Genomic DNA, 57,671 nt, shown 5'->3' on the forward strand with positions numbered 1-57,671 from the left:
GGTCGACAAGGCGGAAAACAATCCAGCATGAACATGTCGCGCCTGTTCATCCTGCGCCCGGTCGCCACCACACTGAGCATGCTGGCCATTGTGCTGGCCGGTCTGATCGCCTACGGCCTGTTGCCGGTTTCGGCCCTGCCACAGGTGGATTACCCGACCATCCGGGTCATGACCCTGTACCCGGGTGCCAGCCCACAGGTCATGACCAGTGCCGTGACGGCCCCGCTGGAGCGACAGTTCGGGCAGATGCCGGGGCTGGACCAGATGGCGTCCACCAGTTCGGGCGGTGCTTCGGTCATCACCTTGCGCTTCAATCTTGAAATCAATATGGACGTGGCCGAGCAGGAGGTTCAGGCAGCCATCAATGCCGCGACCAACCTGTTGCCCAATGACCTGCCTGCGCCACCGGTCTACAACAAGGTCAACCCGGCGGATACGCCGGTCCTGACCCTGGCGATCACCTCTAAAACCATGCTGCTGCCCAAACTGAACGATCTGGTGGATACGCGCATGGCGCAGAAAATCTCCCAGATCAGCGGCGTCGGCATGGTCAGCATCGCGGGCGGGCAGCGTCAGGCGGTGCGGATCAAGGTCAACCCCGAAGCCCTGGCTGCCAACGGTCTGAATCTGGCGGATGTGCGCACGCTGGTCAGCGCCTCCAACGTCAACCAGCCCAAGGGCAACTTCGATGGCCCGACCCGGGTGTCGATGCTCGATGCCAACGACCAGCTCAAGTCCCCCGAGGAATATGCCAACCTGATCCTGGCCTACAGCAATGGCGCGCCGCTGCGCCTGAAGGATGTGGCACAGATCGTCGATGGCGCGGAAAACGAGCGGCTGGCCGCCTGGGCCAACCGCAATCAGGCGGTGCTGCTCAATATCCAGCGTCAGCCCGGTGCCAACGTCATCGAGGTGGTGGACCGGATCAAGGCCTTGCTGCCCAGCATCACGGACAACCTGCCGGCCGGCCTGGACGTGATTGTGTTGACCGACCGCACCCAGACCATCCGTGCTTCCGTTACCGATGTCCAGCATGAGCTGCTGATCGCCATCGTTCTGGTGGTGCTGGTGACCTTCCTGTTTCTGCGCCGGGTCAGCGCAACCATCATTCCGTCGATTGCCGTGCCCTTGTCCCTGATCGGCACGTTTGGCGTGATGTATCTGGCCGGTTTCTCCATCAACAACCTCACGCTGATGGCGCTGACCATCGCCACCGGTTTTGTGGTGGACGATGCCATCGTGATGCTGGAGAACATTTCCCGGCATATCGAAGAGGGTGAAACGCCTTTGCAGGCGGCGTTGAAGGGCGCGAAGCAGATCGGTTTCACGCTGATTTCCCTGACCCTGTCGCTGATTGCGGTGCTGATTCCGCTGTTGTTCATGGCCGATGTGGTGGGACGCCTGTTCCGGGAGTTCGCCATTACCCTGGCAGTGGCGATCCTGATTTCCCTGGTGGTTTCCCTGACCCTGACCCCGATGATGTGCGCCCGCTTGCTCAAGCGTGAGCCAAAGGAAGAAGAGCAGGGGCGTTTCTACCGTGCCAGCGGTGCCTGGATCGACTGGTTGATCCGTATCTATGCCGACAAGCTGCGCTGGGTACTCAAACACCAGCCTCTGACCCTGCTGGTGGCCATCGGCACGCTGGGCTTGACCGTCGTGCTGTACATGGCCGTTCCCAAGGGGTTCTTCCCGGTGCAGGACACCGGCGTGATTCAGGGTATTTCCGAAGCGCCGCAGTCGGTGTCGTTCAAGTCCATGAGCGAGCGTCAGCAATCGCTGGCGGACATGATCCTCAAGGATCCTGCGGTTGCCAGCCTGTCTTCCTATATCGGTGTCGATGGCGACAATGCCACGCTCAACAGCGGTCGCCTGCTGATCAACCTCAAGCCCCATGGCGAACGCGACCTGACGGCCATGCAGGTCATCCAGCGCCTGCAACCGCAACTGGACGGCTTGTCTGGCATTCGTCTGTTCATGCAGCCGGTGCAGGACCTGACCATCGAAGACCGGGTCAGCCGGACCCAGTACCAGTTCAGCATGTCGTCACCCGATGCCGAGTTGCTCAGCCTGTGGAGCGGCAAGCTGGTGGACGCCCTGAGCAAGCGTCCGGAACTGACCGATGTCGCCAGTGACCTGCAGGACAAGGGTTTGCAGGTTTACCTGATGATCGATCGCGATGCCGCCAGCCGCGTAGGCGTTACCGTGGCCAATATCACCGATGCGCTGTACGACGCCTTCGGGCAGCGGCAGATTTCCACCATCTACACCCAGGCCAGCCAGTATCGAGTGGTTCTGCAGGCAGCTTCCGGCAACGATCTGGGTCCCCAGGCGCTGGAGCAGATCCACGTCAAGACCACCGATGGCGGTCAGGTCAAGCTGTCGAGTCTGGCCAGGGTCGAACAGCGTCAGGCACAACTGGCGATTGCCCATATGGGACAGTTCCCGGCGGTCATGATGTCGTTCAACCTCGCTTCGGATGTGGCGCTGGGCGAAGCGGTCAAGGTGATCGAACAGGTGCAGAAAGACATTGGCATGCCGATTGGCGTGCAGACCCAGTTCCAGGGCGCTGCCGCAGCGTTTCAGGCCTCGCTGTCCAGCACGTTGCTGTTGATCCTGGCGGCGGTAGTGACCATGTACATCGTGCTGGGCGTGCTCTACGAGAGTTATATCCACCCGATCACCATTCTCTCGACCCTGCCATCGGCCGCGGTAGGTGCCTTGCTGGCCTTGATGCTCAGCGGCAACGATCTGGGGATGATCGCCATCATCGGCATCATTCTGCTGATCGGTATCGTCAAGAAGAACGCCATCATGATGATCGACTTCGCTCTGGACGCCGAGCGTAATCGCGGCATCGACCCCGAGACGGCCATTTATGAAGCGGCCCTGCTGCGTTTCCGGCCGATTCTGATGACGACCCTGGCCGCGTTGTTCGGTGCCATTCCGCTGATGCTGGCCACCGGCTCCGGTGCGGAGCTGCGTCAGCCACTGGGTCTGGTGATGGTCGGCGGTCTGTTGCTCAGCCAGATCCTTACGCTGTTCACGACGCCGGTGATCTATCTGTATTTCGACCGCCTGGGCCGTCGCTGGCGGCGCAGGCCTGAAGCAGGACAGGTCGAAGCATGAACCTGTCGGCCCCCTTCATCAGCAGGCCGGTCGCCACCGTCCTGCTGAGCCTGGCAATCATGCTGCTGGGCGCAGTCAGTTTCAGGCTGTTGCCCGTGGCACCGTTGCCGAACATGGATTTCCCGGTGATCGTGGTGTCGGCCAGCCTGCCGGGTGCCAGCCCCGAGATCATGGCCTCCAGTGTGGCCACGCCGCTGGAGCGCTCGCTGGGGTCCATCGCCGGCATCAATACCATGAGCAGCAGTTCGAGCCAGGGTACGACCCGGGTGATCCTGCAGTTCGATCTGGACCGGGATATCAACGGCGCGGCGCGGGAAGTGCAGGCCGCAATCAACGCCTCGCGAAATCTGTTGCCCAGTGGCATGCGCAGCATGCCGACCTACAAGAAGGTCAACCCTTCCCAGGCACCGATCATGGTGCTGACCCTGACCTCCGATGTGCTGAAAAAAGGGCAGCTCTACGATCTGGCTTCCACCATCCTGTCCCAGAGCCTCTCGCAGGTGGCCGGTGTAGGTGAGGTGCAGATCGGCGGCAGTTCGCTGCCGGCCGTGCGTATCGAACTGGAGCCGAACATGCTGGACCAGTACGGTGTGTCGCTCGACGAAGTGCGTACCACCATTACCGGTTCCAACGTGCGTCGCCCCAAGGGCTTTGTCGAGGACAGCCAGCATAACTGGCAGGTCCAGGCCAACGACCAACTGGAAAAGGCCAAGGATTACGCGCCACTGATCATTCGCTATCAGGACGGTGCCGCACTGCGCCTCAAGGATGTGGCCAAGGTCAGCGACGCCGTGGAAAACCGCTACAACAGCGGCTTCTTCAATGACCAGTCGGCCGTGCTGCTGGTCATCAACCGTCAGGCCGGTGCCAACATCATCGAGACGGTGGCGCAGATCAAGGAGCAGTTGCCCGCCTTGCAGGCGGTACTGCCTGCCAGCGTGAAGTTGAACATTGCCATGGACCGTTCGCCGGTCATCAAAGCCACGCTGCATGAAGCCGAGATGACTCTGCTGATCGCCGTGGTTCTGGTGATCCTGGTGGTGTTCCTGTTTCTGGGCAGCCTGCGCGCCTCGCTGATCCCGACACTGGCGGTTCCGGTCTCCCTGGTGGGGACTTTCGCCATCATGTACCTGTGTGGCTTCTCGCTGAACAACCTGTCGCTGATGGCCCTGATTCTGGCCACCGGGCTGGTGGTGGATGACGCAATCGTGGTGCTGGAGAACATTTCCCGGCATATCGATGAAGGTGTCTCGCCCCTGAAGGCGGCCTACCTGGGGTCCAAGGAAGTCGGTTTCACGCTGCTGTCCATGAACGTTTCGCTGGTGGCCGTGTTTATCTCGATTCTGTTCATGGGCGGTCTGGTGGAAAGCCTGTTCCGGGAGTTTTCCATCACGCTGTCGGTAGCCATCATCGTTTCGCTGCTGGTTTCCCTGACGCTGACGCCCATGCTCTGCGCACGCTGGCTCAAGCCTCAGGAGCAGGAAAGAAACGCCTTTCAACGCTGGAGCCAGCGCGTCAACGAACGCATGGTGGCCGGCTATGACCGCTCCCTCGGCTGGGTGCTGCGCCATCCGCGTCTGACACTGCTGAGTCTGCTGGTTACCATTGTGGTGAACGTCGCGCTGTATGTGGTGGTGCCCAAGACTTTCCTGCCGCAGCAGGATACGGGGCAACTGATGGGTTTCATTCGCGGCGATGACGGTCTTTCGTTCACCGTGATGCAGCCCAAGATGGAAATCTTCCGTCGCGCCGTGCTGGCAGACCCTGCGGTGCAGAGTGTCGCGGGCTTTATCGGCGGCAGTGGCGGCACCAACAATGCCTTCATGATTGTCCGCCTCAAGCCGGTTTCCGAGCGCAAGATGTCTGCGACCCAGGTGGTCGAGCGTCTGCGCAAGAACCTGCCCCATGTGCCGGGCGGGCGGCTGTTCCTGGCACCGGATCAGGATCTGCAACTGGGCGGTGGTCGTGAACAGGCCAGTTCCCAGTATCAATACATCCTGCAAAGCGGTGATCTGCACAGCCTGCGCGAGTGGTATCCGAAAGTCGTGGCCGCCCTCAAGGCGCTGCCGGAACTGACCGCCATCGACGCCCGTGAAGGGCGCGGGGCCCAGCAGGTCACGCTGGTGGTCGATCGGGACGCAGCCAAGCGCCTGGGTATCGACATGAACATGGTCACCACCGTGCTCAACAATGCCTACAGCCAGCGTCAGGTTTCCACCATCTATGACACCCTGAACCAGTATCAGGTGGTGATGGAGGTCAATCCACGCTATGCGCAGGACCCGGTCACGCTGCAGCAGGTCCAGGTGATTACTGCAGACGGGCAGCGCGTGCCCTTGTCGAGCATTGCCCATTACGAACGCAGTCTTGCCAATGACCGGGTGTCCCATGAAGGCCAGTTCGCTTCGGAGAGTATTTCCTTCGATCTGGCCGAAGGCGTCAGCCTCGACACGGCGACGGTCGCCATCGAGCGTGCGATTGCAAGAGTCGGGCTGCCTTCTGAAGTCATTTCCAAGATGGCCGGTGCAGCCGATGCCTTTGCGGCCACCCAGAAGGGCCAGCCATTCATGATTCTCGGTGCCTTGCTGGCGGTTTATCTGGTGCTGGGGATTCTGTACGAAAGCTATATCCATCCATTGACGATTCTCTCGACCCTGCCATCGGCCGGCGTCGGAGCCTTGCTGAGCATCTATGTGCTGGGCGGCGAATTCAGCCTGATTTCCCTGCTGGGGCTGTTTCTGCTCATCGGCGTGGTAAAGAAAAACGCCATCATGATGATCGATCTGGCCCTGCATCTGGAACGTGAATCGGGGATGACACCGCAGGAGTCGATTCGCAGTGCCTGTCTGCAACGTCTGCGGCCGATCCTCATGACCACGATTGCCGCGATTCTGGGGGCCTTGCCATTGTTGCTGAGTAACGCCGAAGGGGCGGAAATGCGCCGTCCGCTGGGCCTGACTATTATCGGCGGGCTGGTCTTCAGCCAGATTCTGACCCTGTACACCACTCCTGTGGTTTATCTCTATCTCGACCGGCTGCGCCACCGATTCAATCGCTGGCGTGGCGTGCGCACCGATGCTGCTCTGGAAACCCCGCTATGACTGACCATCCGGTAATCAAATCCAACCCGCAGTGGCTTGTCCGGCCACTGGCAGCCGGGCTTTGCGTGCTGCTGCTGAGCGCCTGTGCCGTAGGGCCGGACTACCACAAGCCGTCAGTGACCACGCCTGTGCAGTTCAAGGCTGCCGAAGGCTGGCGTCAGGCGACTCCGAGCGATGCCATGGCCCGTGGCGCATGGTGGGAAGTGTATGGCGACAGCGAGCTCAATGCGTTGGTGGAGCGGCTCAACAGCTCCAACCAGACGGTTGCGCAATATGAAGCCCAGTACCGGCAGGCCAGGGCATTGGTGCGCAGTTCCCGTGGCGCGCTGTTTCCCTCTCTGGATCTGACGGCTGGCAAGACCCGCTCGAGCCAGGGTTCCTCCAGCAGTACCACCTCGAATTCCAGCGGTATCAACGACTCCTACAATGCTCAACTGGGCGTGAGCTGGGAGGCCGATGTCTGGGGCAAGTTGCGTCGCGGCCTGGAAGCCGATACCGCCAGTGCCCAGGCCAGTCTTGCGGATCTGGCCGCCATGCAGTTGAGCCTGCAATCGGAACTGGTGCAGAACTACCTGCAATTGCGGGTGCTGGATGAGCAGAAGCGTTTGCTGGAGTCCACTGTTCAGGCTTACGAACGCTCTCTGACCATGACCCGCAATCAGTATCAGGCCGGTATTTCCGGGCGTGAAGCCGTGGCCCAGGCCCAGACTCAGCTCAAGACCACCCAGGCCGATCTGATCGACCTGACATGGCAACGGGCGCAGTTCGAGAACGCCATTGCGGTCCTGATGGGGATGGCCCCGGCCGAGTTCAATCTGCCAGTCACGACCACGATCCCCGAACTGCCGCAGATTCCGGTGGGTATTCCTTCGCAACTGCTGGAGCGTCGCCCCGATATCGCGGCTGCCGAACGCTCGATCATGGCCGCCAACGCCAATATCGGCGTTGCCAAGGCTGCTTACTACCCGGATTTCACCCTGAGCCTGAGTGGCGGCTACAACAGCAATTCGTTCTCCAACTGGATCAGCCTGCCGAACCGCTTCTGGTCGGTCGGCCCGCAGATGGCCCTGACACTGTTCGATGCCGGCAGACGCTCTGCGGAAGTCGATCGCATTGAAGCCGTCTATGACCAGACCGTCGCGCAATACCGGCAGACGGTCCTGAACGGCTTCCAGGAAGTGGAAAACTACATGGTTCAGCTCAAGGTCTACGAGGAGGAAGCGGCAGTCAGGCAGGAAGCGCTGGATGCTGCCCGCGAATCCCTGCGTCTGACCAGCAACCAGTACAAGGCCGGAGTCATCGGCTATCTGGATGTGGTCAATGTGCAGACTACCGCGCTGAGCAACGAGCGCAGCGTCTTGAATGTGCTGCAAAGTCGCCTGATTGCCAGTGTGCAGTTGATTGCCGCACTTGGCGGTGGCTGGGATGCAGGGAACGGTCTGCAGATCAAGGAATGATCAGGGTTTGGAGGAGGGCGGACGACATTAAAGTGCTATCCGTCTGAAATAGATATTTTATATATGGCCAATAGCCATATTTGTGGGCGCCTGACGCGACATTTTCCTGCTTTTGCGTAGAATTGCCAGCAACTGTACGGCATGGATGCGTAAACCGGAACCATGTCACAGGAGCGCTCATGTTGACTGGTCATTACACGCCCGCACTGGTCCTCATCTCCATATTCGTCGCGATTCTTGCTTCGTATACCGCTCTCGATCTGGCAGGCCGCATCGCTTCGGCCAAGGGCCGTGCCGTCTACATATGGATGGGCGGCGGGGCCTTTGCCATGGGCATCGGCATCTGTTCCATGCACTTTATCGGGATGCTGGCCTTCCAGTTGCCCATCGATACGGGTTTCGATATCCCGTTGAGCCTGTGGTCACTGCTGATTGCCATGCTGTCTGCCGGGATTGCCCTGTGGCTGGTCAGTCAACCGCAATTACCTGTTTCGCATCTGGCGCTTGGTGCCTTGTTCATGGGCGGTGGCATCAGCGCCATGCATTACATCGGCATGGCTGCGATGCGCATGCAACCCGGCATCGAGTACGACCCCTTTCTGTTTATTCTGTCGGTGCTGATTGCCGTGGGGGCCTCGGCGGCTGGCATCTGGATTGCCTTCCGTTTGCGCCTGCGGACCTCCAATGTGTTTCTGGTTCGTGCCGGAGCTTCGGTGGTCATGGGTATTGCCATTGTAGGCATGCACTATACGGGCATGGCGGCGGCCAGCTTTCCCGAAGGCAGTTTCTGCGGTGCGCTGGGTAACGGCCTCAGAACCGACGGCCTGGACAAACTGGTGCTTGTAACCAGCCTGGCGGTGCTGACTATCGTGCTCCTGACCTCTATCCTCGACGCCCGCCTGGAAGCCCGCACCGCCGTGCTGGCCAATTCGCTGATGGAAGCCAACCGCGAACTGACCCACCTGGCTCTGCATGACAGTCTGACCAGCCTGCCGAACCGTGTGCTGCTTGCGGATCGTATCGAGCAGGCCATGAAGAAGGCTAATGACAATGGCGGCTGTTTTGCGCTGATGTTCATGGATCTGGATGGTTTCAAACCGGTCAACGATGCGTTTGGTCATCATGTCGGCGATCAGCTATTGCGACAGGTCGCATTGCGTCTGCGGGAAAACCTGCACCGTCATGACACTCTGGCGCGTATCGGTGGCGATGAGTTCGTGCTGCTGATGGAGTTGCAGGATGTCGAAGATGCAGTGGCCGTCGCTTCCCGTCAGGTGAATGTGATTGCCCAGCCATTCGATATTGCCGAGCACACTCTGCAGGTTTCGGTCAGCATCGGGATCTGTATGTATCCGGGCAATGGTCACACCCTGCATGAGTTGCTGATGAATGCCGACGCTGCGATGTACCACGCCAAGGCGGCTGGCAAGAACGGTTACAGCTTCTTCGAGGCGTCGATGAATGCCAATGCCCGCAATCAGATGCAGGTCCTGCAAGACTTGCGCACAGCCATCAGGCACAAGCATTTCTGTCTGCACTATCAGCCCAAGTTCGATGCGATTACCAATGCACCGGTGGGGGCTGAAGCCTTGCTGCGCTGGAATCACCCGGAGCAGGGCATGCTTGGGCCGGACACGTTTATCGAGCTGGCGGAAAAGACCGGTCTGATCATTCCGATTGGCGAGTGGGTGCTTGATGAGGCCTGCCGCCAGATGAGCGAGTGGTATGCCCAGGGTTATACCCATTGGCGTATTGCGGTGAACCTGTCGGCCTTGCAATTCTGTCATGCGGGGCTGGTCACGACGGTTGCCAATACCTTGTCCCGGCATCGGCTTGCGCCCAATTGTCTGACCCTGGAAATCACCGAAACCACGGCCATGAGCAATGCCGAGGTCACCATGCAGGTCTTGCAGAAGCTGTCAGCCATGGGCGTCGATATTTCCATTGACGACTTTGGTACCGGTTACTCAAGCCTGATGTACCTCAAGCGCCTGCCGGCCAATGAAATCAAGATCGACCGTGGCTTCGTGCGCGATCTTGACCATGACCGCGATGATGCTGCCATCGTCTCGGCCATCGTAGCCGTTGGTCAGGCTCTGGAGTTGCGCATTGTTGCCGAAGGCGTCGAAAACAGCGTTCAGCAGAACTTTCTCACCAGACTGGGTTGTGATGCCTTGCAGGGTTACCTGCTGGGGCATCCGCTGCCTGCGCAACAATTCATGAGTCATATTCAGTCACTTGAGGGGCACTCATCGCCAAGGGGGAGCGGTGCAATGGTCGAAATGCAGGATCAGGATGGCGTTCATGGCAAAACGCTGGCAGGATCGATTCTGCATGCGGGCGCTGTGGGTCCGCTAGGCTCTGTATGAGCAACGGATCCCTGTAGCGATCCTTGGCCCTGAAAAACGTACGAGAGACATTCATGGATAAAGTCCTCCTCATTACCGGCGGCTCCCGCGGGATCGGTGCTGCCACGGCGCTTCTGGCTGCTTCACAAGGTTATCGAATCTGCATCAACTACCTGTCCGACCATACTTCTGCCGAGAAGATATGCACCCGGGTCCGGGAATTGGGCGCGCAGGCCATTGCAGTGCAGGCTGATGTCAGCAACGAGGACGAAATCATCCGTCTCTACGCACGTATCGATTCGGAACTGGGACCTGTCACTCATCTGGTCAATAACGCCGGAACCATTGCCCATACCTCGCGACTGGACGACATGTCCGAATTCCGCATGCTCAAGATCATGATGACCAATGTGGTCGGTCCGATGCTGTGCAGCAAACACGCCTTGTTGCGCATGTCGCCGCGTCATGGCGGCAACGGCGGCTGCATCGTCAACGTGACCTCGGCTGCCGCTCGCCTGGGCGCGCCGGGGGAATATATCGATTACGCCGCTTCCAAGGGCGCACTGGATACCTTCACCACCGGCTTGTCCAAGGAGGTGGCGGGCGAGGGGATTCGGGTCAATGCGGTAAGGCCGGGGTTCATCTTCACCGATTTTCATGCCCTGAGCGGCGATCCGTTTCGGGTCAGCAAGCTCGAGGGTGACATCCCCATGTGCCGGGGCGGTAAAGCCGAAGAGGTGGCCGAGACGATTATCTGGCTGCTGTCGGATCATGCTTCATACGTGACCGGCACGTTCATCGATGCGGCGGGCGGGCGCTGAAGCTCAGTTGTCCAGCAGCGAACGAATGATCCGTCCCAGGGTTTCCATGGCCTTCTCGCAGGCCGTGGTCCAGGGGCTGCCGTAGTTCAGGCGAATACAGTTGCCGAAGCGTCGGGTCGGGGAAAAGATCGGCCCCGGCGCAATACTGATCCCTTGTGCCAGCGCCACCTGGAAGACTTTCAATGAATCGAGCGGTTCCGGCAGCTCGACCCACAGAAAATAACCGCCCACGGGCTGGCTGACGCGAGTCTGCGCCGGAAAGTACCGACCGATGGCTCCCAGCATCGCCCGCTGCTGGTCTTCCAGTGCATAGCGCAGTTTGCGCAGATGCCGGTCATAGCCGCCGTGCTGCAGATAGTCCGCAATGGCAGCCTGGGCAGGCATCGAAGCGCAAAGGGAGGTCATCAGCTTCAGGCGTTCGATCTTCTGCGCATAACGGCCTGCTGCCACCCAGCCGATCCGGTAACCCGGTGCCAGGCTTTTGGAAAACGAGCCGCAGTGCATCACCAGGCCGTCGGTATCGAAAGCCTTGGCCGGTTTCGGAGCCTGAGGACCGTAGTAGAGTTCGGCGTAGGCATCATCCTCGATCAATGGCACCTGATGCTCGCGCAGCAACTCCACCAGCTCACGCTTGCGCGCTTCGGGGACCAATGCACCGGTGGGGTTCTGGAAGGTGGTCATGCACCAGCAGGCTTTGATCGGGTGGCGCTCAAGGGCCTGTTTCAATACGCCCAGATCGATACCGTCACGTGGATGCGTCGGTATCTCCACGGCCTTGAGCTTCAGGCGTTCCAGTACTTGCAGGCAGGCGTAGAACGCCGGCGCTTCGATGGCCACCAGATCACCGGGCTCGGTGACGGCTTGCAGGCACAGATTCAGGGCTTCCAGCGCACCATTGGTAATCAGCAACTCTTCCACGGGCAGTACCAGGCCGTTGACCATATAGCGCAAGGCAATCTGGCGCCGCAACTGTGGATTGCCCGGCGACATGTCAGTGACCACCATGCGCGGGTCCATCTCACGGCTGGCTGTGGCCAGTGAGCGGGAAAGACGCGGCAGCGGAAACAGCATCGGACTGGGGAATGCCGAGCCAAAGGGCACTGTATTGGGGTCTTTGATGGAGTCCAGCACTGAAAACACCAGCTCACTGACATCCACTTCGGTGGATTCGTTGACCTGAGTGCTGGCCTGCGGCTCACTGAACGGTCTGGGAGCATTGCCGACAATGCTGTTGACGAAATACCCCGACCGCGCCCGTGCCCGAATCAGCCCGCGCCGCTCCAGCAGGTAATAGGCCTGGAACACGGTAGAAGGGCTGATGCCATGGGTCTGGCTGGCATAACGTACGGAGGGCACACGCTGATCCGGCGCCAACACGCCACTGCGAATCAACTCGGCTACATCGTCGGCATACTTCTCATAACGCTTCATGGCATCACCACTGATCAGATAGCCCGACTATAGAGGCGAGACTGTTTTCAGAACAGACACAGCTTGGTCTGGAAAATACGGATCAGATATCAATTTGTGGGAGGCAGCTTGCTGGCGACTTCAGCATACAGACGCAGAATATCTGCCGGCTTTTATCCTTATTCGCCAGCAAGCTGCCGCCTGCAAATCTGTTCGCGACCTCAGTCGCGAAGAGGCCAGTGAGTGCTAAATCGGCCCACCCCTGTTAACCGTGTGATGCCGCCTGTCCTGCGCACCTTGCACAGTCAGCGCATCGGCATCCGACTCGGTAATCGGGACGTTCTGGCCATCTATCAGGGCTTCGGACATATGGGTTTCATCGTTGGTGGTGATGATCACATCCACCACAGCACTGCGCAGGATCGTGTCGTGAAAGGTCACGGAGCAGGATTGGTTGGTGTTATCGAATTCCAGTGTCATGGCACAGCTCCTTGAGGTGTGCGGCAAAACTCTCAGACATTCAGGCTCTGGGCATTGATCAGGGTCAGGGTTCGCGGCAAGAAGCATGCAAGCCGTTTATAACGGCTCACACGCTCCAGGTCCTGCTCATTGCGGCAGATCATCCAGAACGACCGGAGGTTCTTGTGCCGGTGGATCGCCGGCCGGTGGCTGAATCACCGGTGGCATGGTCGGTGGCGGCTCTTCGGCGGGCGGAGGTACGGGCAAGGTGGGGTTATCGATATTCGGGTCCGGTGTTTCGGCAGGAATGGGGATATTCATGATGTTCACCTCGGTACCAGATAATGGGTGGTCGTGCTGTTTGACAGCCGAGGGTGATTTCGAATTCAGACTGTTTTGTTTTGAGATGACCAGACTCATCCATCTCCACGCTGTTTCCCACCGATCCAACTCTGTGTTCTTGAAAGGCCTCTCTCAAAAAGCCGACAAACGGTCATCCGGATGTTTCTCCCCGTGGTTACTCACATGTTTTGCGCTGTGGAATGGCCCGACCCTGAGCTGACAGATTCGTCTACGCTGAGGCTCGCTCTCAAACTTTTTGAACTTTGCCTGTGCAGGCGGCTCGGAAAACCATGCGGCAGATTCAGACGAATCAGGACTGTCTTTCCTGTCCGCACCGCATCGATACAAAACCTTTTTCTGCATGGATTGCACAGGAGCGTCCCAGGGGCGTGAGGAGTGATGCTCGATGAATGTGACTGCTGATCAGCCATACGGCCCGGATTCTCTGGCCTCTGATGTTCCACACCCAACCCGTCCCTTGACCCTGACCCAAGCCCTGCAATTACCGCGCATAGTGATCGAAGACACCATGCCGGTAATCGATGGCGGGTTGTTTGCCGTGAAGGGCATTGCCGGGCAGAAGGTCACGGTGACCAGCAAGGTGTTTGCCGACGGGCATGACAAGCTGGCGGTGCGTGTCTGTTGGCGTGCCGATGGTGAAGAGAATTGGCAGGATGCCCCGATGCGCGATCTGGGTAATGACAGTTGGATCGGTGAATTCACCCCGACATCTGTCGACCGTTATGTGTTTCGTCTGGAAGCCTGGATCGATCAGTACGCCAGCTATCGCTACGAACTGGAGAAAAAGTTCGCAGCCGGAGTGCCGATCGGGCTGGAGCTGGAGGAAGGGCGCCTGCATCTGTTGCATGCGGCCGAGCGCAGTCAGGGAGCGTTGCGTCAGCAGATCGAAAGCGTTCTCGAACGTCTTGGCCAGATCGACTCCGATGCTCGGGTCGCATTGCTCTTGCACAGTGAAACCTCGGCCTTGATGGTCCAGGCAGATAACCGCGCATTTCTGAGTCGCAGCATCGAATTCCCGCTGGATGTGGAGCGGCAGCTGGCGCAGTTCGCCAGCTGGTATGAGCTGTTTCCCCGTTCGATCACCGATGACCCCGCGCGGCATGGCACTTTCAATGATGTGCACTCGCGTCTGCCGATGATTCGGGACATGGGTTTCGATGTACTGTATTTCCCGCCAATCCACCCCATTGGCCGCGCCCATCGCAAAGGCCCCAACAACTCGCTGACCGCAGGTCCGGACGATCCCGGCAGCCCTTATGCCATTGGCAGTGAAGACGGCGGGCACGAGGCGATTCACCCGCAACTGGGTACCCTTGAGGATTTCCGGAATCTGGTGGCCGCAGCCGCAGAGCACGGTCTGGAAATCGCTCTGGATTTCGCCATTCAGTGCTCCCAGGATCACCCTTGGCTCAAGCAGCATCCGGGCTGGTTCTCCTGGCGCCCGGACGGCACTATCCGCTATGCGGAAAACCCGCCGAAGAAATATCAGGACATCGTCAACGTCGACTTCTACGCAGCCGATGCGATTCCCAGCCTGTGGCTGGAATTGCGGGACATTGTGCTGGGCTGGGTCGAGGAGGGCGTGAAGATCTTTCGGGTCGATAACCCCCACACCAAGCCCCTGCCGTTCTGGCAGTGGATGATCGATGACATTCGCCGTCAGCATCCCGATGTGATGTTTCTGGCCGAGGCCTTTACCAAGCCCGCGATGATGGCGCGGCTGGGCAAGGTCGGTTACTCCCAGAGCTATACCTATTTCACCTGGCGCAATACCAAGGCCGAACTGTCCGAGTACTTTACCCAGCTCAATCAGGCACCTTTGCGCCATTGCTACCGACCCAACTTCTTCGTCAATACGCCGGACATCAACCCGTATTTCCTTCATGAGTCGGGGCGTGCGGGTTTTCTGATCCGTGCTGCGCTGGCGACCATGGGTTCGGGCCTTTGGGGTATGTATTCAGGGTTCGAGCTGTGCGAGTCGGCTCCCATTCCCGGCAAGGAAGAATATCTGGACTCCGAGAAATATGAGATCCGGGTCCGGGACTTCACGGCACCGGGCAATATCATTGCCGAGATCGCTCAGCTCAATCGCATTCGCAGGCAGAATCCGGCGTTGCAGACGCATCTGGGCCTGAAGCTGTATGCAGCCTGGAACGACAACATTCTGTATTTCGGCAAGCGCTCGGACGATGGCAGCAACTTCATTCTGGTCGCCGTCAGCCTCGATCCGTTCAATGCCCAGGAGGCGCATTTCGAGTTGCCGCTCTGGGACATGGGACTGCCCGACGATGCTGCAACCTCGGGCGAAGACCTGATGACCGGGCATCGCTGGACCTGGTACGGCAAGATTCAGTGGATGCGGATCGACCCTTCGTATCAGCCATTTGGTATCTGGCGTATCCAGGCCGCGAATTGAACAGGCAGGAGCCCGTAATGGCGAAGAAGAAAGCTACTAACGCCACATTCATCAATGACCCGCTCTGGTACAAGGACGCGGTGATCTATCAGGTTCACGTCAAGTCGTTCTTCGATTCCAACAATGATGGCATCGGGGACTTTGCCGGCCTGATCGACAAGCTCGATTACATTGCCGAGCTGGGGGTCAATACCATCTGGCTGCTGCCGTTCTATCCCTCGCCACGGCGTGACGATGGCTACGACATTTCCGAATATCGCGATGTGCACAGCGATTACGGGACCATGGCCGATGCCAGGAGGTTTATCGCTCAGGCCCACAAGCGCGGCTTGCGGGTCATCAGCGAACTGGTCATCAATCACACCTCGGACCAGCACCCGTGGTTCCAGAAGGCGCGGCATTCGAAGCCCGGCTCCAAGGCCCGCGACTTTTATGTATGGTCCGACACGGATCAGAAGTACGAAGGCACGCGGATCATCTTCCTGGATACGGAAAAATCCAACTGGACCTGGGACCCGGTGGCCGGTCAGTACTTCTGGCATCGTTTCTACTCCCACCAGCCGGATCTGAACTTCGACAATCCCCAGGTCATGGAAGCGGTACTGGACGTGATGCGTTTCTGGCTGGATCTGGGCGTCGACGGCCTGCGGCTGGATGCCATTCCTTATCTGATCGAGCGGGACGGCACCAATAACGAAAACCTGCCCGAGACGCATCAGGTTCTCAAACGTATCCGCGCCGAGATCGATGCCCACTATCCGGATCGCATGCTGCTGGCCGAGGCCAATCAATGGCCGGAAGATACGCAACTGTATTTCGGTGACACCCATGGCCCGGATGGCGATGAATGCCATATGGCGTTTCACTTTCCGCTGATGCCACGCATGTATATGGCGCTGGCCCAGGAGGATCGTTTTCCGATCACTGACATTCTGCGCCAGACACCGGAAATTCCGGCCAACTGCCAGTGGGCGATCTTTCTGCGCAATCACGATGAATTGACCCTGGAAATGGTTACCGACCGCGAGCGGGACTACCTGTGGAATTACTACGCGGCCGACAAGCGCGCCCGTATCAACCTGGGTATCCGTCGGCGTCTGGCTCCGCTGGTGGAGCGTGACCGGCGTCGGGTCGAACTGCTCAACAGCATGCTGCTGTCCATGCCGGGTACACCGACGCTGTATTACGGTGATGAGATCGGCATGGGCGACAACATCTATCTGGGGGATCGTGACGGGGTACGCACGCCGATGCAGTGGTCCATCGACCGCAATGGCGGTTTCTCGCGGGCCGATCCGGCCAGTCTGGTGTTGCCGCCGCTCATGGATCCGTTGTACGGCTATCAGTCGGTCAACGTCGAAAGCCAGGATAAAGACCCGCACTCGCTGCTGAACTGGAATCGCCGCATGCTGGCCGTACGCAAGCAGCAGAAGGCCTTCGGGCGCGGCACCCTGAAAATGCTGTCGCCGTCCAATCGTCGCATCCTGGCCTACATTCGCGAATACACGGGGTCGGATGGACACAACGAGATCATTTTGTGCGTAGCCAACGTATCCAGTGCCGCCCAGGCGGCCGAACTGGAGCTGTCGGCCCATGCGGGCACCGTTCCGGTGGAAATGCTCGGCGGCAGTGCCTTCCCGCCGATCGGACAACTGAGTTATCTGCTGACGCTGCCACCTTATGGTTTTTACTGGTTTCTTCTCGCCCCGGAGAATCAAATGCCCAGTTGGCACGTGGAACCTGCGCAAAGCATGCCGGACTTCCCCACGCTGGTACTCAAGAAGCGTCTTGAGGAACTGCTCGACGAGCCGTTGCGCGGCACGATGGAAAACACATCCCTGGCAGTCTATCTGCCCAAGCGCCGCTGGTTTGCGGGCAAGGACAAGGCCATCGACGATGTTCACATCGCCTATGCCGTGCGCTTTGGCGACCCGGCGCACCCGGTCCTGCTCAGTGAGATCGAGGTTACGGCCGGTGGCCAGCCCGAGCGTTATCAATTGCCTTTCGGGCTGCTGGCCGAAGACGACATCAGCAGTGCCTTGCCTCAGCAACTGGCACTGGCCCGTGTACGACGCGGTCGACAGGTGGGTCTGATTACCGATGCCTTCACGCTGGAAACCTTTATCCGGGCGGTGATTCAGGGCATGCAGGATCAGACCGTACTGCCCAGCAGCGAAGGCGAGTTGCGCTTCGAGCATACCTCGCAGCTGGCGCCACTGGGGCTCGGCGATGCGTCTGAGGTGCGCTACCTCTCCGCCGAGCAGTCCAACAGCTCGGTGGTAGTGGGCAGCAGTCTGGTACTCAAGATGATCCGCAAGGTCAGTGCCGGTACTCACCCTGAGCTGGAAATGGGGGCTTACCTGACCAATGCCGGTTACCGGAACATTTCGCCTCTGCTGGGGGCCGTGACGAGGATCGGCAATGACGGGCAGCCGCACCTGCTGATGATTGCCCAAGGCTACCTGAGCAATCAGGGCGATGCCTGGGAATGGACCCAGAACAATCTTGAGCGTGCGGTGCGCGATGCCCTGGCTCATGGCGTGTCCGAGCAGGAGCAGCATTACAACGCCTTGCTGGAGCTGGCGGATTTCTCCCGCTATCTGGGGCAACGGCTGGGGGAAATGCACCAGGTTCTGGCAGCTCCCACCGATAACCCGGATTTCGCGGTGCAAGTCACCAGCGTCAAGGACGCCGAGGCGTCGGCGAAGAGCATAGGCGCACAGCTGGATCGTGCTCTGCAGTTGCTCGATCAACGCAAGGACTCTCTGGAGCCGGATGATCGGCAACTGGTCGACGATCTGATTGCCCGGCGCAAATCGATCCTGAGTCATGTACAGGATCTGGCCGGGCGCTCGGTGGGCGGTTTGCGCATGCGTGTCCACGGTGACCTGCATCTGGGCCAGGTGCTGGTGGTCAAGGGCGATGCCTATCTGATCGACTTCGAGGGTGAACCTGCCCGTAGCCTGTCAGAGCGGCGCGCCAAGCACAGTCCGTTCAAGGACGTCAGCGGTGTCTTGCGCTCTTTCGACTACGCTGCCGCCATGGCCGTGCGCAGCGCACAGAGCGTGGACACTTCCGAAGAGGCTGGCGTGGCCCGGCAGTCTGTGGCAGAAACCTATCTGGTTCAGGCTCGCGAGTCTTTTCTGGACGGTTATCGCAAGGCAACCGCCGGTCTGGCCCATGAATGGAAAGACAAGACAGGGGAGAGCGCCGCGCTGGAGTTGTTCACCCTGGAAAAAGCTGCTTATGAAGTGATCTACGAAGCCGAGAATCGTCCGAGTTGGTTGGCCGTGCCTTTGCAAGGCTTGCGTGGGTTGCTGGAATTATCCGATGGAGAGACCAAATGAATTTGCCTGACAAAATCGGCACGGGCCGCCAACCAATGCCCGCAGCCGTCGATATGGATGCGTTGATCCGTGCAGAGCACAGAGATCCCTTTTCCATTCTGGGGCCGCATGGAGATGGCTCGCACGGGCAGTTCATTCGCGCCTATCTGCCGGGTGCTCTGAGTGTCCGGGTGCTTGCCCAGGACGATGGCCGGGATCTGGGCGAACTGACAATGAGTGACGTGCCGGGTTTCTTCGTCGGGCATTTCGAACAGATGCAGCCCTATCTGTTGAAAATAAACTGGGCAGGCGGTGAGCAGGTTACTGAAGATCCCTACAGCTTCGGTCCGCTGCTGGGTGAAATGGACCTGTACCTGTTTGCCGAAGGCAATCATCGCGACCTGAGCAGTTGCCTGGGGGCACAGCTCACCAATGTCGGGGGCATCGATGGCGTGCGGTTTGCGGTCTGGGCACCCAATGCCCGCCGGGTTTCGGTGGTAGGCAGCTTCAACAACTGGGACGGGCGTCGGCATCCGATGCGGCTTCGTCATCCATCCGGAGTCTGGGAAATCTTCGTGCCTCGGTTGCAGGCCGGCGAGATCTACAAGTACGAGATTCTGGGCAGCCAAGGCATTCTCCCCCTCAAATGCGACCCGGTGGCGCTGGCGACCACTTTGCCGCCCGATACGGCATCAAAGGTCGCCAGGCCCCTGCAGTTCGACTGGCAGGACCACGACTGGCTGCAGTCCCGTGGTGATCGTCACACCCATGCGGCGCCACTGTCGATCTATGAGCTGCATGCCGGATCCTGGCAGATGGAGCAGAACGAGGACGGCAGCCAATGGCGTCAGTACAACTGGCGCGAACTGGCCGACAGGCTGATCCCTTACGTCAAGGAGCTGGGGTTCACTCATATCGAGCTGATGCCGATCATGGAGCATCCTTTCGGCGGCTCGTGGGGATATCAACTGCTGGCACAATTCGCTCCTACGGCGCGTTATGGCTCGCCCGAGGACTTCGCATTCTTTGTCAACGCCTGCCATCAGGCCGAAATCGGCGTGATTCTGGACTGGGTACCGGCGCATTTCCCGACCGATACCCATGGCCTGGCCCAGTTTGACGGAACGGCGTTGTATGAATATGGCAATCCTCAGGAAGGCTTTCACCAGGATTGGGACACCCTGATCTACAACCTTGGCCGTACCGAGGTGCATGGCTTCATGCTGGCTTCGGCGCTGCACTGGCTCAAGCACTTCCATATCGACGGCCTGAGGGTGGATGCCGTGGCGTCGATGCTGTATCGCGACTACTCGCGCAAGGCTGGCGAGTGGGTGCCGAATCGCTTTGGTGGTCGTGAAAACCTCGAAGCCATCGATTTCCTGCGACACCTCAATGATGTGGTCGCTATCGAGGCGCCGGGCACCATGGTGATTGCCGAGGAGTCCACGGCCTGGCCGGGGGTGACCCAGAATACCCAACAAGGCGGACTGGGCTTCTCCTACAAGTGGAACATGGGCTGGATGCATGACTCCTTGCATTACATGCAGCAGGATCCGGTCCACCGCGCCCATCACCATAACGAACTGAGTTTCGGTCTGGTTTACGCCTGGTCGGAGCGTTTTATCCTGCCGATTTCCCACGACGAAGTGGTTCACGGCAAGCGCTCGCTGATCGACAAGATGCCCGGTGATCGCTGGCAGAAATTCGCCAACTTGCGTGCCTACCTGACGTTCATGTGGACGCATCCGGGCAAGAAACTGCTGTTCATGGGCTGCGAATTCGGTCAGTGGCGCGAGTGGAATCACGACGAGCAACTGGACTGGTACCTGCTGCAATATGCCGAGCATATCGGCGTGAAAAAGCTGGTAACGGACCTCAATCGTCTGTACCGCCAGGAAAAGGCCCTGCACGAGCGCGATGCCGAGCCCATGGGCTTCCAGTGGCTGATCGGTGACGATGCGGCCAACAGTGTGTTTGCCTGGTTGCGCTGGAGCAGGGAAGGTGAGCCGCTGCTGGTGGTTGCCAACATGACGCCGGTGCCTCGTGAGAATTACCGGATTGGCGTGCCTTTTACCGGAACCTGGGTCGAACTGCTCAACAGTGATGCCGAAACCTACGCCGGTTCTAACCTGGGCAATGGCGGCGGTGTGCATACCGAAGACAGCCCGAGCCACGGGATGCCGGCTTCCGTGTCATTGAGCCTGCCGCCGTTGGCGGTGTTGATTCTCAAGCCTAAAAAAGCAGAGGAGTAGGGCCCGGATAATGGTGCGTCCATTTGGGGGAGGCAGCTTGCTGGGCTGTCTTCCCCGGAACCCTGGTGCCTACCAGCTCACTCTGACCCCCAGATTCCCCCGCAGACCTTCCAGGTCATTGCCATCCAGATTGCTGCTGTAATCGGCACCGAGGTACAGACTGATCTCACGGGACACTCTGGCTGTCAGCCCGACTCCCACATCCGCCCTGGTGGACTTGTGTTCAGTCTTGATCCGGTCGCTGTAATCGAAGGTCAGGGTGTCCGAACCGTCAAAGGTGTGCCACAGGTTGCCCTGCAAGAACGGCTCGAATGGAATGCCGCGCACCTGATAGCGCCCTTCAAGTCGCCCGCCAAGACGTGCGCTGGTGTAAGGCTGTGAGTCGAAGGCGACATGTGAAATGCCATCGTTCTGGCTATCGAGATCGATACGCTGGTGGATCACTTGTGCCTGAGGCTCGATGACCCAGTCCTGGTTCAGCGTAATGGGATAACCGGCCTCGACGGAAAGACTCAGGGCATCACCTTCCGTGTCCATGCGAATTCCCCGTTGCGAGCGGGTGTAGCCATCTAACCGAGTACCCATCGCTACTGCATCTACATACCAGCCGTTCGGATCGATCAGGGTCCAGTAGAGACCCAGGCTGTCGCCCTGGATTTTCAGCTTGCCGGTACGGCGATCCTTGAAGCCTTCGGCAAAGCCTTTGACGTGACCGTCCAGGCGCGTGTGAGCCACGAACAGGCCGACCCGCTGGGTGCGTCCATCCTCGGTTTGCAGCGCCAGCAGGTCGTGGCCGATCTGATAGCCCTTGAGCGATGCATCCAGGCTCGGGGCTACGGTACCCGACCAGTCCTGCCTGAAGTCATTGCCGAACAGGCGTGCCCAGCCGGCAGGAAAGGCGCCGGTTTCGTTCAGCAGGTTTTGGTCGCCCTGGCGCTCATGGAAGGTGCCCAGGGAAGACAGTGCCAGTGTTGTGACCGCAGGCGTCACGACTGCGTAATTCGGTACTTCCAGGCGGTACAGGGGAACCGGCGCAGCGCCACGCACCGGCTCGGGAAGCGGCGGGGTGCCTGGGGCCGGAACGGGCTGTGTGATGGCCGATTGTACGGTTGGTGGTGTGGGTACTGGCGTCGGTGCCGGGGCTACAGGAGGTGTTGGAGGTGGCATGGGTGTGGGCGGAGCAGGAGGTGCGGGTGGCGAAGGTGGCGTCGGAGTGGGAGGCTCTGCGGCAGGTTCTTCTGGCGCGGGAGTGGCCGTCAGAGGTACGGAAACCACCGAAGAGCGCAGAAACCAGCTGTTCTCCGAGCCTGCAGTAGCACCGCCCTTGAACAGGTAGTACTGATAGGCACCGACCGACAATGAGTTTTTCAGGGAGAAGGCCGAGTTATCGCTGGTTGCGCCATTGGCAGCCTGTACCACCTCGATCCCGTTCTGCAGGGTCAAGGCACCGCTGCCTCCCAGATTGTTGACTGCAATCTGAGTCGTACCGCTTATCGCTCCCCGGGCAACCACCAGCTTGTCACTGGGCGAGTTGTCACCGCCCAGCACCGATTGCAGCAGCAGTTGCCCATTGCTGCCCACGTAATTGCCATTGACCGTCAGTGTGTCAGTGGTGCTGTTACTGCCACTGCTCATATCCAGAGTGCCGGCATTATTGAGTGTGACCAGGCCGCTGCTGGTAAAGGGTGAAATACTGCCCGATACGGATGTCAGGGTGCTGCTGGCATCTACATTCATGACCCCGGTTCCGCTGGTGTTGTCTCCCAGTGTGAAAATGCCTGCCAGGTCCAGTCGTGAACCGTTGTTCAGATTGACCGTTTCCCAGTTGGTATAGCGTTCGGGTTTTGCGGAGGTGGTTGTATCGAAGGTCAGTAGATCGGTACCCGGCCCGCCATTGAGTTGGGGGTTGGGGGCAAGGTAGGTTTCATTGAGATTGCTCAATATTGCAGTATCGTCATCGCCTTCCATCAACACAGTGCCACGTATATAGCCGCCATTGAGCCAGGTGAAGCTGTCGTTGCCAAAACTGGTGCGTATCCCGCCGCGAATCTCTCCGCCACTGACGGTTACCCGATCATTGCCACCACTGATGCTGACGACCCCGCCGATACTGCCGCCCGACAGGATGATGGTATCGCGGCCAAAGCCCGCTACCAGATTATTGACGATGGTCCCGCCCGACATGTCGAAGGTATTGTCATCCAGCTTCATGTCCACGCGGCCAATGGTGCCACCGGTCATTCTGGCTTGATCGCCATCCTCGAAGGCGTTGCTGATCGTGCCCCCGTTCATCACGAAATTGTCCAGACCGTCGCCCTGAGTCAGCGAACGCAGTGTGCCGCCACTCATGAAAAAGTTATCGCGATCGGCACCCTGATTGACATCGCCCGTAATGTTTCCTGCGGTGATGCGAAACTGATCCGCCCCGGCTCCCTGATTGAAGTTTCCGGTGATACTGCCGGAATTCATCTCGATCCTGTCGCTTCCCGGTCCATAGGTGACGCTGCCGTTGATCGAACCCGTACCTCCTGCTGGAAAGATCAGCGTGTTATTGCCAGCCGGTCTGGTCAGGGAGCCGCTGCTACCACTGTCACAGACTTGTACATCATTGCCGAGGGTTGCAATGAGATCGCAGTCTCCATGGGCGTAGGGTGAGATGGAAGTCATTACAGCCAGAGGCAGGATTCGCAGGGGATAACGCAGAACACACGGGTAGTCGATTCTCATGACAGCTCTCTCTGAACACGTGGTCAGGGAGGCTGTTCATGGTTCCGTTACTGGCCTGTCCACCACGCAAGGGACGTCCATGAAGGGTTTTTTCAGCCTGATCAATGGCTAACAGAGCTAAGTCAAGATCTGATTTTAATTGACGTCAAATAGTTGACCGACAAGCGGGAGCGGGTTTTGAACGCAGGCAGGCTCAGAGGCTCGTTCAGGGGCGACGTGATAACCAGAACGTCAGCGCCAGGGCGATGATCGACAGCAACGCGGCATAAAAGAAAATCCAGCCATAGCCCTGACCCAGAGCAATGAAGCCCATCACCGGGCCGGCAATCGCCAGAGCCAGGTCGAAGAACACTGCATAGGCGCTCAAGCCTGCGCCACGACTGGTGGTGGGGACTTGCTTGATGGCCTCCACGCCCAATGCCGGATATACCAGCGACAGCCCCAGGCCGGTCAGGCCCGCACCCGCCAGAGCAAAACCGGTATTGGGCGAAAGCCAGAGCATCACCAGCCCGATGGTTTCCACCGCCATGCACAGCATTGCGGCATTGAAGCCGCCCAGGCGGTTGATGGCGCCGATGAAAAGCAGGCGGGCAAGAATGAAACATACGCCGAACATGCTCAGACACCAGGCAGCACCTTCCCAGCCACGGCTGATATAGAACAGGGTGATAAAGGTCGTCAGGGTGCCGTAACCGATGGACGAAAGTGTCAGGCCCAGGCCATAGGGCGCTATGCGCCCGAACACCGACCAGTAGGGCAGGCGCTCGCCGGCAATCACCGGCACCGACGGCTTCTTGCGGATCATCGCCAATGCCAGTGCCGCCATGAGGATCAAGGCAATGCCCAGGCTGTTGAAGCCTGTGTGATCAATCACCACCACCCCAAGTGGCGCACCGATGGCAATGGCGCCATAGGACGCGATGCCATTCCAGGAAATCGAGCGTGCCGTATGTTCTGCGCCGACCTTGCCAATACACCAACTGATGGTGCCGACCCCGATCATGCCCTGAGAGACGCCCAGAAACAGGCGCGCAAGGATCAGAATCCACAGACTGGCTAACGGGATGCTTTCCAGCAGCGTGGCGGCCAGCGTCATGACGCCACTGATGGCTATTCCGCACAGACCCAGAACGATGGCGCGCTTGCTGCCCATATTGTCCGTGACCCGGCCGGCAAAAGGGCGGCTGAGCAGGGTGGCCAGGTATTGCGAGCCGATAGTCAGCCCGGCGACCACCGCGCTGAAACCCAACTGGTCATGCACATAACCGGGGAGCACTGCAATCGGCAGACCGATGCACAGAAAGGCGATGAAGGTATAGAAAACGATGGAAACGATTTGCAGCGTGATCGTCATTGAACTGGGCTGCGCTGAAGGTTTTTGACTTGAGGCGGCAGGCATCGGACTCGTTCGCTGGCAGGCGGATGGAATGCAGTCATCATGGCCCGGTAACGGCATAAATGAAAGCTTGCTAACAATCGTATTGGGTGTATTGCTGTTATTCATCACTAGTCATAGGATGACTGACCACAAACACAATAACAAAAGGTGCGGCATGAAAAGAAATCTCCTGTTGGCGGCTGCGGTTTCCTGCTCGTTCGGTCTGTCTGCTCACGCAGCGACTTTCGCTTACATCTCCAGTCCTGCGGACGGGCTCATTTCCCAATACCGGCTTGATGCGAAAAGTGGAGCACTGAGCCTGGTCGAGCAGACCAAGGCGGGCGATCAGGTCAATCCCATGGCACTTTCCCCGGATGGCAAGACACTGTTCGCTGCCTTGCGCATCAAACCTTATCAGGTGATCGGCTTTGGCATCGATCCTGGAACCGGGCATCTCAAGCAGATATCCCAAGGGCCGCTGGCCGAGAGCCTGGCTTACCTGTCCACTGATCGCAGTGGTCGATTCCTGCTGGGGGCGTCCTATGGTGGCGACTTGTTGAGTGTCCAGCCCATCGATGCCCAGCAACGTCCGGGCGACAACATTCAGACCTACAAGACCGGACTGCATGCACACTCGGTACGCACAGACCCGAGCAACCGCTTCGTGTACGCCGGTAACCTGGGCGTCGATCACGTCCTGCAATACCGCCTGGAAAAGGACGGCACACTTGTCCCCATCGGAACGGGTTACGTGACCGTCGCAGACAAGACCGGTCCACGCCATCTGGCTTTCTCGCCGGACGGCAAATTTCTGTATGTGGTGGGAGAGATGAGCGGCACCGTGACCGGCTTTTCGATTGACGACAAGACCGGTGCGCTGACTCAGGTGACTCAGGCTGCCGGTATCCCGGAACGTCTGAAGCTTGCTCATGGCGAAGTGCGCGATGCGCGCAACAACGACCTCAAGGACGATCCGACACCGCGCATCTGGGCGGCCGATATCCGCATTGCGCCGGATGGCAAGCTGCTGTTTATCAGCGAGCGTACGTCCAGCAGCGTATCGGTCTTCAAGGTAGAACCTGCGAGCGGCAAGCTGACCTACCTTGAGAACTACCCGGTCCAGGAGAAGCAGCCACGCAATATCGCAGTCTCACCCGATGGGCACTGGTTGCTGGTGACGGGAGAGAAGAGCGAGGTGGTGGGCAGTTATTCGATTGGCGCAGAGGGCGCCTTGAAGCGGGTCGGCGAAGCACCGTCGGGTAAAGGTGCACTGTGGATCGAGATGCTGGAGCAGTCTGGTACGTAAGACCGTGTTCGCGAATGAATCCGCTTCAAGGAGCGGACTCATTCGCGACAGGCGTTTTTAGATCACCACACCCTGGCTGCGCAGGTAGTCATCGTAGGTGCCGCTGAAGTCGATCACGCCGCTCGGGCTGAGTTCGATGATGCGGGTGGCCAGCGAGGATACGAACTCACGGTCGTGGCTGACGAAGATCAGCGTGCCCGGGTAGTTTTCCAGCGCCAGGTTCAGGGCTTCGATGGATTCCATATCCAGGTGGTTGGTCGGTTCGTCCATCACCAGTACGTTCGGCTTTTGCAGGATCAGCTTGCCGAACAGCATGCGGCCTTGCTCACCACCGGAAATGACCTTGACCGACTTGAGGATCTCGTCGTTGGAGAACAGCATGCGGCCCAGTGTGCCACGCACCAGCTGCTCGCCACCCTGGGTCCACTGACCCATCCAGTCGAACAGGGTGCAGTCGTCTTCGAAGTCGTGGGCGTGGTCCTGGGCGTAGTAGCCGATTTCCGCCGAGTCGGTCCATTTGATCGAACCGGCATCCGGTGTCAGGTCGTTGACCAGGGTACGCAGCAGGGTGGTCTTGCCGATCCCGTTCGGGCCGATGATCGCCACGCGCTCGCCGGCTTCTACCGTGAAGCTGAAATCCTTGAACAGTGTAGTGCCATCGAACCCCTTGGCCATGCGCTCGACCGTGACGGCCTGGCGATGCAGCTTCTTGGTCTGCTCGAAGCGGATGAACGGGCTGACACGGCTGGATGGTTTGACTTCGGCCAGCTGGATCTTGTCGATCTGCTTGGCGCGGGAAGTGGCCTGCTTGGCTTTCGAGGCGTTGGCCGAGAAACGGCTGACGAACGATTGCAGCTCGGAAATCTGGGCTTTCTTCTTGGCGTTGTCGGCCAGCAACTGCTCGCGGGACTGGGTCGCCGCGGTCATGTACTCGTCGTAGTTGCCCGGGAACAGGCGCAACTCGCCGTAGTCCAGGTCAGCCATGTGGGTGCACACGCTGTTCAGGAAGTGACGGTCGTGGGAGATGATGATCATCAGGCTGTTACGCTGAGTCAGGATGTTTTCCAGCCAGCGAATGGTGTTGATGTCCAGGTGGTTGGTCGGTTCGTCGAGCAACAGCACTTCAGGATCGGAAAACAGCGCCTGAGCCAGCAGGACACGCAGTTTCCAGCCCGGCGAAACCTCGCTCATCGGACCATTGTGCTGCTCGATGCCGATACCCAGGCCCAGCAACAGCTCGCCAGCGCGGGACTCGGCGGTGTAACCGTCCATTTCCGCGAATTCGGTTTCCAATTCGGCAACAGCCATGCCGTCTTCTTCGGTCATTTCCGGCAGCGAATAGATACGGTCGCGCTCGGCCTTGACCTTCCACAGCTCTTCGTGACCCATGATCACGGTGTCCAGAACGGTGAATTCTTCGTAGGCGAATTGATCCTGGCGCAATTTACCCAGGCGAACATTCGGCTCCAGCATCACCTGCCCACCCGAAGGCTCCAGGTCACCGCCCAGAATCTTCATGAACGTGGATTTGCCGCAGCCGTTGGCGCCGATCAGGCCGTAACGGTTACCGGCACCAAACTTGACCGAGACATTCTCGAACAAGGGTTTGGGGCCGAATTGCATGGTGATGTTAGCGGTGGAGATCAATTGCCTTACCTATCAATAACTTGGGAAATGCCGATGTGAGCCGTACCCCGCAGGGCGGCTCGCTCCAGTCGGAGCTTGAGTGGTTCCAGCGAGGCATACGTCGATAGCAACCAGCCTGCCATGGGCGGGTTGCCGGAATATGAATGCGGGGTTCATGCCAGACTTTGGCGCGCATTGTCGCATAGGTGGGATGCTAGTTGTACGGTGGCGGGTAATGAATGCATGGCTATCTTGCTGCGGCTGCAACATGAGTGCAGTTTCGGAGGAAAATTGATGATGGCATTTTGGTTTTTTTTGGCATCGCTTCTGACTGATTTCGCTTAGAATTTCCCCGACCGATATTCGGTCAGGCCAATGACGGCGAAAAGGAGTAGGTGTAGCGATGGGTTTTCGGATAGCAGCAATGGTAGTTGCACTGGGTTTGCTGACGGGCTGTGCAATGGGGCGCTCGGAAGTCGATGTGAAGTTTGCTCCCCTCGATACCGCTCAGAAAACGACGCCAGCCAACGGCAAGAAGGTTCTGATCAGTTCCATCGATGATCGTGTTTTCAAAATCAATCCGCGCAGTGCTGATATCCCGTCGCTGAAAGACGATGAAATCGCCGACAAATCCATTACTGAGCGTGCTGTTGGCCGCAAGCGTAACGGTTATGGAATGGCGATGGGCGATGTAGTGCTTCCCTCTGGGCGCACGGTGTCCCAATTGGTGAACCAGGCCGTCTCTGATGCCTACAAGAGTGCAGGTTATGAGGTCGTGACTGACAAGAGTGCCAAGGATGCCACTGCTGTAAACGTTCATATCGTGGAGTTCTGGTCATGGTTTTCCCCAGGCTTCCTATCGATTGCGGTCAACAACAAATCCCACCTTAGAATCGAAACCGCAGGTGCTCCGGATATGGATGTGGTCACTCGCAAGAGCGAAAACATGCAGGCTGCGACCGAGTCCGACTGGAAAGAAATCACTGAGTCCGGCCTCCAGGCAATTACCCTTGAGACGAAAAAGCAGCTCTAGATATCTTTGCTGTCATAGGGAGGCAGCAAGAGTGGTGTGGGACGATTGTTCGAGCCACAGGTAAGCTGCCTTCCCGGATTGCCGAACCTTCATACGACCGGAGATCGCTATGCCTAACAGATCCGTTTTTTACAAAAGCCGCGCAAGCCGCATCGGCCCATTAAGCCTGTATCTGTAAAGAGCGTGTACCGATTATCGGGAGTCGAATCCACTCTGATCTCTGTCAATGGCGAATTCCATCGTGCAGCCTAAGCTTTTTGCCACTAGGAGCCAGATATCCCTTCCTGCTCCTTGCATTCAGGAGTAGTCCAATGTCGAGCAAACCACCGCTCTTTAATGACGATATCCAGGCATGGGATCTGTATGCCTCTGCCGCGCTCAGTGCATTGATTGCCAGGGGTGAGTCCGCAGAGCCGGCGGTCGAGGCCGCAGCCGATCTGGCGGATAACCTTCTAAAGGAGCGGGCAAGACGTATCAAGGCAGCCAAGGAGCATCTTTTTCAGCATTGATTCACCCGGGCCCCACTCCCCAGTGTCGTGGCGAAGCGGCAACTGATATGTTCGCAGGCTTGTGTCATGAGGCAATGAGGCTGAAATGCTGCGAATACTCGGCAAGGCATCGTCAATCAATGTAAGAAAAGTACTGTGGGCATGCACCGAAACAGAGCGGTCTTTTGAACGGGAAGACTGGGGGAGCGGTTTTCGGGCAACGGATACGCCCGAGTTCATGTCCTTGAACCCCAATGCCATGGTGCCTGTGATTCTGGAAGACGACTTTGTCTTGTGGGAGTCCAACACCATCATTCGCTATCTGGCTGCCGCTCACCCGGACGAAGGTTTCTACCCGTCACAGCCCAGAGCCAGAGCCCGGATAGATCAGTGGATAGACTGGCAGGCCACCGACCTCAACAAGTCCTGGACCTATGCGTTCATGTCGCTGGTCAGGCGCTCGGCCGAATTCCAGGATCCTGACTCGCTGAAGGCCTCATGCGCCAGTTGGTCCAGGCATATGCAGATACTGGATCGCCAGCTTGAGCTGACGGGCGCTTATGTGGCCGGCAAGTCGTTTACCCTTGCCGATATCCCGATTGGTCTATCGGTCAACCGATGGTTCGAAACGCCGCTGGAGCATCCCGATTTTCCTGCCGTCGCTGCTTACTACGAGCGTCTGAGCGAGCGTCCCGGTTATTTGCTGTATGGCAGAAACGGTACTCCGTAACCTGATATCCACAGAATCCCTTCGTAAACAGGAATCGCTGTCTTGACCATCATAAAAATAACCGCTGGCGGCTATGAGTTTCTGGCCGAGGCCAATCCCGATGCTCCGCAAACCGTTGAAGCCTTTTTGAAGTTGCTGCCTTACCGGCAGAAGTTCATTCATGTGCGCTGGAGCGGAGAGGGTTGCTGGGTGCCGCTGGATGATTACCAACTCATGCTCGATGACAAGCCGATCGGCTTCGAGAATGCGACCAGTCACCCTTCGGTAGGCGACATCCTGTTCTATCCGGGCGGGTACAGTGAAACCGAAATCATCCTGGCCTACGGCTCCTGCTGTTTTGCCAGCAAGATGGGCCAACTGGCGGGCAATCATTTCCTGACCATCGTCGAAGGCAAGGAAAACCTGCGCAAACTGGGCGTCAAGACCTTGTGGGAAGGCGCTCAGGATGTGGTTTTCGAGTTGGCCTGAGGCTGAAGAATGCGCTGCGGTGTTAGAATCGGCTTTTTTCGACGAAGGCATGTCATGAAATTTCCGGTTTCTATCATCGCGACCGCATTGCTGCTGGCCGGATGCGCGGCTCCCTCCGACTCGGCCCGTTCGGCCGGGCCGACCAAGGTCCTGTCCAGCAACAAGCAGGATGCGGCCGTGGCTCAGTGCATCCAGGTTTCCTGGCAGAACGAAGCGATGTTCGGAACGTCCTCGGACGTGTTCCTGCACAAACTCTCCGGCGGCGGCTTTACGGTCTTCACCACCGAGGCCAAATACTTCGCGGACGTGCGCAGCAAGGGGCCGAGCACCGACATCGAGTTCTATGCACCAGCAGGTGACAGCCACTCCGCGCTGAGGGCAGCGGCAATCGCTACGTGTCTGTGAGGGGGCGGTAGGCTAAAAGCTAAAAGCTTGAGGCTTACGGCTTGAAACTTGCAGCTTCTTGCAGCTTGTCTCTCATACCCTCAGGAAACCCCCATGCCTATCGCTGTCATCGATAAGGGCGCTGCCGAGCCGGGCCAAAGCTTGTTGCGTGATGTAAGTCTGCCGGCTCTGGTGATCCACAATCGGGCGCTTGAGCACAATCTTCGCTGGATGCAGGCCTTTGTCACTGACAGCGGTGCGGAGCTTGCGCCCCATGGCAAGACCAGCATGGTGCCAGCCTTGTTTCGTCGCCAATTGGAGGAGGGTGCCTGGGGCATGACCCTGGCCACTGCGGTGCAGACCCGCGCTGCTTTTGCCCATGGTGTGCGTCGCGTATTGATGGCCAATCAGTTGGTGGGGGCGCCCAACATGGCAATCATTGCCGAGATGCTGGCCGATCCGTTGTTCGATTTTCATTGCATGGTCGATCACCCTGACAACGTAGCGGCATTGGGCGAATTCTTTGCCGCACGCGGGTTGCGGCTGAATGTCATGATCGAATACGGCGTACCCGGCGGGCGCTGCGGTTGCCGCACCGAGCAGGAAGTGCTGGCGCTGGTGGAGGCGATCGACGCTCAGCCAGCCTTGGCATTGACCGGGATCGAAGGCTATGAAGGCGTGATCCATGGTGACAGGGCCACCGAAGGGATCAGAGCCTTTGCCGCGTCCCTGGTGCGGCTGGCCGTCGAGTTGCAGGACAGGCAAGCCTTTGCCCTCGATCGCCCCATCGTGACCGCCTCGGGCTCAGCCTGGTATGACCTGATTGCCGAAGCCTTCGACGCTCAGGCTGTGCGCCAGCGTTTTCTCAGTGTTCTGCGTCCTGGCTGCTATCTGGTGCATGACCATGGCATCTATAAAGCAGCGCAGTGCAACGTGCTGGATCGCCGCGCCGACCTGAGCGAAGGGTTGCGCCCGGCCATGGAAGTCTGGGCTCATGTGCAATCCTTGCCTGAGCCGGGTTTTGCAGTGGTCGCCCTGGGCAAGCGCGATATTGCCTACGATGCAGGTCTGCCCACGCCGTTGTTGCGTTACAAGGTCGGTGATCTGTCCCGCGAGGGCGATGATGTCAGCGCCTGCAAGGTTACGGCAGTGATGGATCAACATGCGTTCATGACCATCGCGCCGGGTTGTGAGCTGAAAGTCGGCGATATCATTTCCTTCGGCTCTTCCCATCCGTGCCTGACCTTCGACAAGTGGCGCTCCGGGTGCCTGGTCGATGAGGATCTGAAAGTCATCGAAAGCTTCAATACGTATTTTTAATGGCGCGATCGACTGCACAACATGCAGTTGATCGCCTAAAGCACTGAAACGAAAGCATTTCACTGGAGCTTGCGGGCGAATCCGGCGACCATAGGCGTCCACCGATTCTCACTCTGGAGCCTGCGTGCCTGACGATCTGCCTTCTGCTCTTCCTCCCGACCTGGATATCGAACTCAGTCCGCCCGAGCGCCTGCCGCTGTTCAAACGTCTGCTGTCACGCCTGATGGGACGTGGCCTGACGAGGCTTGGCGCACAGCACAGGCCTTCATGGTTTCAGGGGCATGCCGACGGGTTTCTGAGCGGGCATATCGAGGGCGTGAACGAGGGCTACGCCGAAGGCCGTCTGGATGGGCTGGAACAAGGGCGCAATGTCCTTCTGATCCGCGATACCCGCCCCAGCGAGCATCGTGGGCCGAAGGTCGATGATCATCTGTTCGATGACTGGCGTCTTGGGCTGACCCCGGAGTTGAAAAAGCGCATCAAGGCCGATGTCGCGCAAAAGCTGCCGCCCCATGCCCAGCCCAGCCCGGCGCAATGGAAAATGATTTTCAGCGATACGCCCTCCACCTATGTGATTGCAGGCGCAGGGGCGGGCAAGTCCACGTCGCTGGTGCTGCGCATACTGTTGCTCCATCACTATCTGGGGTTCGAGCTGGAAGCCATGACTGTGGTGACGTTCACCCGCGAATCGCGCAAGGACTTCATCGGCAAGCTGATCGAGATCATGGCGTTGTGGGGGCATAGCCTGAATCACAAGCAGGCCCGGGATCTGGTACGAACCTTCCATTCGCGAATCCTGCCTCTGGTTCGCAGTCTGCCGGGTTTCGAGCAACTGCGTGCTTTCGAGAATCTGGGCTCTGCGTCTGCTTCTGGCGACGAGGCTGACAGTAACCCGTTCGATCTGCGCATCAACGACGCCCAGCGTCAGCAATTGAACCTGTGCTATCGCGACCTGTATGCCAGCAGCGAACGCTTTCGCGAGGTGATTGCGCCGCTGTACCGTCATGCGCTGCAGCTCAAGGAACTGGATCGCGATCACCCGGATGTGCAAAAGCGCATCACCGTGACCGAGCTGTCGGCCAAGCGCGATGAAGAACTGTGCGACCTCATCGAGGACCTGTGGATACGGGCAAAGGCCTGGCCTGTAAAAGGCATCGAGCCCATGCGCCAGACCATTGAAATCAATGGCTTTGCCTTCCATGTCCACGGTTATATCGCCGAGCTGGATGCCTGGGTTGTGCTGGGGCTCGACGCCAGTGAGGACCAGCAGATGAAGCGCCCCGGCGCCAAGCTTCCGGTCTGGGCCGAATGGGTGATCAAGCGCACACTGTTTCAAGCTTTTTGCCGCAAGCCGTTGATCTGGTTCGAGAACTACGAAGCGGCCGGCAAGGTGCTGCAATCTCTGGCTGGGTCGGCTGTGGCGGGGCCGGGTTTCGATTACCGGGTCAAGGGTGAGTTGAGCGCTGCACCGCTTCTGGATTGTTTTGTCATGGCTGCCAGCTTTATCGAAAACCTGGGCCTTGATGTGCCCGGTGCCGTAGCCGAGATGAGCTTTGCCGGCAATGACCCGGACCGGTTCTTCTTCGAGGGCCTGAGCCTGTTCTGGAAAGCCTTTGAAAACCATCTGCTGGATCAGACGCCACCGATCATGACCTACAACCGGATGTTCGCCCTGTTTGGCGAAACATCGCCGGAAAACCTGCGGCAGGTCGGCGATGAGGTACTCAGGCCTCTGGCGCACCTGATGATCGATGAGTTCCAGGATGTCTCGCCGCAGATCGTGTCCTGGATACGGGCCAGCCTGCGGGAAATCCGACGCCGTGGTCCGGCCATGCATGCCGGTCGCGTGGCCCGGCATTCATCGTTGCTGTGTGTGGGGGACGACTGGCAGTCCATCTATGGCTGGCGGGGCAGCTCGCCGTACTACTTCATGGAGTTTCCCAAGGAGTTTTCATCGCCCGCGACCACCAAAGTCATGCTCAGCGATAACTTTCGCAGCCATCAGCATATTATCGATGCCGCCGAACATATCGTGCGCGCCGCTCCTGCCATTGCAGGCAAGAAGGCCAGGGCCAGCGGTGCTATCCAGGAGCTGCTGCCGGTAACGGTGCTGAGCCGCGATGACAATGAACTGGCCGAACGTGTCACCGAACACTACAACGCTGGCGATTCGATCCTGTTGCTGTATCGGAAGAACAGTGAGAAGGCCATGATTTCCGAGCAACTGAAATCGCTGATCCAGGCCGATGCGGCCAAGGAACCGCAGGCACGGCGAATCAGAATGCTGACTTATCACAGTTCCAAGGGATTGCAGGCCGATACGGTATTCCTGCTGGGGGATTGCCAGCACTCGACGCTGTCGCCCTACAAGAACCAGGTCTATCGTCTGGCCGGTCTGGGTGATGCCGGCGATTCGCAGGCGTTCGACAATGCCCAGCAGGACGAGGTCCTGCGTCTGGCGTATGTGGCCATAACTCGTGCCATACGCCATTGCTACTGGTACATCGATGAAAGCACCTTGGGGAGCGAGCACGTCAAGGCCCCCAAGGCATCGGACAGGGTTGCCGGGGACAAGCCTTTCTTTGAAGACCTGCGCAAGAGTCGATGAAAGAGGGGCGGGAGCTTCAAGGCTCCCGCTGTTTCAGAGAAAGCCGGTCAACTGATGAGCACCGAACAGTTCCAGCTCGGCTTCAATGGCTTCGATGATTCGTTCTACGTCGGTGGCATTCATGACGGTAGCGCAGGGCAGCCCGGCAATGGCGACTACCGTTTCACCGCTGGCCCTGTCGAACAGGCGGGCAATCATGCTGCTGGGTGCATCCATGGTGGCTTCAAAGCCAACCGGATGAAAGTGCCAGCGCATCAACTGGCATGCATTGGGGAACGTGACTTTGTTCATGGAAGCGGCCCACCTGATTCAATCGAGCAATTCCTTCAGCCCCAATGGGTAGGAAGACCAGTCGAGATGGGACCGATAGAAGCCGAAGTGATCAGACAGTGCACAATCCTGAGTGATCGTACTGCTTTTCTGCGGGATGATCCGAACGGTCTGGCGAGACCTAAAAATAGCACCTGACTGCACTGGACTGGAAAATATTTTCAGGCGTCAGTCGAATTTTTTCGATTATTTGATGTACGTCAAAAACGTTTGATTCTGCGAGCTGTTTGCTTCAAGTATTGAGATGTGCCCGATGGATAGGGCAAGCTGGTTTCATTGACCCAGGGAGCTGAAGAATGCTGAGTAAATCCGTTGCTGCGCTGATGTTGCTGGCCTCCACCAGCCATGCAGCAGAAAGGGTCAGTATCTACAACTGGACCGACTACATCGCCTCCGACACCCTGAAGAATTTTCAGGCAGCAACCGGTATAAAAGCCGATTACCAGACCTACGAAACCAATGAAGTCCTCAATGCCCGGCTTATGGCTCGCCATTCGGGCTATGACATCGTGGTGCCGTCCGTGCATGTCATGGCGCGGCAGATAGACCAGGGTGTACTGAAGGTACTGGACAAGCATCAACTACCCAACTGGAAGAACCTGAACCCGGTATTGCTCAAGGCGCTGGAGGTCAACGATCCCGGTAACCAGCATGGTTTTCCCTATCTATGGGGCAGTACCGGTATTGGCTATAACGTGGACAAGGTCAAGGCCGTACTGGGTAACGACACAGCGCTGGACTCCTGGGACCTGATCCTCAAGCCGGAGAATATGCAAAAGCTTGCCCAGTGCGGTGTTGCAATCCTCGATAACGTTGCGCAAGTGTTGCCGATCACCCTGAATTATCTGGGACTGCCTCCCTACAGCGAACAACCCGAAGACTATGCAAAGGCTCAGGTCGCATTGAGCGCCATTCGTCCCTATGTTCTCTACTTTGACTCGGTCAAATACATCGATGACCTGGGCAGCGGCAAGATCTGCATGGTGCTGGGTTTTTCCGGAGATGTAGCCCAGGCCCGGGATAGAGCCGATAAAGCCGGTAACGGTGTGAAAATCGATTATGTCGTCCCGAAGGAGGGTGCGCCGATGTGGTTCGATATGATCGCCATGCCGATCGATGCCCCTAATGAGAAGGCCGGGTATGCCTTCATGAATTACCTGCTGCGTCCGGAAGTGATGGCCCATATCACCAACGAGGTGAAGTACGCCAACGGCAATGAAAAAGCCGATGCATTGATCGATCCTGCTCTCTGGGCCGACACCAGTATTTATCCCAATGCCGAAATGCTCAGCCGGATGTTCGTGGTCGAACCGGTAGAGGTAAAAACCGAAGCGCTGCGCACGGGCATATGGGCCAGTACCAAATCAGGAAATTGAATATGAAGAAGCAACTTTTCAGTTGGGAAAGATCAATGAAGTGCAACTGAAAGTCGGTGCGTTGACGTCAGAAAAGATTTCCTGTTTTTGACTCCATTTATTCTCAAGGGCGACCGATAACCGGTTTATGGGGCATGGCTTCGAGGCTATCGCTCTTCAAGTTGGCGAGGGTTCTGACTCTCTCGTTTCGTCATGCACGGATCGCATCGGGTTGTATCTCCCAAGAGAATGATTCCATGTCAATACGAAGTATCAATATCGCGCCCCGTGCTTTTATGGGCTTTGCCTTTATTGCCGTTCTGGTCATAGGGCTGGGCATTTTCGCTCTCAATCGCATGTCGATCATTCGCCAGGCCACCACGGACCTGGAAACCAACATGCTGCCCAGCATCAGCTATCTGGGTGAAGTAGACGAGAACCTGCTGCTGTTACGCATCATGTCGTTCAGGTACCTGATCAATCGGGAACCCGAGCAGATTCAGGAAACCGAAAGCCGTGCCCAGGTCCTGACTCAAAAACTCAAGAAAGCCGAGTCCAGTTATGCCGCCTTGCCGGCGGGCGGTGAAGAAAGAGACGTTTATAGACAGTTCCAGACGGCGCTGGCCGAATATCTGGATATACAACAAACTGCGATGGCGTTGTCGCGCAGTAATGATCTGGAAGCATTGAAAACACTGGTCAACACGAAAATGAAAACCAGTACGGATTTAATTGCTTCGCAACTTGATCAGTTGATTACTATCAACAAGAAGTCGGCACTGGAGGCTTCCGAGCTTTCAAGTATGCACTTTGACAATGCCAACACGGCAATCATTCTGGTGTCGGTGCTGGCGGCTGTCTTGACGGTTCTGCTGGCCTGGTTATTGACGCGCAGTATTGTCATGCCATTGTCCAGGGCGGTACGCGCCGCGCAGGAAATTTCCGATGGCAACCTGACCCGGCATATCGAAGTAGACGGCAATGACGAACCGGCGCGTCTGCTGGAAGCATTGGTGTTGATGCAGCAGAATCTGCGCAAGACCATCGAGCAGATTTCCGGTTCTGCGACCCAGCTGGCTTCTGCGGCAGAAGAGCTGAGCGCGGTGACTGAAGAGTCGTCCCGCGGGCTGCAACAGCAGAATGATGAACTTGAACAGGCGGCCACCGCCGTCAACCAGATGACCGCTGCAGTGGAAGAGGTGGCCCGCAACGCGGTATCCACCTCGCAAGCCTCGCAGCAATCCAACGAAACGGCGCGGCAGGGACGGGACAAGGTCGTGGAAACCGTCAAGGCGATCCAGATCATGACCCAGGATGTGCAGAGCACTTCCAGTCTGGTCGAAGGGCTGGCCACTCAAGGGCGCGAAATCGGCAAGGTGCTGGATGTGATTCGTGGCATTGCCGAACAGACCAACCTGCTGGCACTCAACGCTGCCATTGAGGCCGCACGGGCAGGCGAGGCGGGCAGAGGGTTTGCGGTCGTGGCAGACGAAGTGCGTGCGCTGGCGCATCGTACCGCCCAGTCGACCCGGGAAATCGAGCAAATGGTGGCTGGCATCCAGAGCGGTACAGGGCAGGCTGTGGAGTCCATGACCCTCAATACCGGTCGTACCCGAACCACGCTGGATCTGGCTCAGGCCGCAGGCGATGCGCTGGAGCGGATCACCGATGCCATCTCGCAGATCAACGAGCGCAATCTGGTGATTGCCAGTGCTTCGGAGCAGCAGGCTCAGGTTTCACGGGAGGTTGACCGCAATCTGGTCAATATCCGCGATCTGGCCAACCAGTCGGCTGCAGGCGCCAATCAGACCAGTGCTGCCAGCCATGAGCTGTCACGACTGGCAGTGGGCCTGAATACGATGGTGGGTCGATTCGTGATCTGAACGTGAGTGGGAGGCGGCAGGCTGCCTCCCACGCCAATTTTTGAAACAAAATCTCATTCGCAATTTTTTTGCCATTAATAACCGATTTCTCGCAACAACCCATCCCAATACTCCTTTTGACGAGCTTTAAAAGCTCGTCGGGGAGCTTTTTTTGACGATCTTCTCCGCGCGTTTTTTCTGTTTTTGCCTGCCGAATGCAACAAGAAGGCTTTTTGAGACTCCTACCATCCGAATTCTTCATATCGAAACATAAGGGTATTAGTCTTTAAGCGTGATCAAGGGTACGTATTCGACTGATCCAAAAAGGAATTTCCGGGGGCTGCGAACCCGCTCATGGCTGGCATATTCGCATCAGCGACACGCTGAATTTACATAAACACGTGCCGGACTCCATACGATGAATATGTCAAAACTCTCTTCAATCAGCCGGGTCTATCGCCGTTACGCCTGGTTTCTTTTTCCTGCCTTGCTGATTTCCTGCGCGGCCTTCTGGTTTTCAATCGGTGGCGGGGTGCATGCCGAACCGAAAAACGGCACGCAAACCCTGGTATTCCTGCGCCATGCAGAGAAACCTTCCATGGGCCTGGGGCAATTGAATTGCCAGGGCCTGAATCGGGCCATCGATTTGTCCGAGCTGTTGCCCAGGACCTATGGCAAGGCCGATTTCATCTTTGCCGCCAATCCAAGTCGCCATGTGGAAGAGGGTGAAGGTGATCTGTCCTACAGCTATCTGCGCCCCTTGATGACGGTGGGACCTAGCGCAATCAAGCTGGGCCTGCCGGTCAATATCGATTTTGGTGCCAACGATACCGGCGCTCTGGCCGATGAGTTGATGCATGACAAGTATCACAACGCGACCATCTACACAGCCTGGTCCCATGGTTATCTGCCTGAACTGATCAACAAGGTGGCTCAGGAAGCTTCGGGCCAGAAAATGAAGCTGGTGGACGACTGGACAGGCGATGACTTCGACTCGGTGCTGGTGATTACCCTGAAATGGGTCAACGGCAAGGCCACGCTGGATTACGAAAACCACAAGCAGGGCCTCGATAACGGCACGATCTCCTGTCCGACCTGATCGAAACCGTCCATTCATGTCTGCCCACGTCATGCTGGCTTGACGATCTGGCCGGGAAGTCTGTTATCTGTGGCCATTGCCCATGGTCGAGGAACAGCGCATGTACAAGGATTATCCAGCCGCTTATCAGGTCAGCAAAGGCGCTGCGCTGCAGGTAGACAAGGCATTTTACGAGCGCATACGCACCAGTACCGGGCAGCGCACGCTGATCGAGACATTCGAAGTGCCGATTCGTACCGGCCGGGCCTGGAAGGTCAGGGCGGGGCAGGTGTTTCGTGTCACCACTCCGTTCGGCCCGCAGGTCGGCGACTTCAATGTCTGGAATGCCGACGACCCTCGCGAGCGTCTGTGGGCTGCACGAACCCGCCAATTGCAGGGCGCTCATGTAAGCACTCATGACCGGCTCTGGTCGAACCTGCCATTTCTGCGCCCGATGGTGACCATCACCGATGACAGCCTGGCGGGTTATGGCATCGACGAGCACGGTGGTCGTCTGCATGACCTGCTTGGCACCCGTTGCGACCCTTACGTCAACAAGATGCTGACCGGCGAAGACTTTCATCATCACTGCCACTCCAACCTGACCCGCGCAGTGCTGCCCCATGGTCTGACCGAATTCGATGTTCATGATGTGCTGAACATCTTCCAGTGCACCGGGCTCAATCATGACGACATGTATTTCATGAAGGCCTGCCCGGCCCGCCAGGGCGATTACCTGGAGTTCTTCGCGGAAATCGATCTGCTGTGCGCCTTGTCCACTTGCCCCGGTGGTGATCTGTCATTGCCCATGTGGGGGCCGGACGCTCAGGATCCGCTGTCTGTCTGCCGTCCCTTGGGCGTGGAAATCTACAGCCTCGAAGACTCGCTGCTGGAAGGCTGGACGCCACCTCGGCGGGCCAGTTACGACGGTTTGCACGGGCTGAAGATTTCACCGGCAGAATGGGAAAAGTAGCAACCGGCCAGCAAGTTCATCGTTTGCCCATGGCTTTACTGGCGGAGCCCGGATAATGTGTGAGCCCCTGTGTATACATCAGCGCAGTACAGGGGGCGCAGGGCGCGAATGTCCCGCGCATGAGCCGATCACGGAGGACTGGCCGGGCCCGAAAAGGGTATTACCGCTGGCTATCCGGATTAGAACCTACTCATGTGCCCTGTTTTTCGTACCCTGGCGGTGCTGGTTGTCGCGCTCGGCCTTGCTGGCTGCATCGCCAATCCTGTTCCCCTGACGCCACAGACCGTCGAGCGTCTGCATCGGCAGCCACCGGTTCGGTTTCTGCTGACATTCGACGATGGGCCCAGTGCATCGGGTTTCTACAATCCGACGCTCACGGTGCTGGACAGCCTGGCCACTAACCCCGTGCAGCCGGATATCAAGGCTGTATTCTTCGTCCAGACCGGTGCAAGTGGCGCAGGCGGTAGTGAGCAGGGCCGAGCGATCATGCAGCGCCAGCATGCAGAAGGGCATGTGCTGGGCTTTCATACCAGCACCCCGCATCACACCAATCACCGCTCGCTGAATCCCGAAGAGCTTGAGCAGTCCCTGACGCAAGGCAGTGCGATCATTGCCGGTATTACTGGCACCCCGACGGTTCTGCTGCGTCCGCCGTTCTGGAACTACGACAAGCGCACCTTCGCCGCCTATCAGCAGCATGGCCTGCATGTGCTGCTGACCGACCTGAGTGCCAATGACGGCAAGATATGGGGTTACAACTTCAGTCTGCGCCGCCGTTCCAATATGCTCCGGCAGCTATCTGAAGTGCGCGAGCGTATCGCCGCAGGCGAGCTGCCCTCCGTCGATGGGGTCACACCGGTGGTGGTCACGTTTCATGATCTGAATCGTTATACCGCCCGGCACGCTCGGGAATACCTGCAGATCCTGATCGACAGCGCCCATGAAACCGGTGTGACCCTGGATCAAAAACCTTTCTACGACGACAGCGCCCAACTCAAGCGTGCGGCGCTGGCTCGTACGGTCAAGAGCAGTGATGAGCCTGTGCGCCTGCCGGGGATATGGAACTGGCTCTGGGACCAGAACTCACACTAGGTTTTGTCGACCTGTCACTGTTCCAGGGTATTTTTCCGGATATGACCATTCTGGAAAATCATCGCCAGGTGCTCGCCCTGACCTACAAGGCAGTCAATGTCAGTGAGTGGGTCTCCGTCCACCACCAGCAGGTCGGCCTGTGCGCCCGCTGCGATGCAGCCCAGTTCACCCTCACGCTGAAGGATCTGCGCCGCCACACTGGTGGCGCTGCGCAGGGCTGCAAGATTGCCCAGCAATTCGGCGCGGATCTTCAGTTCGTGGCTCTGATATTCATGCATTTCACCGAGCAGGTCCGAGCCGTAGCCCATGGGCACGCCAGCTTCGGCGAACAGCAGCAGGGCATTGCGTCCGGCCTGACGCACGTCTTCGATCTTGGCCACCGAGTCGGCTGGCAGTCCGAAGCGCTCCCCGTACTGGGCGAGCATTTCATAGGTGACTTGGGTCGGTACTGCAAAAGCCCCTTTTTCAGCCATCAGGCGAGCGGTGTCGGCATCCACCAGATTGCCGTGTTCGATGGTGCGTACGCCGCATTCGATGGCGCGGCGAATGGCCCGCGCCGTGTAAGCGTGAGCCATCACGTAGGTGTTGGCGGCTGCGGCCTCGTCGACGATGGCGCGGATTTCGGCTTCGCTGTATTGGGTATTGGCAATCGGGTCGGTGGGTGAAGACACGCCACCTGAAGCCATGATCTTTATCTGGTTCGCGCCTTGTTGCAGTTCTTCACGAACTGCCAGGCGCACATTGTCGACACCATCCACTACCCGAGCGATGGCTCCGGCGCGGAAGCAGCAGGAACAGGGTTCACTCGACAGCAGCTCGCCACGGGCACGCATGTCGCCGTGGCCACCTGTCTGCGACAAGGCCTTGCCCGACGCGAAGATCTTCGGTCCTGGAATCAGCCCCAGCTGGATGGAGCGAGCCAGTGCCCAGTCGGCACCGCCGGCATCGCGCACGGTGGTGAAACCGCGCTGCAACATGGCGGCCAGAATCGGCAGCGCACGGTACATGATGATGGCGTTAGGTTGCAGCGCGTTGAAACCCAGGTTGGCACTGGAGGCCAGAACGTGAACATGGCAGTCGATCAGGCCGGGCATCAGGGTCTTGCCACCCAGATCGATAACTCTGGCCCCGGCTTCGGCGGGCTCGCCGGCAGGGCGTACGGCGACAATGCGCTCGCCCTCGATCACGACTTCCTGGCCGTCGAGCAATTGGCCCAGTTGCAGATCGAGCAAGCGCCCGTTGCGCAGGATCAGTCGTGAGGATTCAGGGGTATTCATTGATAGGCTCCAGTCAGAGGACGGCGGGACACGGGCTCTCTGTCGCGATAAAGCATCGCGCCTGCACCGCTGATGATTGCTGCGAACATGATGTAGAAGGCCGGGGCCACGTTGCTGCCTGTCGAGGCGATCAGCCAGGTGATAGTGAAGGTGGCGAAGCCGCCGAAGATCGTTACCGCGAAGTTGTAAGCTACCGACAGCCCGGTCGAGAGCACGTGGGTGGGCAGCAGTTCGCCGAATGCGGCGAGGATCGAGCCGATGTAGCCCGAAATCAGCAGGCCCAGCACCAGCTCAAAGACCAGCAGCGAAAACAGCCCCGGCATCTGGTTGATGAAAACAAACATCGGGTAGGCGCTGAAGAAAATCGCCAGCGCCGAACCCAGCAGCCAGGGCCGACGACCATAGCGGTCAGCAAGGGCACCGACGATAGGCGTCGCCACGATCAACACTGCGCCGCCCATCATGCCGGCGCTGAATCCCATCCATGAAGGCAGACCGAGCACTCGCTGGGCGTAGGAAGGAATGTAAAACAGGACGGCGTAGGTACAGACTGTCCAGAGCACGACCAGCGAGAAACTGATCAGGGTCTGGCGTGGATAGGTGCGCAAGACTTCACGCAAGGGCGAGTCGACGGGCTTGCTGGCCTTGTAGACCGGTGTTTCATCGACGCGGCTACGGATGTAGAAGCCCACCGGACCGATCAGGGTGCCAATCAGAAAGGGCACGCGCCAGCCCCAGCTTTCCAGTTGTTCCTGAGTCAGGTAGCTGGACAGGACAGCGCCCAGCGTGGAGCCGAGCAATACGGCAACGCCAATGCTGGCTTGAATCCAGCTGGAGTAGAAAGCTTTCTTGCCTTCGGGAGCGTGTTCGGTCAGGAAGGCCGTGGCGCTGCCCATCTCGCCACCCGCCGAAAAGCCTTGCAGCAGCCGCGCCAGTACGATCAGCACCGGAGCCATCAGGCCTATCTGCGCATAGCTGGGGGTGATGGCGATGATCAGCGTGCCAAGGGCCATAAGCAGGATGGTCAGCGAGAGTGCCGCCTTGCGCCCGTGCTTGTCCCCATAGATACCCAGTACGATGCCGCCCACCGGGCGCATGAAAAAACCGACGCCGAAAGTGGCCAGGGCCAGAAGGTAGGAACTCAGTTCATTGCCGGTCGGGAAGAACACTTTGGCAATGATGACGGAAAAGAAGCTGTAGACCGTGAAGTCGAACCATTCAAGGCCATTGCCTATGACCGTGGCGGTCACGGCACGACGTGCCTGCTGGTTGTGAGTGCGTGGCGGAGAGGTTTGTTCTGTGCTCACTTTTTTGACTCCTGCATGCAAGACATGCAGGAAACAACCCTGCATTTATAGGGGGGCAGAGTTGAAAAGTTGAAACATTATTCGGATCTGATGCCCGGTTGCGTTCGAGATTAGGCTGCGGCCCGAATTTGAGAAAGCGATCATTACGCAGGTTTGCATGCGTGTGGCGCATGCAAGTCAGACGGCAATCTCATTGCTCAGCCACTTCTCGAAGGCACGGGCAGCGCGTCTTGGCAGCTTGCCGCTGGGTGTGAGCAGGTAATACCCGCCAATGGCACCGATATCCGCGTTGCAGGCAGGGACCAGAGCGCCGGATTGCACATGGCGATCAATCATCGGACGCCAGCCCAGCACAATGCCGTGTCCGGCGATGGCCAGATCCACCAGCACCGGATAGAGGTTCACGGTCATGCGCTGGTGGATCAGCGAAGCATCCACACCCTGACGACCGAACCAGTCATTCCAGGACAGCCATTGGCGCTGGCCGTCTTCGAGCATCAGCAGGCAATGGTCAAGCAGTTGCGCCGGCTCAAGTGTCTGGCCGCCCAGATAGTCCGGTGAGCAATAGGCATTCACCGACTCGGCAAACAGCAAGCGGCCATCCAGCCCGGGAGGCGACTTTTCACGCAGGAAATACAGTGCCAGGTCGAACTCGGCACGAATCAGAGAATCCAGCCCGTCGACCACCCGCAAGCGTATGTCCACTGCCGGGAATTCATCCTTGTAGCGACCCAGCAACGGTCCCAGCCAAAGCGCAGCTACGCCGCTGGAGCAGGCCAGCGTCAATTGCTGCTCGCCGCTGTGGGTGATGACCTGAGCCGTGGCTTCGGCGCACTGAGTCAGGATGCGGTGAATTTCTTCGGCATAGATCTGACCCGCTATGGTCAGGTGAATGCGCTTGTGCTCGCGACGAAACAGCGCCCGGCCCAGGAATTCCTCCAGTTGGGCGACCTGTCGACTGATTGCACTCTGGGTCAGGTGCAGCTCGGCGGCTGCCCGGGTGAAACTGCCATGACGAACCGTGGCTTCAAAGGCGATCAGGTTCTGTAGTGGCGGAAGAGGTTCTATACGCACAAGGGCTCCGTATTACAAACCATCGGGAAACGGCGTCGACAGCAGCCAGTCCCTGAACACGCAGAGTGATGGCAGGTTCTGGAAGCGTGTGGCATACACCAGATAGTAATTGCGGCCACTGTCCATGGGGTCGAACAGCGTCACCAGCTCACCGCTGCTGATTTCGTCCTGCACCAGAATGCGCGGCACCAGCGCCACGCCAATACCCGCTGCCACGGCCTGGATCAGATGCGCAGTCAGCTCGAAACTCGGACCGGGGCGCATGATGTGGTGGTCGAGCCGGTTTCTGTCGAACCAGTCGGACCAGGTGTTGGGCCGCGATACCACGCTCAGTAGTGACTGCTGCGCTATCTGGCCCGGTGTCAGCGACTGGTGGTCGGCCAGCGCCGAAGGGCTGGCGATGAGCACCAGCTTCTCCTCGATCAATGGATGGGCGATATAACCCGGCCAATTACCTGTGCCTGCACAGATGATCGCGTTCATGTCGCTGGCTGCTGGCGTCAGATCGGCGTGCACGATCCGCGAGTGGACATGCACCACATGGCCCGGATGCCGGGCATAAAAGTCATGCATGCGTGGCAACAGCCACTTTGAACCGAAGGTGGGCAGTACGACCAGATGCAGGGTTCCGCCTTCGGACTTGTGAGCGATGGTCTGCAGCGTTGCACTGCGAATTCGGCCAAGGGCGGCAGCCAGCTCATGCTGGTACAGCGCACCTGCGGTGGTCAGCTCGATACGCCGGCCATCGCGCTTGAACAGCTCGACTTCCAGTTGCGCCTCAAGCGCCTGCACCTGGCGGCTGACCGCACTCTGGGTCAGGGCCAGCTCATCGGCGGCCTTGGTAAAGCTGACATGACGTGCCGCCGCTTCAAAAGCGATGAGCAAAGACATCGACGGTGTGAGTCTTCTCGGGTTCATTCATAAAACTCATGGAAAAACGGCAGGTTTTACATTTGCGCTCGTGACCCTGAAGCCTGAGAATCAGCGCCAACCGTTGATGACACCTTGTTTCGAGCGCTCTGAAGCATACGTGTTTTACCTATAAAAGTTTGCATATAAAAAGCCCAGCCTGTCAGGAAACCGCCATGATTGCCCTCTTGAATCCCACCCGCGAACAGGTCGATCACTATGACCGATTCCTCAATGCTCTGGCGCAAGAGGGGTTTGCAGGGGAAATCGCCAGGGATCATGGCTCTCGAACCGTTCTGGCCACCGATAACTCGATCTACCAGCGCATGCCCCAGGCCGCGGTGTTTCCCCGTGACAGCGCCGATGTCGAAATCCTTGCGCGACTGGCCGGGCGCGCCGAGCACAAGCAGGTGGTACTGACGCCACGGGGAGGCGGCACCGGAACCAACGGGCAATCCCTGACCGATGGTGTGGTGGTCGACCTGTCCCGGCATATGAACCGGATTCTGGAAATCAACGTCGAAGAGCGCTGGGTACGGGTGCAGACCGGCGTGGTCAAGGACCAGCTCAACGCGGCACTCAAGCCCCACGGCCTGTTCTTCGCCCCGGAGCTGTCCACCTCCAATCGGGCAACCGTTGGGGGGATGATCAATACCGATGCCAGCGGCCAGGGTAGCTGCACCTACGGCAAGACCCGTGACCATGTTCTGGAATTGTCCACGGTTCTGCTTGGCGGCTCACGAATACACAGCCTGGCCATGGGCTCCGAACAACTGGAAGCGGAACAGGCCCGAACCGACCGGGCAGGGGAGGCTTATCGCTGCGCCCGTGAAATTGCCGATACCCAGGCGCAGTTGATCAAGGACATCTTTCCACCGCTCAATCGTTGCCTGACCGGCTACGATCTTGCCCACCTGCGCGAGACCGATGGCCGCTTCAACCTCAACAGCGTGCTGTGCGGTTCGGAAGGCTCGCTGGGCTTTATCGTCGAAGCCAGGCTCAATGTGTTGCCAATTCCCAAACACTCGATTCTGGTCAATGTCCGTTATGCCGGTTTCATGGATGCCCTGCGCGACGCCAAGGCACTCATGGCGCTCAAGCCGCTCTCCATCGAAACCGTGGACTCCAAGGTCCTGATGCTCGCCATGCAGGACATCGTCTGGCATGGCGTGGCCGAATATTTTCCCCAAGATCCGGATACCCCGACCCTTGGCATCAACCTGATAGAGTTCTGTGGCGACGACGCGGGCGAAGTCGAGCAGCGGGTTCATGCCTTCGTGGCGCATTTGCAGAGCGATACCTCGGTGGTTCGACTCGGCCACACGCTGGCGGTGGGCAGCGCGGCGGTCAACCGGGTCTATGCCATGCGCAAGCGTTCGGTTGGTCTGCTGGGTAACGTCAAGGGCGAGGCCAGGCCTCAGCCTTTTGTCGAGGATACCGCCGTCCCGCCTGAAAACCTCGCCGACTACATTCAGGAGTTCCGGGCGCTGCTGGACAGCTACAACCTGCAGTACGGAATGTTTGGCCATGTGGATGCCGGCGTGCTGCACGTGCGGCCGATTCTGGACATGAAAGACCCGGCCCAGGCCGCGCTGGTGAGGCCGATTTCCGATGCGGTTGCAGCGCTGACCAAGCGCTACGGTGGCCTGCTCTGGGGTGAACATGGCAAAGGCTTGCGTTCGCAGTACGTGCCGGAATACTTCGGCGAGCTTTACCCTTCATTGCAGGCGCTCAAGGCCGCTTTCGACCCGTTCAATCAACTTAATCCCGGCAAGATCGCGACTCCTGCAACCGTACCCGCTGCCAGATTGACGCTGGTGGACGAAGTGGAGTTGAGAGGCGATCTGGACCGTCGCATCGACGAGCGCGTCTGGCAGAGCTACGAAAGCGCCGTGCACTGCAATGGCAACGGCGCCTGCTACAACTATGATGCCGACGACGCCATGTGCCCGTCCTGGAAGGCTACCCGCAATCGCATTCATTCGCCCAAGGGCAGGGCTTCTCTGGTTCGTGAATGGCTGCGCCTGCAGGGCGAGCAGAATGTCGATGTGCTGACCGCCAGCGCTCGTGCCCGCTCGGCCAATGTCATCAAGAGTCTGGTGAGTAAAACGTCCAATAGTCTGGCCAGACTGGGCGGGCAGAAAGACTTCTCCCATGAGGTCTATGATGCCATGGCGGGTTGTCTGGCCTGTAAATCCTGCGCCGGACAGTGTCCGGTGAAGGTCAATGTGCCGGAATTCCGCTCGCGTTTCCTGGAGCTGTACCACAGCCGCTACCTGCGCCCGCTGAAGGATTACCTGATCGGCTCGCTGGAGTTCAGCATTCCGTATCTGGCCCGTTTCCCGAAACTCTACAACGCCATGATGGGTGCCAGACCGGTTCGCTACCTGCTGGAGCATGTGGCGGGCATGGTGGACAGCCCGTTGCTGAGCCTGATGGATTTCCGCGCCGCCTGTGCCCGCTGGAATGTCGGCATCGCCACGCCAGAGCGGCTGGCTGCGCTGTCGGAGCAGGAGCGCAAGCGGACGGTGATTCTGGTCCAGGATGCTTTCACCCGCTACTTCGAGACTCATCTGGCGGCTGACTGGCTGGAGCTGATTTCGCGTCTGGGCTATCAGGTTTACCTGGCACCCTTCGCGCCAAACGGCAAGCCGCTGCAAGTGCAAGGTTTCCTCGCTGCCTTTGAAAGGGCAGCCAGCTTCAATAGTCAGTCGTTGCGCAAGCTTGAGGCTTATGGCATTCCGCTGGTAGGCCTGGACCCGGCCATGACGCTGGTTTACCGGCAGGAATACAGCAAGACCCTGAGCAGCGAAAATGCCCCAACGGTGCTGCTGCCTCAAGAGTGGCTGGCTGCGCAGATGGCGGAGCCCGAGCAGGTTCAGCCGGGGGAAACCTATTACTTCCTGCCGCACTGCACCGAGAAAACCAACGAACCGGGCAGTGTCGGCCTGTGGCAGAAAGTTTTTGCCCGCATGGGGCTCAAGCTTGAAGTGCTGGCCAGCGGTTGCTGCGGCATGTCTGGCACCTACGGTCACGAAACCCGAAATGCCAGACACTCCGACACCATCTACAGCCAGTCATGGCAACCGCTGGTGGCTCGCCATAACGGGGAAGGGCGACTGGTTGCCGATGGCTATTCCTGCCGCAGCCAGGTCAAGCGTCAGGATGGGCAGGTGGTGCGCCATCCACTGCAGATACTGTTGGCGAAACTGTAGTGTCCGCGAAGGCAGCTTCCCACACGACGTGCTGCCTCCCATAAGTGTCGTTTGAGCCTTGACTGATCGGCATTGGTTCGTAAGCGAATGCTTCAAACCAGATACCGCCGAAACCAGTCCACGGTTCTGTCCCATGCCAGTTTCGCTGCCGCTTCGTCGTATCGTGGCGTGGAATCGTTATGGAAACCGTGGTTGGCACCAGGGTAAATGTAGGTTTCGTAATGCGTGCCGGCCGCTTTCAATGCCGCCTCATAAGTCGGCCAGCCTTCGTTGATCCGTGTATCCAGCTCACCGTAGTGAATCATGATCGGGGCCTTGATCCGCACCACGTCTTCGGACTTGGGCTGGCGACCATAGAATGAAACCGCAGCCCCCAGTTCCGGATAAGCCACGGCAGCAGCATTGGCAACGCCCCCGCCGTAACAGAAACCGGTGATACCGACCTTTCCGGTAGTTGCGTCATGTTTCATCAGCCATTCGATGGCGGCGAAGAAGTCGTTCATGAGCTTTTCAGGATCGACTTTCTGCTGAAGTTCACGTCCCTTGTCATCGTTACCCGGATAGCCACCCACAGAGGACAGGCCGTCGGGTGCCAGGGCGATGAAGCCAGCCTTGGCAGCGCGTCGGGCAACATCTTCGATATAGGGGTTGAGCCCACGGTTTTCATGGGCAACTACAATCGCCGGCAGCTTGCCGCTGGCTTTCGCCGGACGTACCAGATAACCACGCACCTGCCCATGCCCTTTGGGGGAAGGGTAATTGACGTATTCGGCAATGATGTCCGGGTCAGTGAACGGCACTTGTTCGGCCAGCGCATAGTTCGGGCTCAGCGAGGCCAGAAGAGCAGTGGCGGTCAGGCCTCCCAGGGTGAACAGGGCAGCACGGTCGAGAAATTCGCGTCTGTTGATCTTGCCATGGGCGTAGTAGTCGTACAGCTCAAGCAGTTCAGGGGCAAAGTCTTTGGCGGTGAGGCGATCCATCTGCATGCTTCCTGTCAGATCATTGGGGCTTTCATTAAAGCAGCTTTGCTGCCGAGGCGCCGTTCATGACACCTCGACATTCAGTGCGGATCAGAACTCCAGCGTGACCCCGGTATAGAGTGCGCGTCCATCGCCCGGTGAATGCAGAGAGTCGACTGCGCCGTCCGGGTCATACCAGACGTACTCGTAATAGCGGTTGGTGAGGTTCTTGAGCTGCAGGTCAAGGCTGAGCGAGTCGCTGACTTTCCAGGTCGCGCCCAGATTCATCAGCACATAACCGCCATAGGTTCCTTGGGTATTTTCCCGCTCCAGATAATAGTTGGTCTGGCCATTCATCCAGGCCATCAGTTGCAGGGCAGGAGTCGCCTGATAGCTCAGGCCTGCGTTGTACACATGATGGGGAATATGATCGATTTCCCGCCCCTTGCTGTTGGGCAGTGTGGCGCTGGGCTCAAGGATTTTCGAGTATTGCCATGAGTAGGCCATCCATATTTCGGTACGCTCGTTCGGGTGCAGGTTCACCTGCAGGTCATACCCCCAGCGCCGGGTTTCTCCGACATTGTCCGATTCGCCGCTCGGGTCGTTGAGCCTGCGGCTGACCTCGCCACTGGCCTCCTGCTGCCAGTAGGCGACCCGGCCATCCATCCAGTCGGTGGGAGCGAACTTGATCCCGGTTTCCCAGCCTTCGTTGATCGACGGGGCCAGATCGGTATCCCGCGGCGGAATCTTGTAGGCCGCAGCTCCCGTGCCGACCTGAAAGGTACGCCCCCAGTTGGCATAAAAGCTGGCCACGTCCCAGGGCGAATACACCACACTGAGTTTGGGCTGCCGGATCAGGCCGTAATCGTTGATGTCGTAATCCAGGCCGGTCATTTCATTGGTGAAGTCACCCTGGATCTTGTCGACCCGATAGGCCGGGATGATCTTCAGCGACTCGAAAGGCTTGATCTCGGCCTGGACGTAAGCGCCGTAGGTGTCGAAATCGAACTGCTGATCGCGGGTCTGGGCCTGACGGACCCGGTTCAGGGTGCGATAACGTTCGCTCTTGTTTTCCTGCTGCTGCATATCCGCTCCGCCTTCCAGGGCAAAGTCATGGAGCCAGCTGACTTCCGGACGCCAGGTCAGGGAGGTGAGGGCACCGTACTGGGTTTCGTAGGCATCGCGTTCCTGCTGGGACGTCGTTCTCCAGTACTGGGTCCAGCGTCGGTCATCGAAGGTGTTGATATAGGTTTTGGCCGACCATGCAAGGGTGTCTGCCAGATCGGTGTCGAAATGCAGGCTGACCTGATTCATGCGCCGGGTGCCCTTGTCCGTGGCGTTGTAGCTGTTGCTCATGGTCGGGTGATGACGGGCATTGTCTTCGCTCAGGTAGCCGGGCTCTCGGGCTTCGGTTTCGTAATGCCGGGCAATCAGGCCGATGCGATAACTCTCGTCGTCAGGTGTATAGAACCACTTGCCGGACATGGAGAACTTGTCGGCTTCGGAATGATCGCGATAGCCATCGGATTTCTGATAGGCGAAGAAATAGTTCTGGCTCCAGTTGCTGTTCTCAAAGCCCTTGGAAAGCTGGGTTTCCCGGGTATTGAAGCTGCCGTAGCGAATTCGTGCCCTGGTGTAATTGCCGCCGGTGCGGGTCAGCATGTTGACGTTGCCCGCGATGTTGTTCAGCCCGTAACGGGCATCGCTGGTGCCGCGTACGACCTCGATGCTGTCCAGCTCCATGGGGAAAATCATGTCCATGAACGGCATGTTGCCGTCGTTGCTGTTGCTCGGAATACCATCGATCAACAGTTTCACCGCATTGACTTCACCTTCACCGTTGAAGCCGCGAAAGGAAATCTTGCCGGACGTGGTGCCCTGATTGAATTGGGTAAGGATCACGCCCGGAGCACGACTGAACAGCTCCCAACTGTAATTGACCGGCATCTTTTCAAGGATGTCGCCCCCCAGAATATCCACCGAACTCAGCACACTGCTGGTGCTGAGCGGGCCGCTGCTGTTGCCCTGAACGGTGACGGAGCCAAGGGTCAGGGTCGAGTTTTCAATCTGGGTTTCGGCCAGGGCAGCGGAGAGCGGCGTCAGGGCAAATACCCCGCAGGTCAGCGCCTGACAGAGAGAACGGGACACAGGGGCATGCATTGCGCGTGGCAATGTAGAAAAAACAGGCATAGCACTTACTTCCTGGAGACCAAGATATTTCGCGGACGTGGAGTGGCCGTTCAAGGCGTTCCAGCGCCAGACAGGAAAAGCCGCGCCAGAATCGGCGGGCAATGCGTGGTCAGGCCAGGGGAGAGGCGCGCGGGGTCAGACTGGGCCAGCGGACCCTGGGGTGCAGCGTCGGTCGCTCGGGGTTGTCCAGGGCTGTGTCAGGTGTGTAGCGAGGCAGGAAGTGGCGGTAGTAGTCGGATGGCAGGGCTGCCAGTCCGGCATGGCCACAGCAGCAGTCGCCATGCTGCATGGCGGCTTTCGAGGAAGCGGGTTGCAGGGTATCGATCAGTTTCTTGAAGCCGGGCGGCAAGGCAGTCGAACCGCTCCCCGAGCAAAACCCGCCCCACAGCAGTAAATGCGTATCCGGCGTCTGCATGGCGCGGCTCATCGGCATGGCCAGCATATTGAGCAATATGGCCAGGCAGGCGATCCAGGGACTGATGCGTTTCATTGAAGCCATGGGTGGGCCCGGAGCAGGAAGGCCGCCATTTAGCCGTATTTGATCAGCGAATGTAAATGCTTCTGTGGGCAGGATTTTCAGTGTGCAGAAAGCGATGCAGAAACTGAGGTATGGCTATTTGACATCTTGATATTCTGTCATCTAGTGTCGTGGCCTGAGAAACGGTTCTCGGGATATTTCACTTCAGCAGGGAGGCTACATCGCAATGGCCACTACCATCAGTTCTGCGTCGATCAAATCAGTACGTGTGCATCCGGGGCTGGGGATTGCCCGGGTCGGTAATGCCTTGGGTCATGATGAATATGTTCTGGCTGCCGAGGTTCCGGGAGCGGTTGCCAGCAGTGCGGACGGGGCGTTCCGCGATGCCAAGGGCCACCTGCGACGTCAGGCCGTGCGCTTTCGTATCTATGCTGAGCTGACGGATGGCTCGGTCCGCGAACTGACCCTCGAAGACGGGGTGAAGATCGACTGGACCGTAGAACTCGCCAACCTCAAGGCCGGTTGGTACAACTTCGAGAATGCCATGGACCTGCCTGCGCCTTACGCGAAGAACGCAGGCCGACGCAATCCTGAAGTCATTGGCAAGCAGCGCAAGGCGCTGGACATTCTCCCTGGCCCCAGAACCATCGGTGGTCGCAACAAACAGGGCAAGGCTTTCCACTTCGATACCGGCGAGTTCTACAGCAAGCCTGTTTATCTGGGCGAATTGCGCACCGACGGTGAAGGCCGACTCATTGCGCTGGGCGGTCATGGGCATTCCGCGCCGCTCAAGGCAGGCACCGCACCTGAAACATTCGCCAACAACAAGGATTGGCATGACGACATCTCCGATGGTCCGGTCTATGCCCGTGTGACCTTCGCCAATGGCGACACGCTCGAAGCTGAACCGGGTTTCCTGGCTGTGACGCCGCCCAACTATGCACCGGGACTGTTCGGTGTCGTCACCATGGAAGACGTGGTACGCGACCTGTATGTGCGCAATGGTCAACTGCCTGCCAACCAAACCACTGAATTCACCCGCGACATCTGGCCGATCTTCGATCGCCTGACCAATATGCAGTGGACCAACCACGGCATTTATATGCTCAGCGGTTTCGGTTCTCCACTGGATACCAAGAACGAGGCGGTCGTTAAAAAGCTCGCCGACCGCTCAGGGAAGAATGCCGAATTCCGCAACAGGGTCTTCGAGCTTTTCCGTATCCCGAATGGCACGGGGACGTTCACGTCTGCGCTATTGCCGTTCTATGGCGATTACTACGGTGATTATTATGAGGTCGAAGGTGCAGGTCTTGCCGTGACGCCTCTGATGTACAAGGCACTGGAAAACTGGGTGAAAGGGGATTTCGTCTCCGACTGGAAAGGTGAACCGGCCATACCTGAGTTTTCGTCGCTCGATCCGCGTCAGCAGACCGAAGCACTGGATCGTGTCGGCCTGCATGAATGCCTGGGCGGGCCGTTCCATCCCGGCATCGAACTGACCTGGTTCATGCGCGTGGCCAGCGTCTGGAAAAGCCCTTACCGTCTGGCCGTGCTGCCTCAGGGGCAGGCCGTTCGCCAGGACTATGGCAGCAAGTTGACCCCTGAAGTCTGCCTGAGCAAAGGCGGCCCGCTGGACGGCGTAGGTCCCGGTTCTCTGACTCGCGCACTGGGCGTGCCATGGCAGACCGACGGCGCATCCTGCCTGTCCGATGCCGAATACGAGCCCGGTTCCTATCTGTCTTTCCCCAGCTACTGGGGAGCCCGTGTGCCCAACAGTGTGCTCAGTAATGAAGCCTGGAAGCGTGTCGGTTCGACGCAGTCGAGTGAGCCGCAACAGCTCAAGAACTTCTCTTACCGCGAGGACTGGTTGCGTGACCTGAAAGGTTCCTATCTGGCGCGTATCAACAAGATGGTCAGCCAGTGGTGGGAGCTTGGCGTCCTGGTCAGCCAGGAAACATCGCCCGAGCTACAAAAGAAACTGGGACTTCCAGCTCACGCCTGGGTGGAAACCGGTCGGCCGGCAAGTGCCGTTGGCCCCAATACCAAGGTTGCCTTGCTCGCGGCCATCGAAGCTCTGGACCATCCGAAGCCGTTGCTCAAGGGCGCCGAGCTCGAAAAAGCCATCTCGGACAAGCATGTGACACCACGTCGGCTGCGCAGGGACGAGATTTGACCCGCGTGTACGACGTGCTGATCGTGGGCGCCGGACCGGCAGGTTCGGCGCTTGCCATCTGTCTTTCCCGGGAAGGGCTTGACGTCTGCATGGTCGATCGCGATGAAGCGAGTCAGTCAAGACCCGGCGAATGCCTGTCGCCCGAAGCGGTGCCATCTCTGGCCGCGCTTGGGCATGCCGATTTGCTGGACGACCTTTCGGTGGCCCGTCCCTGCTGTGGTGTGCAGTCCATCTGGATGACGCCGGAGCGGGCTTTTCGGGATTATTTCGCCGAGCGTTCGTCCCAGGGGTATTTTCTGCAGCGTCAGGTGTTCGATGCCCGCTTGCGTGACAAGGCACAGGCCGCCGGTGTTGCGCTGGAGCGAGGCGTGCAGGTGACGCATGCCGAGTTCGGTGCCGTCACCACGCTGACCGGTTCCCGCGGCACGGAGCACTGGAGCGCCAAGTCCCGTTTCGTGGTCGATGCTTCGGGTAAGTCCAGCAGCATCGCACGGCTCGGCGGCGCGGGCAGGCGGCGCTTGAGTCGTCAGGTCGCTGTGGCCGCCTGTTTGCCTGTCGGTACTTCGGAGCTGGCTTCAAGCGACTGGCTATTGATCGAAGCGGACACACAAGGCTGGTGGTCCGGCGCGACCTCGACCAGTGGCCAGCGGCATCTGGTGCGCTTTTTTCCCGAGGGCAGCGACGCTGGCCGTACCCCGGTCGAACTTGCCCGTCAACTGCAGCAGACAAAACTGATGCAGCTCTACGCTAGTGCCGACGAGTTGTCGACGGCGCCTGTCCAGGTGCTCGATGCAGGCTGTTCAGCGCTGGATTGTGTCGCGACATCGCAATGGCTTGCGGTGGGAGAAGCGGCAATCGCTTTCGATCCCGTTACCTCCCAGGGCCTGGCTCATGCGTTCGGTGCCTGTCGACCGGCCACCAGCGCCATACTGGAATACCTGCATCACGGTCGCACGGACAAGCTTGAGCGTTACGATCAGCAGACCCGTATCACCCTGGCGCACTCTCTCAAAGGGCTCATGAGCCACTACGCGCAATGCCATAGCCTGACGAGCGTCGGCTGAGCCGACTCTCTTCTCAATCGGGCAGTAGAGCTGGTCGATGAATCTCTGGCGAATGAGAGGAACCATTGACCGCTCAACCCAGTCTTTGTGACTGATCCGGTCCTGCCATCGAGTTGTAGTCATGCTGATTGCGCTGCTGATTTTCGTTGTCACCATCATTCTGGTCATCTGGCAGCCCAAGGGGCTGGGCGTAGGCTGGAGCGCAACCTTCGGTGCGGTTCTGGCGCTTCTGACCGGTGCGGTCAGCCTGAGTGATATTCCTGCCGTCTGGCATATCGTGTGGAATGCCACCGGCACTTTCATCGCCCTGATCATCATCAGTCTGCTGCTGGATGAAGCCGGTTTCTTTGAATGGTCTGCGCTTCACGTGGCGCGCTGGGGCGGTGGCAGCAGCAAAAAGCTGTTTGCTTTCATCATTCTGCTGGGAGCCGCGGTTTCTGCATTGTTTGCCAATGACGGGGCCGTGCTGATTCTGACTCCCATCGTGATCGCCATGTTGCTGGCGCTGCGGTTTTCCCCGGCGGCAACCCTGGCGTTCGTCATGGCCGCCGGTTTCATTTCGGACACCGCAAGTTTGCCCCTGGTGGTTTCGAATCTGGTCAATATCGTCTCGGCCGACTATTTCGACATCGGTTTCAACCGTTATGCCTCGGTCATGGTGCCCGTCAATTTCGTCAGTATTGCTGCCACGCTGGGTATGCTGCTGTGGTTTTTCCGCAAGGATCTGCCCGCAACCTATGACGTGGAAAAACTCCAGCGACCCGCCGATGCGATCCGTGATCGTGCGACCTTTATCGCGGGCTGGTGGGTTCTGGTATTGCTGCTGGTGGGTTGCTTCGTTATCGAACCTCTCGGAATACCGGTCAGTGCAATCGCCGCTGTCTGTGCCCTGGTGCTCTATATCATCGCGGCACTGGGGCACAGGATCGGAACCGGCAAGGTGCTCAGGGGCGCGCCCTGGCAGGTGGTGGTGTTTTCCCTGGGAATGTACCTGGTGGTCTATGGCCTGAAGAACGCCGGCCTGACCGATCATATCGCCAGGATTCTTAACGTGTTCGCCGGTTATGGCGTCTGGGGGGCTTCGCTGGGCACCGGACTGTTGAGTGCATTGCTGTCGTCGATCATGAACAATATGCCAACCGTGCTGGTCGGGGCACTGTCCATTCATGCCGCCGGGGTCGATGGCGT

At 58.6% G+C, this 57,671-nt stretch carries 39 protein-coding genes and 1 pseudogene (2 of these 40 running past the window's edge); 26 read left to right on the forward strand and 14 right to left on the reverse strand.

Annotated elements, in window-relative coordinates:
• From JSY17_RS02445 to JSY17_RS02470, 6 genes and pseudogenes are all read left to right on the forward strand, one after another.
• A protein-coding gene (locus JSY17_RS02445) for an MdtA/MuxA family multidrug efflux RND transporter periplasmic adaptor subunit (RefSeq protein WP_206401351.1) crosses the window boundary here: on the forward strand, nt 1-31 show its final stretch. The gene continues 1,286 nt to the left of window position 1, outside the view; 31 of the gene's 1,317 nt are visible here — the last part of the coding sequence; its start codon lies off the left edge, out of view; it ends in the stop codon at nt 29-31.
• Nucleotides 28-3,126 (forward strand): MdtB/MuxB family multidrug efflux RND transporter permease subunit, encoded by a 3,099-nt coding sequence (locus tag JSY17_RS02450; protein ID WP_206401352.1) that lies wholly within the window; start codon nt 28-30, stop codon nt 3,124-3,126. Before JSY17_RS02445 ends, JSY17_RS02450 begins: the two co-directional genes overlap by 4 nt.
• Nucleotides 3,123-6,227 carry an efflux RND transporter permease subunit gene (locus tag JSY17_RS02455; protein ID WP_200998621.1) on the forward strand — a complete coding sequence of 1,035 codons (3,105 nt, stop codon included), beginning with the start codon at nt 3,123-3,125 and terminating at the stop codon, nt 6,225-6,227. Before JSY17_RS02450 ends, JSY17_RS02455 begins: the two co-directional genes overlap by 4 nt.
• Entirely contained in the window at nt 6,224-7,684 is a 1,461-nt protein-coding gene (locus tag JSY17_RS02460) for an efflux transporter outer membrane subunit (protein ID WP_206401353.1), read from the forward strand. The genes JSY17_RS02455 and JSY17_RS02460 overlap by 4 nt, the downstream gene beginning before the upstream one ends.
• 179 nt (nt 7,685-7,863) lie before the next feature.
• Nucleotides 7,864-9,927, forward strand: a pseudogene (locus JSY17_RS02465) (putative bifunctional diguanylate cyclase/phosphodiesterase); the annotation flags it as partial.
• Nucleotides 9,928-10,106: 179 nt separating this feature from the next.
• Entirely contained in the window at nt 10,107-10,853 is a 747-nt protein-coding gene (locus JSY17_RS02470; protein ID WP_200978735.1) for an SDR family oxidoreductase, read from the forward strand.
• Nucleotides 10,854-10,856: 3 nt separating this feature from the next.
• Here JSY17_RS02470 and mapR read toward each other — a convergent pair whose 3' ends face one another.
• The 3 genes from mapR to JSY17_RS02485 all read right to left on the reverse strand — a co-directional run bounded on the left by mapR (nt 10,857) and on the right by JSY17_RS02485 (nt 13,043).
• The gene (gene mapR, locus JSY17_RS02475; RefSeq protein WP_117180723.1) at nt 10,857-12,284 is read right to left on the reverse strand and encodes a GntR family transcriptional regulator MpaR; all 1,428 of its coding nucleotides are present in this window, start codon (nt 12,282-12,284) and stop codon (nt 10,857-10,859) included.
• 225 nt (nt 12,285-12,509) lie between these two features.
• On the reverse strand, nt 12,510-12,743 hold the full coding sequence (locus tag JSY17_RS02480) for a DUF3203 family protein (RefSeq protein ID WP_206401355.1): 234 nt from the start codon (nt 12,741-12,743) through the stop codon (nt 12,510-12,512).
• Between the two features lie 126 nt (nt 12,744-12,869).
• The gene (locus JSY17_RS02485; protein WP_183134050.1) at nt 12,870-13,043 is read right to left on the reverse strand and encodes a hypothetical protein; all 174 of its coding nucleotides are present in this window, start codon (nt 13,041-13,043) and stop codon (nt 12,870-12,872) included.
• 427 nt (nt 13,044-13,470) lie between these two features.
• On the opposite strand from JSY17_RS02485, the gene JSY17_RS02490 reads away from it, so the two are divergent.
• Genes JSY17_RS02490 through glgB form a run of 3 tightly spaced genes read left to right on the forward strand, consistent with a single transcriptional unit; the run spans nt 13,471 to nt 21,079 of the window.
• Nucleotides 13,471-15,501, forward strand: coding sequence for an alpha-1,4-glucan--maltose-1-phosphate maltosyltransferase (locus JSY17_RS02490; RefSeq protein WP_206401356.1), 2,031 nt, complete (start codon nt 13,471-13,473; stop codon nt 15,499-15,501).
• Between the two features lie 17 nt (nt 15,502-15,518).
• Nucleotides 15,519-18,848, forward strand: coding sequence for a maltose alpha-D-glucosyltransferase (gene treS / locus JSY17_RS02495; RefSeq protein WP_201014482.1), 3,330 nt, complete (start codon nt 15,519-15,521; stop codon nt 18,846-18,848).
• Nucleotides 18,845-21,079, forward strand: a complete 2,235-nt coding sequence (gene glgB, locus JSY17_RS02500; RefSeq protein ID WP_122372532.1) for a 1,4-alpha-glucan branching protein GlgB — start codon at nt 18,845-18,847, stop codon at nt 21,077-21,079. Before treS ends, glgB begins: the two co-directional genes overlap by 4 nt.
• A 69-nt stretch (nt 21,080-21,148) precedes the next feature.
• Here the strand turns inward: glgB and JSY17_RS02505 are convergent, their stop codons facing one another.
• Nucleotides 21,149-23,806 carry an autotransporter family protein gene (locus JSY17_RS02505; RefSeq protein ID WP_232849227.1) on the reverse strand — a complete coding sequence of 886 codons (2,658 nt, stop codon included), beginning with the start codon at nt 23,804-23,806 and terminating at the stop codon, nt 21,149-21,151.
• Nucleotides 23,807-24,011: 205 nt separating this feature from the next.
• Nucleotides 24,012-25,205: an MFS transporter gene (locus tag JSY17_RS02510; protein ID WP_117180716.1), complete on the reverse strand. Its 1,194-nt coding sequence runs from the start codon at nt 25,203-25,205 to the stop codon at nt 24,012-24,014.
• Between the two features lie 154 nt (nt 25,206-25,359).
• Between JSY17_RS02510 and JSY17_RS02515 the strand changes: the two genes are divergently transcribed.
• Nucleotides 25,360-26,490, forward strand: coding sequence for a lactonase family protein (locus JSY17_RS02515; RefSeq protein WP_117180715.1), 1,131 nt, complete (start codon nt 25,360-25,362; stop codon nt 26,488-26,490).
• A 57-nt stretch (nt 26,491-26,547) separates the two neighbouring features.
• Here JSY17_RS02515 and JSY17_RS02520 read toward each other — a convergent pair whose 3' ends face one another.
• Entirely contained in the window at nt 26,548-28,137 is a 1,590-nt protein-coding gene (locus tag JSY17_RS02520) for an ABC-F family ATPase (RefSeq protein ID WP_117163379.1), read from the reverse strand.
• 403 nt (nt 28,138-28,540) lie between these two features.
• Here JSY17_RS02520 and JSY17_RS02525 point away from each other — a divergent pair, with 403 nt between their 5' ends.
• The 7 genes from JSY17_RS02525 (at nt 28,541) to JSY17_RS02555 (ending at nt 35,147) form a co-directional block, all read left to right on the forward strand.
• A complete protein-coding gene (locus JSY17_RS02525) occupies nt 28,541-29,149 on the forward strand; it encodes a flagellar biosynthesis protein (protein WP_232849228.1) in 609 nt (202 codons plus the stop codon).
• Between the two features lie 311 nt (nt 29,150-29,460).
• Nucleotides 29,461-29,658 carry a hypothetical protein gene (locus JSY17_RS02530; protein WP_117163378.1) on the forward strand — a complete coding sequence of 66 codons (198 nt, stop codon included), beginning with the start codon at nt 29,461-29,463 and terminating at the stop codon, nt 29,656-29,658.
• Nucleotides 29,659-29,743: 85 nt separating this feature from the next.
• Nucleotides 29,744-30,367: a glutathione S-transferase family protein gene (locus JSY17_RS02535; protein WP_122372525.1), complete on the forward strand. Its 624-nt coding sequence runs from the start codon at nt 29,744-29,746 to the stop codon at nt 30,365-30,367.
• Between the two features lie 42 nt (nt 30,368-30,409).
• Entirely contained in the window at nt 30,410-30,835 is a 426-nt protein-coding gene (locus tag JSY17_RS02540) for a DUF3830 family protein (RefSeq protein WP_117180713.1), read from the forward strand.
• Between the two features lie 54 nt (nt 30,836-30,889).
• On the forward strand, nt 30,890-31,240 hold the full coding sequence (locus tag JSY17_RS25570; RefSeq protein WP_117163375.1) for a 2-oxoacid ferredoxin oxidoreductase: 351 nt from the start codon (nt 30,890-30,892) through the stop codon (nt 31,238-31,240).
• A gap of 93 nt (nt 31,241-31,333) precedes the next feature.
• Nucleotides 31,334-32,539: an amino acid deaminase gene (locus tag JSY17_RS02550; RefSeq protein WP_206401357.1), complete on the forward strand. Its 1,206-nt coding sequence runs from the start codon at nt 31,334-31,336 to the stop codon at nt 32,537-32,539.
• A 124-nt stretch (nt 32,540-32,663) separates the two neighbouring features.
• Nucleotides 32,664-35,147, forward strand: a complete 2,484-nt coding sequence (locus tag JSY17_RS02555) for a UvrD-helicase domain-containing protein (RefSeq protein ID WP_206401358.1) — start codon at nt 32,664-32,666, stop codon at nt 35,145-35,147.
• A gap of 33 nt (nt 35,148-35,180) precedes the next feature.
• Here the strand turns inward: JSY17_RS02555 and JSY17_RS02560 are convergent, their stop codons facing one another.
• The gene (locus JSY17_RS02560; protein WP_117163373.1) at nt 35,181-35,438 is read right to left on the reverse strand and encodes a DUF1652 domain-containing protein; all 258 of its coding nucleotides are present in this window, start codon (nt 35,436-35,438) and stop codon (nt 35,181-35,183) included.
• A gap of 335 nt (nt 35,439-35,773) precedes the next feature.
• Here JSY17_RS02560 and JSY17_RS02565 point away from each other — a divergent pair, with 335 nt between their 5' ends.
• The 5 genes from JSY17_RS02565 to JSY17_RS02585 all read left to right on the forward strand — a co-directional run bounded on the left by JSY17_RS02565 (nt 35,774) and on the right by JSY17_RS02585 (nt 41,837).
• Nucleotides 35,774-36,853, forward strand: coding sequence for a polyamine ABC transporter substrate-binding protein (locus tag JSY17_RS02565; protein WP_206401360.1), 1,080 nt, complete (start codon nt 35,774-35,776; stop codon nt 36,851-36,853).
• A gap of 236 nt (nt 36,854-37,089) precedes the next feature.
• Entirely contained in the window at nt 37,090-38,715 is a 1,626-nt protein-coding gene (locus JSY17_RS02570) for a methyl-accepting chemotaxis protein (protein ID WP_117187211.1), read from the forward strand.
• A 397-nt stretch (nt 38,716-39,112) separates the two neighbouring features.
• A complete protein-coding gene (locus JSY17_RS02575) occupies nt 39,113-39,793 on the forward strand; it encodes a hypothetical protein (protein WP_200978722.1) in 681 nt (226 codons plus the stop codon).
• A 100-nt stretch (nt 39,794-39,893) separates the two neighbouring features.
• Nucleotides 39,894-40,745, forward strand: coding sequence for an urea carboxylase-associated family protein (locus JSY17_RS02580; RefSeq protein ID WP_201012445.1), 852 nt, complete (start codon nt 39,894-39,896; stop codon nt 40,743-40,745).
• Between the two features lie 192 nt (nt 40,746-40,937).
• Nucleotides 40,938-41,837: a polysaccharide deacetylase family protein gene (locus JSY17_RS02585; protein WP_122372517.1), complete on the forward strand. Its 900-nt coding sequence runs from the start codon at nt 40,938-40,940 to the stop codon at nt 41,835-41,837.
• Nucleotides 41,838-41,851: 14 nt separating this feature from the next.
• Here JSY17_RS02585 and JSY17_RS02590 read toward each other — a convergent pair whose 3' ends face one another.
• The 4 genes from JSY17_RS02590 to JSY17_RS02605 all read right to left on the reverse strand — a co-directional run bounded on the left by JSY17_RS02590 (nt 41,852) and on the right by JSY17_RS02605 (nt 46,413).
• A complete protein-coding gene (locus tag JSY17_RS02590; RefSeq protein ID WP_122372515.1) occupies nt 41,852-43,114 on the reverse strand; it encodes a metal-dependent hydrolase family protein in 1,263 nt (420 codons plus the stop codon).
• Nucleotides 43,111-44,421, reverse strand: coding sequence for an MFS transporter (locus JSY17_RS02595; protein ID WP_117180705.1), 1,311 nt, complete (start codon nt 44,419-44,421; stop codon nt 43,111-43,113). Before JSY17_RS02595 ends, JSY17_RS02590 begins: the two co-directional genes overlap by 4 nt.
• 177 nt (nt 44,422-44,598) lie before the next feature.
• Nucleotides 44,599-45,495 carry a LysR substrate-binding domain-containing protein gene (locus tag JSY17_RS02600; protein ID WP_117180704.1) on the reverse strand — a complete coding sequence of 299 codons (897 nt, stop codon included), beginning with the start codon at nt 45,493-45,495 and terminating at the stop codon, nt 44,599-44,601.
• Between the two features lie 12 nt (nt 45,496-45,507).
• Entirely contained in the window at nt 45,508-46,413 is a 906-nt protein-coding gene (locus JSY17_RS02605; protein ID WP_206401361.1) for a LysR substrate-binding domain-containing protein, read from the reverse strand.
• Nucleotides 46,414-46,580: 167 nt separating this feature from the next.
• Between JSY17_RS02605 and ydiJ the strand changes: the two genes are divergently transcribed.
• Nucleotides 46,581-49,619 (forward strand): D-2-hydroxyglutarate dehydrogenase YdiJ, encoded by a 3,039-nt coding sequence (gene ydiJ, locus JSY17_RS02610; protein WP_206401363.1) that lies wholly within the window; start codon nt 46,581-46,583, stop codon nt 49,617-49,619.
• Between the two features lie 92 nt (nt 49,620-49,711).
• Here the strand turns inward: ydiJ and yghX are convergent, their stop codons facing one another.
• The 3 genes from yghX to JSY17_RS02625 form a co-directional block, all read right to left on the reverse strand.
• Entirely contained in the window at nt 49,712-50,599 is an 888-nt protein-coding gene (gene yghX, locus JSY17_RS02615; protein WP_206401365.1) for a YghX family hydrolase, read from the reverse strand.
• 90 nt (nt 50,600-50,689) lie between these two features.
• Nucleotides 50,690-52,738, reverse strand: a complete 2,049-nt coding sequence (locus JSY17_RS02620) for a TonB-dependent receptor (RefSeq protein WP_232849253.1) — start codon at nt 52,736-52,738, stop codon at nt 50,690-50,692.
• 139 nt (nt 52,739-52,877) lie between these two features.
• On the reverse strand, nt 52,878-53,267 hold the full coding sequence (locus tag JSY17_RS02625) for a DUF2946 domain-containing protein (RefSeq protein ID WP_206401369.1): 390 nt from the start codon (nt 53,265-53,267) through the stop codon (nt 52,878-52,880).
• A gap of 205 nt (nt 53,268-53,472) precedes the next feature.
• Here JSY17_RS02625 and JSY17_RS02630 point away from each other — a divergent pair, with 205 nt between their 5' ends.
• The 3 genes from JSY17_RS02630 to JSY17_RS02640 form a co-directional block, all read left to right on the forward strand.
• Nucleotides 53,473-55,419, forward strand: coding sequence for a LodA/GoxA family CTQ-dependent oxidase (locus JSY17_RS02630; protein WP_122372505.1), 1,947 nt, complete (start codon nt 53,473-53,475; stop codon nt 55,417-55,419).
• 5 nt (nt 55,420-55,424) lie between these two features.
• Nucleotides 55,425-56,483, forward strand: coding sequence for an NAD(P)/FAD-dependent oxidoreductase (locus tag JSY17_RS02635; protein ID WP_263942910.1), 1,059 nt, complete (start codon nt 55,425-55,427; stop codon nt 56,481-56,483).
• A gap of 121 nt (nt 56,484-56,604) precedes the next feature.
• Nucleotides 56,605-57,671, forward strand: the 5' portion of a protein-coding gene (locus JSY17_RS02640) for an arsenic transporter (RefSeq protein ID WP_117180696.1). Its footprint extends 217 nt past the window's final position; only the first 1,067 of its 1,284 coding nucleotides appear in the window; its start codon is at nt 56,605-56,607; its stop codon lies beyond the right edge, outside the window.

The organism is Pseudomonas capsici, assembly GCF_017165765.1.
Taxonomy (GTDB): Bacteria; Pseudomonadota; Gammaproteobacteria; order Pseudomonadales; family Pseudomonadaceae; genus Aquipseudomonas; species Aquipseudomonas capsici.

What these genes read in the sequence shown, in the direction of transcription:
- JSY17_RS02450 (WP_206401352.1), top strand. Translation starts at nt 28, where the DNA reads ATGAACATGTCGCGCCTGTTCATCCTGCGCCCGGTCGCCACCACACTG.
- JSY17_RS02455 (WP_200998621.1), top strand. Translation starts at nt 3,123, where the DNA reads ATGAACCTGTCGGCCCCCTTCATCAGCAGGCCGGTCGCCACCGTCCTG.
- JSY17_RS02460 (WP_206401353.1), top strand. Translation starts at nt 6,224, where the DNA reads ATGACTGACCATCCGGTAATCAAATCCAACCCGCAGTGGCTTGTCCGG.
- JSY17_RS02470 (WP_200978735.1), top strand. Translation starts at nt 10,107, where the DNA reads ATGGATAAAGTCCTCCTCATTACCGGCGGCTCCCGCGGGATCGGTGCT.
- mapR (WP_117180723.1), bottom strand. Translation starts at nt 12,284, where the DNA reads ATGAAGCGTTATGAGAAGTATGCCGACGATGTAGCCGAGTTGATTCGC.
- JSY17_RS02480 (WP_206401355.1), bottom strand. Translation starts at nt 12,743, where the DNA reads ATGACACTGGAATTCGATAACACCAACCAATCCTGCTCCGTGACCTTT.
- JSY17_RS02485 (WP_183134050.1), bottom strand. Translation starts at nt 13,043, where the DNA reads ATGAATATCCCCATTCCTGCCGAAACACCGGACCCGAATATCGATAAC.
- JSY17_RS02490 (WP_206401356.1), top strand. Translation starts at nt 13,471, where the DNA reads ATGAATGTGACTGCTGATCAGCCATACGGCCCGGATTCTCTGGCCTCT.
- treS (WP_201014482.1), top strand. Translation starts at nt 15,519, where the DNA reads ATGGCGAAGAAGAAAGCTACTAACGCCACATTCATCAATGACCCGCTC.
- glgB (WP_122372532.1), top strand. Translation starts at nt 18,845, where the DNA reads ATGAATTTGCCTGACAAAATCGGCACGGGCCGCCAACCAATGCCCGCA.
- JSY17_RS02505 (WP_232849227.1), bottom strand. Translation starts at nt 23,806, where the DNA reads ATGAGAATCGACTACCCGTGTGTTCTGCGTTATCCCCTGCGAATCCTG.
- JSY17_RS02510 (WP_117180716.1), bottom strand. Translation starts at nt 25,205, where the DNA reads ATGCCTGCCGCCTCAAGTCAAAAACCTTCAGCGCAGCCCAGTTCAATG.
- JSY17_RS02515 (WP_117180715.1), top strand. Translation starts at nt 25,360, where the DNA reads ATGAAAAGAAATCTCCTGTTGGCGGCTGCGGTTTCCTGCTCGTTCGGT.
- JSY17_RS02525 (WP_232849228.1), top strand. Translation starts at nt 28,541, where the DNA reads ATGGTAGTTGCACTGGGTTTGCTGACGGGCTGTGCAATGGGGCGCTCG.
- JSY17_RS02530 (WP_117163378.1), top strand. Translation starts at nt 29,461, where the DNA reads ATGTCGAGCAAACCACCGCTCTTTAATGACGATATCCAGGCATGGGAT.
- JSY17_RS02535 (WP_122372525.1), top strand. Translation starts at nt 29,744, where the DNA reads ATGCTGCGAATACTCGGCAAGGCATCGTCAATCAATGTAAGAAAAGTA.
- JSY17_RS25570 (WP_117163375.1), top strand. Translation starts at nt 30,890, where the DNA reads ATGAAATTTCCGGTTTCTATCATCGCGACCGCATTGCTGCTGGCCGGA.
- JSY17_RS02550 (WP_206401357.1), top strand. Translation starts at nt 31,334, where the DNA reads ATGCCTATCGCTGTCATCGATAAGGGCGCTGCCGAGCCGGGCCAAAGC.
- JSY17_RS02560 (WP_117163373.1), bottom strand. Translation starts at nt 35,438, where the DNA reads ATGAACAAAGTCACGTTCCCCAATGCATGCCAGTTGATGCGCTGGCAC.
- JSY17_RS02565 (WP_206401360.1), top strand. Translation starts at nt 35,774, where the DNA reads ATGCTGAGTAAATCCGTTGCTGCGCTGATGTTGCTGGCCTCCACCAGC.
- JSY17_RS02570 (WP_117187211.1), top strand. Translation starts at nt 37,090, where the DNA reads ATGTCAATACGAAGTATCAATATCGCGCCCCGTGCTTTTATGGGCTTT.
- JSY17_RS02575 (WP_200978722.1), top strand. Translation starts at nt 39,113, where the DNA reads ATGAATATGTCAAAACTCTCTTCAATCAGCCGGGTCTATCGCCGTTAC.
- JSY17_RS02580 (WP_201012445.1), top strand. Translation starts at nt 39,894, where the DNA reads ATGTACAAGGATTATCCAGCCGCTTATCAGGTCAGCAAAGGCGCTGCG.
- JSY17_RS02585 (WP_122372517.1), top strand. Translation starts at nt 40,938, where the DNA reads ATGTGCCCTGTTTTTCGTACCCTGGCGGTGCTGGTTGTCGCGCTCGGC.
- JSY17_RS02590 (WP_122372515.1), bottom strand. Translation starts at nt 43,114, where the DNA reads ATGAATACCCCTGAATCCTCACGACTGATCCTGCGCAACGGGCGCTTG.
- JSY17_RS02605 (WP_206401361.1), bottom strand. Translation starts at nt 46,413, where the DNA reads ATGAACCCGAGAAGACTCACACCGTCGATGTCTTTGCTCATCGCTTTT.
- ydiJ (WP_206401363.1), top strand. Translation starts at nt 46,581, where the DNA reads ATGATTGCCCTCTTGAATCCCACCCGCGAACAGGTCGATCACTATGAC.
- yghX (WP_206401365.1), bottom strand. Translation starts at nt 50,599, where the DNA reads ATGGATCGCCTCACCGCCAAAGACTTTGCCCCTGAACTGCTTGAGCTG.
- JSY17_RS02620 (WP_232849253.1), bottom strand. Translation starts at nt 52,738, where the DNA reads ATGCATGCCCCTGTGTCCCGTTCTCTCTGTCAGGCGCTGACCTGCGGG.
- JSY17_RS02625 (WP_206401369.1), bottom strand. Translation starts at nt 53,267, where the DNA reads ATGGCTTCAATGAAACGCATCAGTCCCTGGATCGCCTGCCTGGCCATA.
- JSY17_RS02630 (WP_122372505.1), top strand. Translation starts at nt 53,473, where the DNA reads ATGGCCACTACCATCAGTTCTGCGTCGATCAAATCAGTACGTGTGCAT.